The organism is Peptoniphilus ovalis (assembly GCF_018919265.1).
Lineage (GTDB): Bacteria > Bacillota > Clostridia > Tissierellales > Peptoniphilaceae > Peptoniphilus_A > Peptoniphilus_A ovalis.
Genome location: NZ_JAHLQO010000003.1, coordinates 173,014 through 230,684, shown reverse-complemented (window position 1 = coordinate 230,684; position 57,671 = coordinate 173,014). Strand labels below are relative to the sequence as shown.

Below are 57,671 nucleotides of genomic sequence, written 5' to 3'. Positions count from 1 at the left end.
GGCTGTATATTTAGATGCCTTTCCTTCATTATGCATTTCAATTCTTTTTTCCAAGTCATTGGTATATCCTGTGTAATAAGATCCATCTCTACATCTTAGAATATATACATAATCAGCTTTCACTTAAATCACCTGTAACTGATGAAATAATATCGTATTCAAATCCTCTACCCATTAAATATTTTTTGGCAGAGTTTAATTTTTTTATGTTGAAGTCACTAGCATCAATTTTCTTATAAAGAAGTTCCTTTGCATTTTCATATTCAAGATCGTAATTATAACTTTTCATTATTTCATCGATATCTTGACTTTCAATTCCTTTAGATTTAAGCATATAAATAGTTTTTATTTTGCCATATTTTTTTATATTTTGAGCATCATTTAAATATCTAAGGCCATAATCCAAATCGTTTAAGTATTTTTTCTCTCTGCAAGTTTCTATGACTTCATCTATAATCTGTGGTTTAATTTTATTTTTATAGAGATGATCTACTAATTGTTTCTTAGTTTTAAGTCTTTCTAAAAACTTATAAGAAATGTTAAGTGCTCTTGTTTTTTCGTCTTCGTATTCTAAAATCTCTGGGAAGTCTTCGGAAACTTCTAGACCTTTATATAAATTATATCTTACCAATGTGTCTTCGGAAACTTTGACATATTCATCATTATCAAAGGTAACTTTAAAGAATTTTTTCTCAAAGCTAATATTTTTAATAAACATTTAATTCACCATATTTATTTTATCACATGTTTTTATTTTTCTCCATTTGATGAATAGTATAAAATTTCTATCTATTGTGGAAAAATAATGGCAAAAAGTATATAATTAATTAGAGTTTATAAGATAGAGGTGTAAAATGTTTGAACTTATTTCACAGGTTTTAAAATATGTATTTATAATTATTATTTATTTATTCATATTTAGTATTTTAAGACTTATGTATTTAGATATAAAGACTATAACAAGTTCAGGTGGATCACTTGATGATGCATATTTAAAAGTTGTTAACAGACTAGATTCATTAAATTTTAAAATGCAGGAGTATTATGTAATAGATAATGGAATTACTCTTGGGCGTAGTGCAAAAAATGATATAGTTATAAAGGATAAATTCGTCAGTAAAAATCATTTGCGAATTAAAGAAAGAAACTCTTTATATTTTATAGAAGATTTAGGTTCTGCTAATGGAACTTTTTTAAATGGAACAAAAGTAAATCCAGGGGAGTTAATTGAACTTCAGAACAATGACAAAATTGGAGTTGGATTTATTCAGTTCATTTTTGTAGATAAAAGGTGAGATATGTTTAACATTATATTAAAGAATCGTCAACCTAGAAATCTTTTACTTATTTTTGAAATTTTAAGTATTTTACTTTTATTTTCATTAAACAACAATCATGTAGACAGATATATTGTTATTTTATTTTTAGGTTTAATTTTAATTGTTTATATTTCCAATTTAGTACTTGGAAAGGTATCATCTGGAGATAATTATATTTTCTTAATAGTTTCCATGCTCTTAAGTCTTGGAATTATTACAATTTATAGACTTTCACCAAAACTTGGACTAAGACAATTAATTTGGGTTTTGGCTGGGATTTTAGTTTTTTATATTACTTATTTTATTATTAGAGCAATGAGAAAATTAGAATACATGACAATAGTCTATTTAGGACTTTCAGTGTTATTCTTTTTGCTAACTCTTATACTAGCACCATCTAAATATGGAGCAAAGAACTGGATACAAATTGCTGATGGAATAACTATTCAATTGTCAGAGTTTACAAAAATTCTAGTAATCTTTTTAATTGCTTCTTTTTATTCAAATTTTAATTCCCACTTAAAAAAATTAAATTATAAACACACATCTTATTATTTAATGGCTGTCATTTATATTTTTGTTGGATTTTTATTTATTCAAAGAGATTTAGGTACAGCTGTGATTTTTGTTGGAATTTATACACTGCTTCAGTATGTTTATGACGAAGATAGAAAGTCCATTCTTGTTAATATAGGGCTAATGGCAGTGGGTTCAATAGTAGGATTTTTTGCGTTTTCTCATGTTAAAAATAGAATTGATATTTGGCTTAATCCTTGGACTGCTGATAAAGTTAATGATTTGGGAAGACAAATTGTTCAATCCTTATTTGGTATTGGAGAGGGAGGATTTTTCGGACAAGGTATTGGATTAGGGTACCCAAAACAAATTACCCTTGCACATTCTGATGTGATTTTCTCTGCTATTTGTGAAGAAATGGGAATTCTAACGGGAATTGGAATCATTATGCTTTATATGCTTTTAGTTTATAGAGCGATTAAAATAGCTTTAAATCAGGAGTATTTATTTTACAGGATACTTGCAATTGCAGTCGCAATTCTATTTACAATACAGGCCTTTTTAAACATTGGAGGAGTAATTAAATTTATTCCAATGACAGGACTTACACTCCCATTTATTTCCTATGGCGGTAGTTCTATGATTTCAAGCTTTGTTGCTTTGGGAATTCTACAAGTGACAAGTGAGGATTTATCCTATAAATATGAGAGGGGTAGAGATAATGAAGAATAAAGAAAATAAAAGACTTCTCGTTCTTTTAGTTTTTTTAATAGTTTTATTAGTTTCACCAATTATATATTTAACTTATTTTACAGTTTTCGAAGCAAATGAAATTATAAAACATCCTGCCAATAGAAGAGCTGACTTAAGAGAAAATTCTGTCAAGAGAGGCTCTTTCTACGACAGAAATGGTGAAGTTTTAGCATATTCTAATGGACAAAAGTATAATTTTCACAGAATTTACAATTATCCAATTGCCTATTCTCATATAATTGGATATTCAGATAAAATCGTTGATAAATATGGTCTAGAAAAAGAATTAAATGGATATTTAGTTGGAAGAAATGGATCAAAAATTATTAAGACAATTAAGTCAATGCTAAATGAAGATTACGATCCATATGTTGGAGATTCTGTAACTCTTACAACAGATACAAAATTACAGGAAAAAACTAGATCAGTTTTATCTAAGAATTTTACCAAGGGTTCAGTAGTTATAATGAATCCTAAAACTGGAGAAGTACTTTCAATGGTTTCCCTTCCAGATTTTAACTCACAAAATATTGCAAGTGATATGCAAGCTATTAATGAAGCTGATAACGGTGCTTTATTTAACAGTTCTACAAAGGGGAAATTTGCACCTGGATCTGTTTTTAAAATTGTAACAACTTCAGCTATTTTAGAATCTGGCATCTCACAATCTTATAATGACGAGGGTGTAGAAAAAATAGATAATGGTCGTGAATTTAGAAATGCAGGAAATAAAACTTATGGAAGGGTAAATCTTAAAACTGCCTTTACAAATTCACTTAACACATACTTTGTTAGAAAAGCAATTGATGTTGGAATAGAAAAAATGGCAGAAGTTTCTGAAAGATTTATGATAAATCAAAAAGTAGATTTTGAACTACCACTCGAGGTATCAACTTGGAACTTCAAAAGAGATGGTTTTGACAGAACTGCATTAGGAGCTGCAGGTATAGGTCATGATACTCTTCTTGTGACTCCACTTGAAATGTGTATGATTGCCGGAACTATTGCAAATGATGGTGTTATGATGCAACCTCACATCGTAAAGAGAATTGATTCTTCTGATGGCAAAAGTGTTTTAAGAAATTCTCCAACAGTATTAAGTGAAGTTATATCTAAAGAATATGCTGATCAAATTGAAAAATACATGGTAAATGTAGTTAACAATGGTACAGGTACTGAAGCTTATGTTAGAGGATTAAAGGTAGCTGGCAAGACTGGTACTGCTCAATTGGACTTAAAAGAAGGAACTAATAATGCTTGGTTTGTAGGTTTTGCACCTGCTGATGATCCAAAAGTTGCAATTTCTGTTGTAATTCCAAATATTCAAGATTACGGTTCTGAAGTTGCAGCCCCAATTGCTGGGGAACTTTTAAAATATGCTGTAGAAAATCTACAATTTGAAGAAGAGTGATAAAATGTACAAAAATAATTTTATAACTGCCTTTGTTGCTGCAGCTGGAATGGGTAAGAGAATGAACATGGACATAAATAAACAATTTTTAACAATTGACGATGTTCCTATTTTAGCTCACACAATAAAGAAAATTGAAAAATCTAAGTATATTGACTTTTTAGAGATAATTGTCAAAGAATCTGACATGTGTTATGTAGAAGATATCTTAGAAAAATATAAATTTAATATTGATTATAAAATTGTTTTTGGCGGCAAAGAGAGGCAAGACTCAATTTACAACGGTATTTTAAATATGCCTGATAGGACTGATATAGTCCTGACTCATGATGGAGCAAGACCCTTTGTATCAGTTTCAAAAATTGACGAAGCTATAGAAAATGTATTTGAAACTGGTGCATGTGTCCTTGCAAATCCAGTAAAGGACACCATAAAAGTTTCAATTGATGGAAAAATCGTCGATTACACTCCCAATAGAGATAATCTGTGGCAGGTTCAAACACCGCAAGTTTTTAAAGCAGATATTTTAAAAAAAGCTTACGAACAGGCATATTCTGAAGGATATTATGGGACCGATGACTGTTCCCTTGTGGAAAAGACAGGAATTAAAGTAAAACTTATTTATAATTCCTATGACAATATTAAAATTACTACAAGAGAAGATTTAAGCATTGCAAATATTTTAGTTAAGAAGGTGAAGGAATGAGAGTAGGAATTGGCTATGACGTTCATAAACTTGTGGAAGGTAGAGAATTATTTATTGGCGGAGTTAAAATAGAACATGAGAAAGGACTTTTAGGCCATTCTGATGCAGATGTTTTAATTCACGCCATAATGGATTCAATATTAGGAGCACTTGCTCTAAGAGATATAGGGTACCACTTTCCAGATAATGACAATGATTACAAAGATATTGATTCAAAGGTGTTGTTAAAAAGAGTTTATGAAATAATGATTAAAGAAGGCTATGAAATTTCAAATATTGACACTGTCGTAGCTTGTGAGAGACCAAAACTTTCACCTCATATTGATGAAATGAGAAGAGTAATTGCTGAGATATTAAAAACCGACATAAGTAACATTTCAATAAAGGCAACTACTACTGAAAAATTAGGTTTTGTAGGAAGAGAAGAGGGAATTTCCTCTCAAGCAATTTGTTTACTTAAAAGGAAGTGAAAAGATGAAATTTTTTATTGATACTGCAAATATTGATGAGATTAAAGAAATTAATTCCTGGGGAGTATTATCAGGAGTTACAACTAATCCAAGTTTAATTGCAAAAAGTGGAGAAGTTTTTGAAGATGTAATTCAAGAAATTTCTGAAATAGTTGATGGAGATATATCTGCTGAAGTAATTTCTACAGATTTAGATGGGATTTTACAAGAAGCAAGAGAACTTGCAAAAATTTCTAAAAATATTGTAATTAAAATTCCTATGATTGAAGAAGGGCTTAAGGCAGTTAGTATATTGTCTAAAGAGGGGATTAGAACTAATGTAACTTTAATTTTCTCTGTGTCACAAGCACTGCTTGCTGCAAATGCTGGAGCAACTTTTGTAAGTCCATTTATGGGAAGACTTGATGATATTGGCAAATCAGGTATTGAGCTTGTTGAAGATATAAGTTATATTTTCGACATTTATGGATATGATACAGAAATTATAGCTGCAAGCATTAGACATATTAATCATGTTGAGCTTGTTGCAAAAAGTGGCGCAGATATTGGAACAATTCCTTATAAAATTTTTAAGGAAATGATTAAGCACGATTTAACTCAAAGTGGACTTGAAAAATTTTTAGAAGATTTTAAAAATGTAAAGACTAAGGAGAGATAAGTAAGATGGATAGAAATTTAGCACTAAACCTAGCAAGAGTTACAGAAGCAGCAGCTTTATCAGCAGGTAAATGGCTTGGTAGAGGAGATAAAAATGCAGCAGATAAAGCAGCAGTCGATGCAATGAGAAGAATGTTTGACACTGTTGATATTGACGGAACTGTTGTAATTGGTGAAGGAGAAATTGATGAAGCTCCAATGCTATACATTGGCGAAAAAATTGGGACAAAAGAAGGAGAACACGAAGTTGACATTGCTGTAGATCCAATTGATGGAACTAATTCTATTGCAAATGGCATGGATAATTCAATTGCAGTTTTAGCAGTTGCACCAAAAGGTTGTCTACTTAATGCTCCTGATATTTATATGGATAAAATTGCATGCGGCCCTAGAGCTAAGGGAGTTATTAAACTTGATGATGCACCTTCTGAAAATGTAAAAAGAGTTGCAAAGGCTTTAAATAAATCTGTAGAAGATATAACAGTTGCAATACTTGACAGACCTAGACATGAAGAAATTATCGAGGACATTAGAAGAGTTGGAGCAAGAATTAAAAAAGTATCTGATGGAGATATTGTAACTGCTATTGAGACTTGCTACGAAGATTCTGGAGTCGATCTTGTAATAGGCAGAGGTGGAGCTCCTGAAGGAGTTATTGCAGCAGCTGCACTTAAATGCCTTGGGGGAGATTTCCAAGGTAGACTTCATCCAACTGATGAAAAACAAGAAGCAAGATGTAGAGAGCTTCACTCTGATTTAAAGAAAATTTATTCGATAGATGATTTAGTTAAGGGAGATGAAGTAATTTTCTCTGTAACTGGAATCACTTCTGGAGAAATTTTAGATGGCGTAAAATATTATGAAGGCAATAAGGCGAAAACAGAAACACTTGTATTGAGACTTCCAAGTGGTACTCAAAGATTTATTAAATCTATCCATTCCCTTGATCTTAAGCCTGATTATGCGAAATAGGTTTTATTAATGAGTAATGAAAATAGTAAATTTTTAGAGGATAAATCAATAGAAGATTTGAGAAAAATTGCATCATCACTTGGTCTTAAAGATTCTAATAAATACAATATAGATGAATTAAAATATTTTATAATAAATCAAAGACTTCCTAAAAAAGATGAGCTAAAGATTGATTTAGAAAATATTGAAAATAAAAAAGTTTCTGAACTTAGAGAGATTGCAAAAAATCTTGGAATAGAAAAATCATATAATTTAAAAAAAGATGAACTTATTGAGAAGATAAAAGCAACTCAAAACCATGAAGTTAAAGAAAAAATTAAAGACTCTGAATTATCTGACAATGCACAGAGAGCTTTGGAAAATCTTGATGATAAAAAATATGTAAAAGGAATTTTGGATCTTCATCAAGATGGTTATGGATTTTTAAGAACTGAAAATTATCTTTCAAGTGATGGAGATATTTATGTGTCTCCTTCACAAATTAGAAAGTTTAGACTTAAAAATGGAGATGAAGTATTGGGAATTACTTCTCCACCTAAAGAAGGAGAAAATTTCAACGCTCTTCTATATATTAAAAGTGTAAATGGTATTCATCCTTCAAAAATATCAAATAGACCCTATTTTGATAATTTGACACCAATTTACCCAAAAGAGAAAATCAAACTTGAAACTAGTGAAGAAGATATTGCTACAAGAGTAATAGACTTGCTTGCTCCAGTTGGACTTGGTCAAAGAGGTCTTATTGTATCTCAACCAAAATCAGGCAAAACTACTCTTTTAAAAAAGATTTCTAAAGCATTAAATGAAAATTACCCAAATATTCATTTAATTGTATTGTTAGTTGACGAAAGACCTGAGGAAGTTACTGACATGCAAAGATCAGTAAAGGGAGAGGTAGTGTATTCTACTTTTGATGAAAATCCAAAGAATCATACAAAAGTTTCTGAAATGGTAATAGACAGAGCTAAGAGATTAGTTGAGCAAAAAGAAGACGTAGTTATTCTTCTAGATTCTCTTACAAGACTTTCAAGAGCTTATAATCTAATTACTCCTACAAGTGGAAAGACCTTATCAGGTGGTCTTGATCCAATGAGTCTTCATAAGCCTAAGAGATTTTTTGGAGCAGCAAGAAATATTGAAGAGGGCGGAAGTCTTACAATTCTTGCGACAGCTCTTGTAGATACAGGTTCTCGTATGGATGATGTAATATTTGAAGAATTTAAAGGAACAGGAAATATGGAACTACATTTAAACAGAAGTCTTTCAGAAAAGAGAATATTTCCTGCAATTGATATATTTAAGTCTGGAACAAGAAAAGAAGAACTTCTTCTAAGTAAAAAAGAATTGGAATTCAATTACGACTTTAGAAGAAATTTAACTGAAGATAACATAGAAGATGCAACGGAAAAACTTTTAGATGAAATGTCTAAAACAAAAAATAATAGTGAATTTTTAGAAAAATTTAAATAATATTTTCAAGTTTTAAAAGTTCTCTTTTCATGTCAATTCCGTATCTAAATCCCCTTAGATTATTATTTTGCCCAATTAATCTGTGGCAAGGAATAATTATGGGGATTTTATTTTTGCCAGCAGCAGTTCCAACAGCTCTATAAGCTTTTGGATGATTTATTTTTTCTGCAAGTTCCTTGTATGTTAGAGTTTGTCCATAAGAAATATTTAAAAGAGCTTCATAAACTTTCCTTTCAAAATCAGTTCCTTGGATGTTTAAAGGAAGATTAAATTCCTTTAATTTTCCATTAAAATATAAAGTAAGCTGATTTTTTATATCTTTAGCCAGCTCATATTTAGGTTCAATTAATTCCTGTGGATTTAAATCTAAAAAATCAATAAGTGAAATTTTATTATCTTCTATAATTATTTTTATTAATTTATCATTAATTTTAAAAATCGAAATTTCCTTCATTTCATCACCTCAAATTTATTATACTATATCCTGATTCCTTGAAAAATAGTAATTATTGTTGTATAATAAGTTAGAGAAAAAATTAGTTTGAATCTTAAACTAATTTGTGTTAAAATACTATAATTGAGTTATAAAATAGTTTAAGGGGGCAAAATAATGAAAAGTGGAATTCATCCAGAATATAAAGAAGCTACAGTAACATGTGCTTGCGGAAATACTTTTAAAACAGGATCTGTTAAAGAAGATTTAAAAGTTGAAGTTTGTTCAGCTTGCCATCCATTCTTTACAGGTAAGCAAAAATTCTCTGATCACGGCGGAAGAATTGAAAAATTCAACTCAAGATATAAGAGAAATAAATGAGATTAGGGTTAGCCATGCTAACCTTTTTTATTACAAAAATTTATGATTATTAAAGATGCACTTTATAAGGGTCTTAAGTATCTTAAAGATGCTTACTATACTGATCCAAGAAGAGAAACGAGAAGGATTTTATCTGAAATTTTAGTAAAAGATATTTCTTATTTAATATCTCATGAGGATGAAGAACTTAATGAAGAAGATGAAAAAACTTATTTTGAAATACTTAACAAAAGAAAATTAGGTGTCCCTTTACAATATATATTAGGAAAAGAGGACTTTTATGGGAGAACTTTTAAAGTTTTGGAAGGTGTATTGATTCCAAGACAGGATACTGAAATCTCTATAGAAGTTTTAAAAGAAATTGTTAAAAATAATAAAATTAAAAACATGCTTGAAATAGGTACTGGAACTGGAATAGTTGCTATTACAATGGGTCTAGAATGTGATTTAGATGTAGTAGCATGCGATATAAGTGAAAGTGCCATTAAAAATGCAAAGATAAATAAAGATTTATTAAAATCAAATATAAAAATCGTAGCTAGCAATTTATTTGAAAATATTCAAGGTAAGTACGATATAATCTATTCAAATCCACCATACATTAAAAGAGAGGAAATTGAAAACTTGCAAATTGAAGTTAGAGATTACGAACCGAGACTTGCTCTAGATGGTGGAGAAGATGGACTATATTTTTATAAAAAAATTATTGAAGATTCAACTAAATATTTAAATTCTAAGGGATTTTTGGTATTTGAAATTGGTCATGACCAAGCCAAAGATTTACAAAAATTAATGAAAAAACATTTTATTACCAAAGTTTACAAGGATTTAAATATGCTTGATAGAGTTATTGTAGGACAAATGAGGGAGTAAATATGTACGAGAAACTTTCAGTTTTTGAAGATAAATTAATAGAGCTTGAAAAAGATTTAGCAGATGTAAATGTTATTAATGATTCAAAATTATATCAACAAAAGGCAATTGAACATGCTGAAATTGAGCCAATTGTGACAAAATATAGAGAATACAAAGATGTATCCAATACTCTAAATGAAAATAAAGAATTAATAAAAGAAAAACTAGATGATGATTTCAAGGATTTAGTTAAAGAAGAAATCAATGAAGGAACAAAAAGAGTTGAAGAACTTGAAAATGATTTAAAAATTTTATTGATTCCAAAAGATAAAAATGACAATAAAAACGTAATGGTTGAAATAAGAGCTGGAGCAGGTGGAGATGAAGCTGCGCTTTTTGCTGGAGTTCTTTACAGACAATATGTTAGATACGCAGAAAGATGCGGATTTAAAGTTGAAACAATATCCACAAATGAAATTGGAATTGGTGGATATAAAGAAGTTGTATTTATGATTATTGGTAATGGAGCTTACTCAAGACTTAAATACGAATCAGGAGTTCACAGAGTTCAAAGAGTACCTGAGACAGAAAGTGGCGGAAGAATCCATACATCTACGGCAACTGTTGCAGTGCTTCCTGAAGTAGATGATGTTGAAGTTGAAATCGACCAAAATGATATTAAATTTGATGTATTTAGAGCGAGTGGAAATGGTGGTCAATGTGTAAATACTACTGACTCTGCTGTTAGACTTACTCACATACCAACTGGAATTGTAATTTCTTGCCAAGATGAAAAATCTCAACTTAGAAATAAAGAAAAAGCAATGAAACTTCTTAGATCAAAATTATATGATTTAAAACTCCAAGAACAAAATGAGAAAGAATCTGCTCAAAGATCTTCCCAAATTGGTACTGGAGATAGATCAGAAAGAATTAGAACTTATAATTATCCTCAGGGAAGAGTAACAGATCACAGAATTAATTTTACATCTCATAAAATTGATGCGATCAATGATGGTGATTTAAACGAGCTTATTGATGCATTAACAGCTTTCGATCAGACTCAAAAAATAGAAAATATAGACGATGAAATTGCTGTTTGATAGCCATTTTCATTAGTTATATTTTTATTATTTAAATTTGATTTTTTATAAATATTAATCTATAATAGTTGTTGGTAGATTTTATTTATTACCATCAATTATGGCAAAGTGATGGTAGAATTTATTAATTTAGGGGGTAATTTATAATGAATCAAATGACAAGTGATAACTTAAGATCAGCTTTCGGTGGAGAATCTCAAGCTCGTACTAGATATAATATCTGGGGCGATGTAGCTAAAAAAGATGGTTTTGAAAATGTAAAAAGACTTTTCGATGCAACAGCAGATGCAGAAAGAGTTCACGCAACACTACACTTCAAAGCTCTTAAAGACGAATCTGGAGATTTTATTGTAACATCTAATGCTGGATTTGGAATAAATAGCACATCTGAAAACCTAGAAGCTGCAAGAAATGGAGAACTTTTTGAATCAACTCAAATGTATCCAGCTTATATTGCAGTAGCAGAAATGCAAGAAGAAAAAGAAGCGGTTAGAGCAATGAAATATGCAACAGCTGCTGAACAAGTTCATGCTGATAGATTCCAAACTGCAAAAGAAGCAGTTGATGCTGGAAAAGATCTTGATGTAGAAACAATTTACCTATGTCCAGTTTGTGGATATATTACTTTTGAAGAAGAAGAATCATGCCCAATCTGTGGATGTAAATTTTCAAATTTTGTTGAATATTAAGATTCATTAACCTCTCCTTTAAGGGGAGGTTTTTTAATACATATTTTTAGGAAAATGTTTACAGCGTGATTTCACTATACTCTATTAAAGTATAAAATATCTTTTATATAATACAATTTTTCGGTTAATGAAAGTTTATCAAAACATTACAATCATCAAATAATCACTGAATCGTTACATAATTTTGAAAAAACATACTATTTTTTTAATCTTTTGAGAACAATTTTTTCGAATAGTTCAAAGTTAGAAATTTATGAATTTATTTTTATTTTTTTCTAATTTTTTGTTATAATAAGTTTAGTAAATAAATAATATTTAATTTACAGATTTTAATTTAAAATACATAATTTAGAAAAGTTTATGTGAAATGAAATCCTTTTCGTAAAAATTTTAGATTTAAATTTTAGTCAATAAATTAAATTTTTATTTACATAATATTTGGTTTAATCCAAAAAAATTAAAGGAGGATGTTTATGCATATTTCATTTGATGTAATGCAGACAGTAGGTTTTGCTATTATGATTTATTATCTAGGTAAATTCATTCGTAGCAAAGTAAAGTTTTTTCAAACTTTCTGTGTACCAGCACCAGTAATTGGTGGATTCCTATTTGCTATAATTAGATTCATATTAGAAGTCGCTGGAATCAGTACGTTTGAATTTGACCAAACTTTAAAAAATCCATTTATGATGGTATTCTTCACATCTATAGGTGTGGGAGCAGACTTAGATACTCTTAAAAAAGGTGGAAAGGGATTCCTAATTTTTGTAACTGTATCAACTGTTCTAGTTATTTTCCAAAATGCAATTGGTGTAGCACTTAGTCAATTTGTTGGAACTGACTCTTTACTTGGACTTATCTGTGGTTCAGTAACAATGGTTGGTGGACACGGTTCAGCAGGAGCTTGGGGTACAACATTTGAAGAACAAGGTCTAGTTAATGCTCCTACATTCGGCTTGGCAGCAGCTACATTTGGTGTTATCATGGGTTCTTTAATTGGTGGACCAGTTGGTTCAACTCTTATTAGAAAACACAACCTTGCAAAACCACTTGATGAAGTTAAAGTTGACAGAGATGTATTAGAAAACTTAGAAGAAACTAATGCTGAAGGAAGCTATGAAAAAGTTGTTCCTCTACAAGCTGGAGATTTCTTAAAAGTTCTAGGACTTATTTTTGTATCTGTTGGTCTTGGTGCAATACTTCAAGTATTCATTAAAGATCACATAACAATTATGGGTAACGCTTTGAGTTTACCAGCTTACGTAACATCAATGATTATCGCCGGTATATTCGTAAATACAATTGGTAAGAGCGGATCACTTGCAGTTAATCAAAGAGCTAACTCAATATGTGGAGACGTTGGACTAAATGTATTTCTAGTAATGGCTCTTATTGACATTAACTTAATTGATCTTAAAGATGTTGCAGGACCAATGCTTATTATCTTATTTGCTCAAACAATATTCATGGCATTATTTGCTTACTTTGTTACATTCTGGGCAATGGGTAGAAATTATGATGCAGCTGTTCTTGCTGGTGGTATTTGTGGTTTCGGTATGGGAGCTACTTATAATGCGCTTGCAAATATGGACTCTATCACTGAAAGATATGGCCCATCTCCAAGAGCTTACTTTATACTACCAATGGTAGGAGCTTTTGCAATTGATATTATCAACTCAATAGCTATAACAATATTCTTAAATATTGCTCAAACATTAAGATAAAAGATATCAGAAATAAGAATCACTTCTAGTGGTTCTTATTTTTTTATAAAATTTTGGTAGTTTATAATCATTGATAATAAAAATCTAAAGTGATAAGATTAAATAGTAATTTGATTCAAAATGGTCCATATTTATGGACCATTTACTAATAAAGAGGTGAAAATATGAAATGCCCTTTTTGTGGATATGAAGATTCAAAAGTAATGGATACAAGACCAACTGAAGAAGGTTATACAATTAGAAGAAGAAGAGAATGTTTAAATTGTCAAAAGAGATTTACAACTTATGAAAAAGTTGAACAGTCTCCTGTTATGGTTATAAAAAAAGACGGCAATAGACAGGCCTTTGATAGAGATAAAATTATTAACGGAATTATAAAATCATGTGAAAAGAGACCAGTTTCTGCAGCACAAGTTGAAGAAGCAGTTTCAAATATAGAAAAGAAAATTGAAAATTCTATGAAAAAGGAAATTTCATCTTATGAAATAGGAGAAATGGTTATGGATGAGCTAAAGGAACTTGATGAAGTATCTTACGTTCGTTTTGCTTCAGTTTACAGAGAATTTAAAGATTTGCAGTCATTTATTGATGAACTTGAAAATATTGTAAAGAAGAAGAATTAAAATGAATTTATTTGATTTAAATATGGAGAAAAATCTAAATAAAATGGCACCTCTTGCCGATAGATTAAGACCGAGAAATTTAAATGAATTTGTTGGACAAAAACATATATTGGGCGAGGGGAAATATCTATCAAGATTAATAAAAAGTGATATATTAGGTTCTATTTTATTTTATGGTCCTCCTGGAATTGGAAAAACAACACTTGCAAGTATTATTGCAAAGACTACAAATAAAAATTTTGTAAAACTTTCTGCAGTAACTTCAAACTTAAAAGAATTAAGAGAAGTTTTATCGAAGGCAGAAGATTCAATGAAGTACGACAGTATTTCTACGATTGTTTTTATTGATGAGATTCACAGATTTAATAAATCTCAACAAGATGCTCTTCTTCCTTATGTTGAAAGGGGAGTTATTACACTAATAGGTGCCACAACAGAAAACCCTTATTTTGAAGTTAATAGAGCCCTTCTTTCAAGAATGCAAATTATAAATCTTTATCCTTTAAATGAAGAAGACTTAAATGATTTAATAAACATTGCATTAAAAGATAATGAAAGAGGATTTGGAAGAAAAAACATAAATTTAAGCAGTAATGCAAGAAAAACACTTATTAACAATTCCAATGGAGATGGCAGATATTTATTAAATAGTTTAGAAATTGCTATTTTATCATCTGATGAAATAGATGGGAAAATAAACATAGATGAAAATACGATATCAGACTCTCTTTTAATAAAAAATGTAAAATATGATAGAGAGAATAATGAACACTATGATACCATTTCTGCTTTTATAAAATCTATGAGAGGATCTGACCCCGATGCAGCTCTAGTTTATCTTGCGAAGATGATTGAAGGCGGAGAAGATATAAAATTTATTGCAAGAAGACTTATAATATTTGCATCAGAAGATGTAGGAAATGCAGATCCATTGGCAATGGTTATGGCTTCAGCGTGCTTTAATAATATTAATGTAGTTGGAATGCCTGAAGCTAGAATTATTCTCGCGCAGATGACAACTTATTTAGCTGGCGCAAAAAAATCAAATGCAAGTTATTTAGGAATTAATAGCGCCTTAGAAGATGTAAAAAAATCAACAAATATAAATATTCCAAAAATTATTAGAGACAAGAGAAATCCTCACAATATTACAGATGAGGAATATAAATACCCTCACAATTATGAAAACTCATATGTTAAACAAAATTATATGCCTGAAAACTTTAAGGGAAGAAAATATTATGAGCCAAAAAACATAGGTTATGAAAGTGAAATTAAAAAGTATTTAGATGGTTTAGATAAGTAATTTAGTAGAATTGACAAATATTATAAATAATAATATACTGATTAATTATAAGTAAAAATATAGGAGGAATTATGTCAATTAGCATTAGAGATATTTTTACAAATCCAGATGGATTTATTGATAAAGATATAAAGTTAGAAGGTTGGATAAAAACAAGTAGAGCTTCAAAAAACTTTGGATTTATTGAACTGACAGACGGGACTTCATTTAATACAATTCAAGTTGTTTATGGAAAGGATATTGAAAATTTTGCTGAAATTGACAAATATCCAATAAGCTCAACTTTAGAAATTGAGGGCAAATTAGTTAAGTCTCCTGGTAAGGATCAATCATTAGAAATTCAAGCAAAAAATGTTAATCCACTTTGCGTTTCAGATGCATCTTATCCATTACAAAAGAAAAGACATACTATGGAATACTTGAGAAAGATTGCTCATCTTCGTCCAAGATCTAATACATTTAATGCTGTTTTTAGAGTTAGATCACTAATTGCATATGCAATTCACAAATTTTTCCAAGAAAAGGGATTTGTATATGTACATGCTCCAATTATAACAACATCAGATGCTGAAGGAGCAGGAGAAATGTTCCAAGTGACAACTCTTGACATTGAAGCACTGGCAAAATCAGAACCAACAGAAGTTGATTATTCTAAAGATTTCTTTGATAAAAAGACACACCTTACAGTTTCTGGTCAACTTGAAGCGGAAGCTTTTGCACAATCCTTTAAAAATATATACACATTTGGGCCAACATTTAGAGCTGAAAATTCAAACACTCAAAGGCATGCTGCCGAGTTCTGGATGATTGAACCAGAAATGGCATTTGCAGATTTAAATGTTAATATGGACGTTTCTGAAGAAATGCTAAAATATATAATTAATTATGTTCTTGAAAATGCAAAAGAAGAAATGAAATTCTTCAACAAATTTATAGATGAAGGACTTCTTGAAAGATTAGAAAATGTTGTAAATAACGAATTTGCTAGAATAACTTACACAGAAGCAATTGAAATTCTTGAAAAAGCTGACAGAGAATTTAATTATCCAGTTAGCTGGGGAATAGACCTTCAAACTGAACACGAAAGATATATAACTGAAGAAGTTTACAAAAAGCCAGTTTTTGTCACTGACTATCCAAAGGAAATCAAAGCATTTTATATGTTCGAAAATGAAGATAAAAAAACTGTAGCTGCAATGGACTTACTCGTTCCTGGAGTTGGAGAAATCATAGGTGGATCTCAAAGGGAGCACAGACTTGATGTTCTTGAAGAAAAAATGAGAAATATTGGAATGGACATGGATACTTATGACTGGTATCTAGATTTAAGAAGATATGGTTCAGTAGTTCACTCAGGTTATGGACTTGGATTTGAAAGAGCTGTTATGTATATCACAGGAATGAAAAACATAAGAGACGTAATACCATTTCCAAGAACCGTAGGAAATGCAGAATTTTAGGAGCAAATAATGAATAAATATACACCAAATGAAATAGAAAAAAAATGGCAAGATTATTGGGATGAACATGAAACTTTTAAGGCTGAAAATGACTCTGATAAAGAAAAATTTTATGCCCTTGTAGAATTTCCTTATCCATCAGGACAAGGTCTTCACGTAGGTCACCCAAGACCATATACTGCTCTTGATATTGTATCTAGAATGAAGAGAATGCAAGGCTTAAATGTTCTTTATCCAATGGGATGGGATGCTTTTGGTCTGCCAACTGAAAACTATGCGATTAAAAATAAAATTCATCCTGCAATTGTCACAAAAAATAATATTGAACACTTTAAAAAACAATTAAAATCAATTGGTTTTTCTTTTGACTGGTCAAGAGAAATTAACACAACTGATCCAGAATATTATAAGTGGACTCAATGGATTTTCTTACAATTATTCAAGCATGGTCTTGCTTACAAGAAAGAAATGCCTATAAACTGGTGCCCATCTTGTAAAGTTGGACTTTCCAATGAAGAAGTAGTTGGCGGAAACTGCGAGAGATGTGGTGAAGAAGTTGTAAGACGTGTAAAAAGCCAATGGATGTTAAAAATTACAGAATATGCTGATAGATTAATTGAAGATTTAGATGATTTAGATTTTATCGACAGAGTTGTAACCCAACAAAAAAATTGGATAGGTAAAAGTGAAGGCGCAAGTATATTTTTTAGCCTTAAAGATCATAAAGAAAAACTTGAAGTATTTACTACAAGACCTGATACAATTTATGGTGCAACTTATATGGTAATCTCACCAGAACATCCTTTGATTCAAAAATATAAAGATGAAATTGAAAATTACGATGAATTAAATAGCTACAAAGAAGAAGTAGAAAAGAAAAGTGATTTCGAAAGAACTGAACTTTCTAAGGAAAAGACAGGTGTTGAAATCAAGGGATTAAAGGCAATTAATCCTTTAACAGAAAAAGAAATTCCAATTTGGATTTCTGACTATGTTCTTATGAGTTATGGGACAGGAGCTATTATGGCAGTACCTGCTCATGATGATCGTGACTATGAATTTGCTAAGAAATTTAATCTTGATATTGTTCCTGTAATTGAAGGAAGCAATGTTTCAGAATCTGCAAACACAGACACTTCTACTGGAAAGATGATTAATTCAGGCATACTTGACGGACTTGAAGTTAAGAAAGCAATTTCAACTATGATTGACTATTTAGTTGAACATAATCTTGGTGAAAAGAAAATTAATTATAAATTAAGAGACTGGGTTTTCTCAAGACAAAGATATTGGGGAGAACCGATTCCAATTGTTCACTGTGAAGAATGTGGATATGTTCCGCTATCTGAAGAAGATTTACCACTTCTTCTTCCGGAAGTAGAAAATTATGAACCAACAGATTCAGGAGAGTCACCACTTTCTAAAATGACTGACTGGGTAAATACAACATGTCCTAAATGTGGTAAGCCAGCAAAGAGAGAAACTGATACAATGCCACAATGGGCAGGATCATCATGGTATTTCTTAAGATACACTGATCCTCACAATAATGAAGCCCTTGCAAGTAAAGATGCACTTGATTATTGGATGCCAGTTGATTGGTATAATGGTGGAATGGAACATACAACACTTCACTTATTATATTCAAGATTTTGGCATAAATTCCTTTATGACATTGGAGTAGTCAATACTAAAGAACCTTATCAAAAGAGAACTTCTCACGGAATGATTCTTGGTGGAAATAATGAAAAAATGTCCAAATCTCGTGGAAATGTTGTAAACCCTGATGATATTGTAAGAGATTACGGTGCAGACACATTAAGATGCTATGAAATGTTTATTGGTGATTTTGAAAAGCCAGTACCATGGTCTGAAAATGGTGTTAAAGGTTGTAGAAGATTCTTAGAAAGAGTATGGAACTTACAAGAAATTGTAGTTGATGGCGATAAGTACAGTGAAGATTTACTTTCTGAAATTCATAAGAGTATTAAAAAAGTAACTAATGATTATGAAAACCTAAAATCTAATACTGCCATTGCTCAATTAATGAGTCTATCAAATGAATTTAGTGATAAGGGTAAAATTACTAAAGAAGATTTTAGAGCTTTCTTAATTTTATTAAATCCAGTTGCACCTCACATCACTGAAGAATTATGGCAAGTATGTGATTTAGGTGGAGTTCTAAACGAAATGTCTTGGCCAGAATATAATGAAGAGCTTACAATAGATAATAAAATAGAAATTCCAGTTCAATTTAATGGAAAAGTTAGATTTACAATTGAAATTAATAGAGATTCTTTACAAGATGAAGTTATTAAAATTGCTGAATCCAATGAATTATTTGAAAAAAATGTAGATGGAAAAAATGTTGTAAAGAAAATTTATATTCCTAACAAGATTTTAAATATAGTTGTAAAATAAAATGAAAAGCACTTTTATAGTGCTTTTTATTTATATAATAAGGAGAATATTATGATAAGCATGACTGGATATGGCCTTGCGGAACAAAGAGATGAAAATTTTTACTTTAAAGTAGAGATGAAATCTGTAAATAATAGATATCTTGATTTAAATATTAGACTACCTAAGACACTTTTTTATTTAGAAGAAGATATAAAAAATATAATCAAAGAAAAGATAAAAAGAGGCAAAGTCGACGTATTCGTAACTTTTGAAAATTTAAATTCCAAGGATTTAGAAATAAATATTGACTATGAGCTTCTTCAAAAGTATATTTATATAAGTGAAGATTTAGACAGTAAATATAATATAAAAAATGATTTAACTTTCTCTAAAATTATAAATATTGAAGATATTTTTAAGCCTGAAAAATCAGAAATTGACCAAGACCTTGTAAAAGAAAAATTATCAGAAGTAGTTAAAGCTGCAAGAGATAATCTCTTTGAAATGAGAGTTTTTGAAGGCGAAAAAATTAAAAAAGACTTATCAAATAAATTAAAAGATATTAAAGACATTATTGCAGCTGTAGAGAAAAGAGCAGCAATAAGTATTAAAGAGAATGAAACTCGCCTTAGAGAAAGAGTTGAAGAATATTTAAATTCAAATGAAATTGAAGAATCTAGAATTCTAACAGAAATTGCTATAATGTTAGATAAATTATCTATTGATGAAGAAATTACGAGATTAAAGATACATCTACATAATTTTAATGATATAATTAATTCTAAGGAAATTATGGGACGTAAATTAGATTTTTTAATTCAAGAAATTAATAGAGAAGTCAATACAATTGGATCAAAATCTAATGATATAGAAATTTCAAGTTATGTTGTTGAACTTAAATCTGAAATTGAAAAAATTAGAGAACAAGTTCAAAATTTAGAATAAAAACATTTTTGAGGACGGTGATTATTTGGACGGCGGTTTTTTATTAGTTTTGTCAGGTCCATCAGGTTCTGGTAAGGGAACTGTGAGTGAGGCTTTGATGAAAAATAACAAAGAGATAACTTTTTCTACTTCTGTCACTACGAGAACTCCTAGGCCAGGAGAAATAAATGGAGAAAATTATTTCTTTGTGACTCGTGATGAATTTGAAGACATGGTAGAAAATGACGATCTTTTAGAATACGCATTTGTGCACACTAATTATTATGGTACTCCAAAGAAATTTGTTTTTGATGAGATAGATAAAGGTGAAATTGTTCTCTTGGAAATTGATGTTCAAGGAGCATTACAAGTAAAAAAGAAATACAAAGAAGCTGTTTTTATATTTTTAATTCCTCCTACTATGGATGAATTAAAGTCAAGACTTGTAAAAAGAGATACTGAAACAGAAGATGAAATTGAAACTAGATATAAAAATGCCTTCAAAGAGCTTGATTTTGTTGGAGAATATGATTATTTTGTCATTAACGATGTAATTGACAATGCTGTTAAAGATATTGAAAATATTATTGCAGCTGAAAAACTGAGAGTTAAAAGACATAAAAATATTAAAAAAGAAGTTCAAGCTGAAGAAGAGGAGAATAATAAATGATAATACCATCTTTTAAAGAATTAAAGGAAGTTTGTAATTCAAGATATGAATTAGTTATTTTAGCATCTAAAAGAGCTAGAAAACTTGTCGATAAAAACCCACCATTAATTAAAACAGAAAACAAAAAGCCTGTTACCATTGCCATTGAAGAAATCTTAGATGGTGAAATTAAGTTTGGTGAGAAAATGTCTGACAGTGAGTATGAAGCAAAAATAGACGAAGAAAGACAAGAAGTTTTAAAAGATTTACAACAAGAAGAAATTGAAAAATTAACTAACTCTGAAGAAGACGAAGAGGAATAAAATGTTAAAAGGAAAAAAGATTCTATTAGGAGTAACTGGCGGAATTGCATGCTATAAATCTCCAGGAATTTGCAGCTTACTTAGAAAAAAAGGTGCAGAAGTAAAAGTTGTAATGACTAAAAGTACAACTGAATTTGTTACACCACTTACCTTTCAAACAATGTCTAATAATGTAGTTCATGTTGAAATGTTCAATCAACTTTTTAATATGGATGTTGAACATATTTCACTTGCGAAGTGGGCTGATATTATAGTTATAGCACCAGCTACTGCAAATATTATCGGAAAATTTGCAAATGGAATAAGTGATGATATGCTTTCGACTGTTCTTATGGCATCAAGGTCAAAAGTTATGATTGCGCCAGGTATGAATACAGTGATGCTTAATTCAGTTGCAAATCAAAAGAATATACAAACTCTAAAAGAGCGAGGAGTTATTATTCTTGACACTCAAACTGATTTACTGGCTTGTAATGATTATGGCAGTGGAAAAATGCTAGAACCTTCTCAAATTGTTGATGAGATAGATAGAGCATTGACACCTAAGGATTTAGAGGGTAAGAAATTTGTTATAACAGCTGGTCCTACTGTTGAAGCACTTGATCCTGTCAGGTTTATCACTAATAGGTCTTCTGGAAAAATGGGATATGCCTTAGCTGAAAGAGCTGAAAAAAGAGGGGCTAAAGTAACGCTTATCTCAGGGCCAACTTCTATTGATATTCCTAAGGTTGAAAATTTTGTAAGAATTAAAAGTACAAGAGATATGTTCGATGAAGTTGGAAAATACTTCGATGAGTGTGATGTATTAATTAAAGCAGCTGCTCCTGCAGATTACAGACCTAAAAATTATAGCGATGAAAAGATAAAAAAAGGTCATGACAGCGACATGAGTTCTATTGAAATGGAGCAAAATCCTGACATAGCTAAACACTATGGAAATCAAAAGAAACATCAAATTTTAGTTGGTTTTGCAGCTGAATCTACAAATGTTGAAGAATTTGCAAAAGAAAAACTTGCAAAGAAAAACATGGATATGATTGTTGCGAATAATATCAAGAGAACTGATGGAGGATTTGGAACAGATACAAATGTTGCATCCATAATAACATCTGCTTCGATAGATAATTTAGAAATAATGAGCAAAGTTGAACTTGCTGATGAAATTTTAGATAGAGTTAAAAAATTATTGAGCTAGAGAAATCTAGCTCTTTTGTGGGTGATGAAATGTTTTGTGACATCTTTATAGAAAATAATTACAAGAAAATAGACATCTTATATACATATATTGTGAAGGAAGAAGTAAAACCAGGCATGCGTGTATTAGTTAATTTTGGAACTAGTTACAGAGTGGGTCTAGTTTTATTTGTCTATAAAGATTATAAGGGAGAACATTTTGACAAGTTAAAGGAAATCAGCGATGTACTAGATGATGAACCTATAATTTCTGAAGATTTAATTAATTTAGGACTATGGATGAAAGATAGATATTTAATAGGATATTCCAAGGCATTTGCCCCAATACTTCCTCCAGGAAACCTGCAAAAGATAAAAAAAGAAATAAAAATTGAAAAATATCCAAGTGGAAAAGATTTGGAAGATTTAAATTCAATTGATTTAGGTAAGTTCTACGAGGATATGGACACCTTCGAAAAAAATATTGTTAAAAAAATAAGGAGAAAAGGCTATATAAGTTATGTTTATACTCCCTTAGTTACAGTGAAACCAAAGCTTGTAAATTTTCTAAAACTTAAAGATAATTTTGATATAAGAAATCTTGAGAAATTATCTGACAAACAAAGAGAAACTTTTGATTTGATAAATGATGCTAAAGAAATTTCAAGAATTGAAGTTATGTCAAAACTTGGAATTTCATATTCTCCTATTAAGTCATTAATTGAAAAAAAGTTAATAGTTGAATTTAAAAAAGAAGTCAATAGAGAAGTTGACCACGAAGAAGTAGTTGAAAATAAAATAACTTTAAATGAAGAGCAATTAAATGCTGTAAATAGTATTTTAGAAACTGATAAGGTAGTATCATTACTTCACGGTTTAACTGGAAGTGGAAAAACTGAAGTTTATTTAAATATCGCATCTAAAGTCATTGAAGATGGCGGTGATGTAATAGTATTAGTTCCAGAAATTGGACTTACACCACAGATGATTGATAGATTTAAATCGAGATTTTCTGATAAAGTTGCAGTAATTCATTCTAAACTTTCCGCTGGAGAAAGATATGATGAGTACAGAAAGATTTTAAATGGAGATGTGAAAATTACAATAGGTGTAAGATCAGCGGTATTTGTTCCATTTAAAAATTTAAAAATGATAATTGTAGATGAATCTCATGATTCTTCTTATGATTTTCATGATAATTTAAAATACGACACTATTGAAGTCGCAATTAAAAGAATAAAAGACAAGGGAAAAATAATTCTTGGATCTGCAACACCCTCTGTTGAATCCTATTACTATGCAGAGAATGGATTTTATAATTTGACAAAACTGAAAAACAGAGCGAAAAAAGGTGCATATTTGCCAGAAACTAGCATAGCCGATATGCGTGATGAATTAATTCTAGGAAATGTCTCAATCTTTAGCAATGAATTAAAAGAAAGGATTTCAGAGAAGCTAAGTAAGAATCAGCAAATTATTTTATTTTTAAATAGAAGAGGTTTTTCAAACTTTATATCCTGCAGATCTTGTGGAGAAGTTATAAAATGTGATGATTGCGATATTTCGATGACTTATCATAAAATTAATAATAGACTTATTTGTCATTACTGCGGAAAAACTAAGGTGATTCCTAAAGTATGTCCAAGTTGTGGCTCGAAATTCATTAAAGAATTCGGGGTAGGAACACAAAAAGTTGAAGAGGAAGTTAATAAATTATTTCCACAGGCAAGAGTTGTAAGAATGGATAGAGATACAACTTCAAAAAAAGATTCTTTTAGAAACTTTTATGACATTATTAAAAATCATGAAGCTGATGTAATAATTGGCACTCAAATGATTTCTAAAGGCTTTGATTTTGAAAATGTTACATTAGTTGGAATAATTGCAGCGGATTTATCTCTTTATATTTCTGACTATAAAGCTAAAGAAAATACATTTCAGCTTATTACACAAGTTTCTGGACGGGCAGGTAGAGCTTCGAAAAAGGGTGAAGTTGTAATTCAAACTTATAATCCTGACAGCGATATTATAAATTATTCAGCTAAGGGAGATTACGAAGATTTTTATAAATACGAAATTGAAGAGAGAAAAGTTTTTGAATATCCACCATTTTATAAATTAGTTGAGTTAGAGTTCAGCTCATATGATGAAAACTTAACTTATAAATGGGCTGAAAGATTTTTAAAACAAATGTCTGAAGATATAAATAATATTAATTTAAAGGTTACCAATTTTATAAAAATGCCAAAGATTAAAAAAATTAATAGGACTAAGTTTTCAGTCAAAGTGAGACCTAGAGACCTCAAACTGTTAATAGAAGGGCTAAATAGGGTAATTATAAATTGTAAAATAAGAGAAGACAAAAATATAGATTTAGATATAGAATTTTAGGTGATTAAATGGCAATTAGAAAAATAAGAACAGATGAAGATCCAATTTTAAGAAAAAAGTCAAAAGAAGTTTCTAATTATAATGAAAGACTAAGAATTTTAATAGAAGATATGTATGAAACTATGGATCTTGCTCCTGGGGTGGGACTTGCAGCACCACAAATAGGAATTTTAAAAAGAGTAATTGTAGTTGATGATAGAGAAGAGGAAAATAATAAAAGATTTTATATGATTAATCCTTTAATTACTCACAAAGATGGAGAAGAAATTGGAATGGAAGGATGCCTTTCTGTGCCTGAAAAACAAGGGACAGTAAAAAGAGCAAAACATATTACAGTTAAATATAATGATTTTGAAGGCAATGAAAAAACAATGGATGCTGAAGATTTTTTAGCTAGAATCTTGCAACATGAAATTGATCATTTAGATGGAATTTTATACACTGACAAGGCAATTGAAATGTATGAAATAACTCAAGATGATGAATTAGAGGAGGACGAAGATTGAGATATATCTTTATGGGAACCCCAGAATTTTCAATTCCAATTCTAGAAAGATTAAACAGTTTAGGTGATGTTTCTCTTGTAATTTCTCAAGAAGATAAGAAAAAGGGGAGAGGCAAAAAAGTTCTTGAAACGCCAGTAAAGAAAAAAGCACTGGAACTTGGACTTGAAGTATATCAACCTGCTGATGTTAATTCAGAAGAGTCAATTGAAAAGATTAAATCCTTAAAACCAGATATTATTGTAGTTGTGGCTTACGGGCAAATTATTTCAAAAGATATAATAGATATTCCAAATAAATATATTATAAATGTGCACGCTTCAATTCTTCCAAAATTAAGAGGAGCTGCTCCTATTAATAGAGCTATTATGGAAGGTTTTGATAAAACTGGTGTAAGTCTTATGAGAGTTGAAGAAGGACTAGACACTGGGGCAGTTGCAAATATTTATGAAACAGAAATTGGTAATAAAAACGCGGGAGAATTGGAAGAAGAGCTTTCTAATTTGGGAGCTGATTTATTAGAAGATTTTATTAAAAATGTTGAAAATGATGAAGTGAGTTTTACTCCCCAAGATGATGCTAAATCAACTTATGCAAATAAAATATTAAAGTCAGATTTAAATTTAGATTTTAATAAAAATTCTAAAGATATTGTAAATATAATTAGAGGACTTAGTCCACATTATGGAGCTAGAATAAATTATAAAGATAAAATTTATAAGATTTATGATGCACAGCAATTTAATTATAATTCAGATTTAAATCCTGGTTTAATAATAAAATCCAAAGATGAGTTAGTTATTAAAACTCTAGATGGAGCAATTAAGGTCTTAAAGATTCAAGCTCCAGGAAAAAAAGTTATGGATATAGAAGATTTTCTCAGAGGGAACTCTTTTGATGAGAATTATTTATTAGGAGGTAATTAAATGTTTGGTAATTATATGTATGGATATAATCTTAGTTATTTAATTTATGTACTCCCAGGAATTATTCTTGCAATTTATGCTCAGGCGAAAATTAGTTCAGCTTATGAAAAATACAATAAAATTGAAGCGTCAACTAATTTAACTGGAGCAGAAGTAGCAAGAAGAATATTAAATCAAAATGGTTTAGATTATGTTGCAATTAATATGATAGATGGAAACTTAACAGATCACTACGATCCTAGAGATAAAACCTTAAATTTATCAAGAGATGTTTATAACAAAAATTCCATTGCATCAGTTTCAATTGCGGCTCACGAAGTAGGGCATGCAATACAAGATTCAAAGGATTACGCACCACTTAAAATAAGAGCAGCTCTTGTTCCACTTGCAAATCTAGGAACTCAGCTTAGCTTTCTATTTATAATATTGGGTTTCTTTTTCTCAGTATTTTTCACAAAGCTAGGAGTTGCGTTATTCTTCTTTGCAGTTCTATTTCAAATAGTAACACTACCCGTTGAATTTAATGCATCAAATAGAGCAAAAGCAGCTCTTGCTAATGGAATTATTTCACAAGAAGATATAAAGGGGACTAAAGAAGTATTAGGAGCGGCAGCTTTGACTTATGTTGCTTCAACACTTGTTGCAATAGGACAATTTTTAAGACTTTTAAGCATATTTGGAAGAAGACGATAATGAAAAATGTAAGAGAAAAAATTCTTTTAATATTAAACGACGTATTTTATAAGGGAGCTTTTTTAGAAGAACAATTAGAAATTTTAAAACATTCAAAGATTGACGAGAGAGATTTTAATTTTGCAAAGGAAATAGCAACTGGAGTTGTAAAGAATAGAACATATCTTGATTATGTAATAGAAACTAATTCTAAAATTAAGTTTGATAAAATTCATAAAATTATTCTTACAATCTTAGAAATGGCAGTCTATCAAATGTTTTTCTTAGATAAAGTTCCAGATTATTCAATTGTTTCAGAATCAGTGAACTTAGCTAAAATTTATGGTAATAAAGGATCAATAGGTTTTACAAATGGAATCCTAAGAAATATTTCTAAGCAAGATTTACCAAAAGTTAGGGTAGAAAATAGCATAGATAATTTATCTATTTTTTATTCACATCCCAGATTTTACACAAAATATTTTTATGAAAATTATTCAGAAGATTTTACAAAGAAATTGTTAAAGGCGAATAATGAGAAAGCTCCTTTTACAATTAGAGTAAATACATTAAAAACTGATAGAAAATTTTTAATTAAAAAATTAAATGATGAAGGTTTTAATACAAGTGAGCTTGATTTTAAAAATGCAATTAATATTGAAAATCCAAATGGAATCATAGAATCAAATTCCTTTAAAGAGGGGCTTTTCTACATTCAAGATTTAGGGTCAATTTTAGTTTCGCAATTTTTAAATCCTAAAAAAGATTCCAAAGTTCTAGATTTATGTGCAGCACCTGGTGGAAAAACAACTCATTTAGCTGAGATTATGGATAACACAGGAAAGATTATTGCATGTGATAAGAATCAGTTTAAACTCAACTTAATTGAAGAAAATACAAAGAGACTTGGAGTTATAAATATAAAAACAATAATTAATGATGCTACAATCTTAAATGAGGATTTTATCAATGAATTTGATTATGTTTTAGTTGATGCTCCCTGTTCAGGAACTGGACTTTATAGAAAAAAACCTGATATAAAATGGAATAAGGGTTTAGAAGATATAAAAGAGCTAGCAAAAATTCAAAGTGAAATTTTAGAAAATACAAAAAATTATGTGAAAGTCTCTGGAAAGATTTTATATTCAACTTGTTCTGTTACAAAAATAGAAAATGAAGATGTTGTAGAAAATTTTATAAATAATAATCCGAATTTTAAAATTGAAAAAATAAATGATAAAGATGTTTTAAAATTATTTCCATCGACAGATGGTACTGATGGATTTTCTATAACATTATTGACAAGAAATTCTTAAGGCTATATTCAATATAGCCTTTAAAATCGCACAAAATTTGAAAAAATATTTTTATTAAACCCATCTAATGGTATAATGATAAGATGAATAGGTGATTATATGGAGTTAAATTCTTTGTATTTAGATGAACTTAGAGAATTTTTTAAAGAAAGAGGAGAAAAAGCCTTTAGAGCAAATCAGCTTTTCACTTTTTTACATGAGAAAAAGAGAAAAGATATAGAAAATTCAAATCTTTCAAAAAATGCTTTAGAAATCATTAAATGTGAAGATGTAGTTGAGACAAAAATTTTTAAAATTTTTGATTCTAAATTAGATGAGACAAAGAAAATACTTTTTAAATTATGGGACAATAATTTAATTGAAGGGGTACTTATGAAGTACAAACATGGCTACTCTCAATGTATTTCAACACAAGTTGGATGCAGAATGGGTTGTGATTTTTGTGCTTCAACTAAGGACGGATTAGTAAGAAATTTAACTGCAGCGGAAATGTTAAATCAAGTCTATGAAATTGAAAATACGTTAAATATAAATGTCTCTAATTTTATATTAATGGGAAGTGGAGAGCCGCTTGATAATTTTGATGAAGTCATAAGATTTATAAAGCTTCTTCATGACAAAAAAGGACATAACACAAGCTATAGAAATATTACAATTTCAACTTGTGGTATAGCAGATAGAATAATTGATTTAGCAAATATAAATTTACCTATTAATTTAGCTATAAGTTTACATCAGACAAATGACATTGACAGATCTAATTTAATGCCAGTCAATAAAAAGTATAATTTAAGTAAACTTAGAGATTCATTAATATATTATTCTGAGAAGACAAATAATAGAATAACATTTGAATATACACTGATTAAAAATCAAAATGATGGCATAAAAAATGTTGAAGAACTAAAAAGTTTTGCAAAGGGAATTAAATGCCATATTAATCTAATTCCATTAAATCCAATAGATGAATTTGATGAGAAGAGACCAAATAATCAAGAAATTAATCATTTCAAAAATATGCTTGAAGAAAAAGGATTTAATGTAACTACTAGAAGAGAATTAGGAAAAGATATAAGCGCGTCTTGTGGACAACTAAGGCGCAGTGTAGAGGTGAACTAAATGAAAGTGATTTCAGCTACTAATGTTGGTAATTACAGGACAAATAATGAAGATTCTTATTATGTAGATGAATCAGAAAAATTATTTATTTTAGCTGATGGTATGGGAGGTCACTTAGCTGGCGAACAAGCTTCTAAGATGGCTACAGAAATTATTGCAAAAGAGTTTGAAAATATTAAAAATTATAAACTTCAAAATGTAATTGAAACTATGGCAACAGCTGTTAAAAATGCAAATAATGAAATTTTTGAAAAATCTGCAAATAATGATGATTTTAGAGGTATGGGTACAACAGTATCTCTTGGTTATAATCTAGAAGAAATACTAGTATATGCCAATGTTGGAGATTCAAGAATTTATAAATTAAACAAAGATATTGAACAACTTACAAAAGATGATTCTTTTGTAAATTATTTAATTGAGATTGGCGAAATAACTCAAGAAGAAAGTAAACATCATCCTAAGAAAAATGTTCTTACCAAAGCTTTGGGAACAACTGCTGATATTGATGTATATGTGAATACATTAAATATTGAAAAGAATGATATATTTTTATTTTGTTCAGATGGACTGACTAACATGGTTTCTGATGTTGATATATTTAAAATTATAAAAGAAAATTCTCCAGAAGACGCAGGTGAAAAGTTAATGGAACTTGCTCTAGAAAATGGAGGAATGGACAACATCACATTTATTATAGTATTTAATGAGTAGGTGTGCGATGATAAATCAAGTTTTAGCAAATAGATATGAAATACTGGAAAAAATAGGAACTGGTGGAATGGGCAATGTTTTTAAAGCCCATGATAGAAAATTAGACAGAATTGTAGCCATTAAAGTTCTTAGACTCGAGTATAACGAAGACAATAATTTTATAAGAAAATTTAAAAGAGAATCTCTTGCTGCTGCAAGTATTTCTCATCCAAATATTGTGAGCATTTATGATGTAGGATCAGAAAATGTAGATGGAAGAGACATTCATTATATTGTAATGGAATTTATTGATGGAAAGACTTTAAAGGAAATTATAAATGATGAAGGAAGGCTTTCTGAAAAAAGAGCTCTTAATTACACAATTCAAATTGCAGAAGCATTAAAAGTAGCTCATTCTAAGCATATTGTTCATAGAGATATAAAATCTCAAAACATTATGGTAACTAGAGATGATAGAATAAAGGTTACTGACTTTGGAATAGCAAGAGTTGCTGATAATACAACAGTTACTGCAACTAATGCGGTAATGGGATCAGTTCATTACTTTTCACCTGAGCAAGCGAGGGGAGCTAAAGTTGATAATAGATCAGATATTTACTCTCTTGGAATTGTTTTATTTGAAATGCTTACAGGTCAACTTCCATTTGATGCAGATAATCCAGTATCAGTAGCACTAATGCAAGTTCAATCTAAAATGCCTAGACCTTCAGATATTATAAAAAATATTGATCCATCTGTAGATGCTCTAGTTTTAAAAATGACTGAAAAAGATCCTAACAAAAGATATTCTGATGTTTTTGAACTAATTAAGGATATTAAGGATTATACAATTGGAGCAAGAACTTTTACCGTTAATAGAAATTATGATGAGGACGATTCAACAGTTGTAACCCCTCCTGTTATTAATAGAAATCCTAATAGGCAAAGAGTTCTAAAAAATGACAATAATAGACCTACAAAAGCGAGGAAGACAACTAAAAAGAAATCTACTGCACCTGCAATATTGGGAATATTTTCGGCGATATTTATAATTGCACTTCTAATTTATGTAGTGCCAAAAGCCTTAAATGGAATGAGAACAACTACAGAAGTTGAAAAAGTTGCACTTGAAAATTATGTTGGTAAAACTAGAGAAGAAGCTAAAAACCTAATTGAATCACAAGGATTAGTACTAGATGTAAATACTGTAGAAGATGAAAATCAACCTGATGGAATTGTTCTTGAGCAAGATCCAGAAGCAGGCCTAGAAGTAGAGAAAGGTTCAACAGTTAGACTTTCAATTAATGAACTTCCTGACTCTGTAGCAGTTCCACCACTTAAAGGATTAAGCATAGAAGACGCTAAGAAAATTCTTGAAGATAATTCTTTAAGTCTTGGTTCAGTAGAAGAAGAATACAATGAAGATGTTGAAAGCGGAAAGATTATTTCTTCAAATCCTGAAGGTGGATACTCTGTTAAAAGAGGATCAGCTGTTAAAGTTTTAGTATCAAAGGGAATTGACACTACTCCAGTTACACTAAATGATTATACTGGTCTTAGTGAAAAAGTTGTTGTAAATCAACTTAAGACATTAGGTTTTGATGTTACTGTAGAAAAGGGACCAAGCGATAAGGTTTCAGAAGGTCAAGTTTATGCAATGGATCCAAGTCCTGGAAAAACTGTTGACAAGGGATCTAAAGTAACTCTTTACATTTCAAATGGATCAAGCGAAGATGAAGAGGAAGCAACAAGTAGTTCTAGAAACGAAAGCAATAATGAAAAGGCTGAAGAAACTAACAATACTAATACCGATAAATTCAACAAAGTAAAATATGTAAAGGTTAAAGTTCCAGATGATGGAAATAATCATAAAGTTTTGGCTGAAAGAGTTGTAGATGCTAGTGGAAATAAAATTAGCCCTAGAACAGTTTGGAACTACAATGTTGAAGCTGGAGACACTTCAAATGTTGAGTTAATTGGACCTGGTGAATACAATATTTATGTTGATGATAATTTAATTAGAACAGAGAAAGTAAAATAATGAAAGGTAAAATTATAAAGCTAACTGGAGGATTTTATTATATTGAATCTGGCAACGAAGTATATGAAACTAGGGCCAGAGGAAATTTTAGGCACACCAATACTGATCCAATAGTTGGAGATAATGTAGAATTTAAATATGAAAAAGATAATCTGGGATATATTGAAAAAGTATATCCCAGAAAAAATATGCTCACAAGGCCAAGGGTAGCAAATGTTGATTTGACATTAATTGTTGTTCCAGTTAAAGATCCAAAATACAATTTGATGTTAATTGATAAAAATATTATACAATCAGAATACCAAGAAATTGATGTTGCAATTGCTATTAATAAATCTGACTTAGACCAAAATGAAGCAAATAAATTAAAATATTTATATGAAAACTCTGGCTTTAAGACTTTTGTCATATCAGCAATTGACAATGAAGGTTTAGATGAATTAAAGGAGTTTTTAGAAGGTAAAACTGTAGCTCTTTGCGGAGTAAGTGCTGCTGGTAAATCATCTATAACTTCTAAAATCTTAGGTAAAGAAGTTGAAATTGGAAAAGTTTCTGACAAGACAAAAAGAGGAAAGCACACCACTCGTCATACAGAACTTTTATACAATGATGATATCTTTATCTTTGACACTCCAGGATTTTCTTCGCTTGACTTAGATATTGAAAGTGATGAACTAAAATTTTATTTTAGAGAATTTAGAAATCACGAAGAGAATTGTAAATTTAACAATTGCAATCATATTAATGAGCCTAAATGTGGAGTTAAAAAAGCTTTAGAAGAAGGAAAAATAGAAGAAACAAGATACGAAAATTACAAATATATTTTCAATGAATTAAAGGGAAAGGGAGGATACTCTTGATATCACCATCATTACTTTCAGCTGATTTTACAAATTTAGAGAAGGAATTTAAAATTTTAAATGAAGAAGCAGTGGATTTTATTCACTTGGATATAATGGATGGCAATTACGTCCCTAATATATCTTATGGACCGGGAATTGTAAAAAGTTTAAGACCACTTACAGATATTCCCTTTGACACACATTTAATGATTGAAAATCCCGAAAATTACGTAGACCTTTTCGCAGATGCAGGATCAGATATTTTGACAATTCATCCAAAAACTACAAATCATCTTGAAAGAACTATTTCATTAATTAAGTCCAACGGAATAAAAGCTGGTATTGCACTTAATCCTGGTGATTCAATTGAAGTTCTAGATTATATTATTGATGAACTTGATTTAGTTTTAATAATGAGTGTAAACCCTGGATTTGGAGGACAAAAATTTATTCCATCTGCTCTTAGAAAAATTTCTGAAGTAAAAAAAATTATTGAAAATAGAAATTTAGATACATTAATTGAAGTTGATGGTGGAGTTAAAATTGACAATGCAAAATCTGTTTTAGGTGCGGGTGCTGATATTTTAGTAGCAGGCTCAGCAATTTTCGAAAAGGAAAAAACTAGAGATAATATAAGAAAATTCAAGGAATTATTATGAAAAAAGCAGTTTTAATCACTGGTGGAAGAGAAATTTCTAAAAAACTTTTAGAAAAATATTCTGACAGATATAAAATTGTCGCAGATAGTGGTGCTAATTCTCTAAATAAACACAAATTAAAATGTGATCTTTTATTTGGAGATTTAGATTCCATAGATGAAGATTCTCTTAATTATATCAAGGAGAATAATATTGAAATAAAAAAATTTCCACCTATGAAAAATCTAACTGATACAGAAATTTGCATAGAGTTTTTAATAGAAAATGATTTTAAAGATATTGTAATTTTAGGCGGACTTGGCACAAGACTTGACCATGAACTAGCAAACATCTTTTTATTAAAAAAACTTTTTAAAAATAATATTAATGGGAAAATTGAAGATTCTCATAATGAAGTGATTTACGCTGAAGTTGGAGAATATAAATTAAAAAAAGATGATAAAAAATATGTATCTGTAATAAATGTGTCAGATGAAATTTCTTATTCAACTAAGGGAATGTTATACGAAGTAGACGATTTAATTATTAATTATGAAAACCCTGGCAGAGGAGTTAGCAATGAAATAAAAAATGAATCTGCCAAAATAAAAATTAATAAAGGTGAAGCCTTTATAATTAAATCAAAGGATTAAAAAAGAGCTGTATAAAAGGATCTTGAACTAAGACCCTATATTTATACAGCTCTTTCTACTTTTCCGGATCTTAAGCATCTAGTACATACATTGATTCTCTTTCTAGAACCATTAACTACCGCCCTTACTCTTCTAATGTTAGGAGACCAGCTTCTGTTAGAACGAGAGTGAGAGAAAGAAATTTTATTACCAAATACTTTTTCTTTTCCGCAAATTTCACATCTTTTAGCCATAACGCACCTCCTTTAGTTATTACGCATTAGTTATTTTACCAAAAAGCCTAAACTTTTGCAAATTTATTTTTACTTTTCGAGCTATTTTTGTGTTAATTTTACATAAATTATATCCTAAAACTTCTTTTCTAATCTTGTTTCTGTTATAATAAATTAGATAAGGAGGTGCCCTAATGCCGGCAATTATAAATAAAGAACTTGGTAATATTGTAATCGAAGACAGCGTTATTGCAAACATTGCAGGAATTTCTGCTATGGAAAGCTATGGAATTGTTGGAATGGCATCAAAAAATGCCACTGATGGAATTTTTGAACTCTTAAGATTTGAAAATTTATCGAAGGGAATTGTTGTTAACACCGAAAATAATGAAATTAATATAGAACTTCACGTAATTTTAGAATATGGAGTAAAAGTTTCTACAGTAGGTGAAAATATAATAGAGAGAGTAAAGTTTAATATTGAAAATTTAACAGGCCTTAGTGTAGATAATATCGAGGTATTGGTAGAAGGTATTAGACTTAAGTAGTGGAGGTAAGATTTTGGAAATAAATAAAATTGATGGCGCTTTATTAAAAAAAGCATTTAAAGGCGCTGTAAATTATCTAATATCCAAAAAAGAAGAGGTTAATGCATTAAATGTATTTCCTGTTCCAGATGGAGACACAGGCACAAATATGAGTCTTACTATTAAATCTGCCCTTAAGCAAATTGAGAGTTTAGAAGGAAGTTTTTCAGTTAGTGAAGTTTCTCAAGCTGCAGCACGTGGTGCGTTAATGGGTGCTAGGGGAAATAGTGGAGTAATTTTATCACAACTTTTAAGAGGTTTGGCAGAAGGACTTGATGGCCTTGAAACTGCAGGAACTCAAGAGATTGCAATTGCTTTTAAAAAGGCTAGTGAGACTACTTATAAAGCTGTAATGAAACCCATTGAGGGGACAATACTAACTGTAGGCAGAGAGACTGCAGAATATGCTATTCGCCATTATAAAAAGAATGACGACTTAGTTAAATTCTTAGAAGATGTATTAGTTGAAGCTAAAAAATCTTTAGATGAAACACCTAATAAACTTCAAGTTTTAAAAGAAGCTGGAGTAGTTGATGCTGGTGGTATGGGTCTTGTAGTTCTTCTTGAAGGTGCTTTAAAAGTTTTAAAAGGCGAAGAAATATCTAATCAAGAAGATGACGAAGTATTAAAGAAAAAAGCTCAAAAAGAAATTCAATTTACTGAAGCTGATGAGTCTTTAGAATTTGGCTATTGTACAGAATTTATTATAAATACAGATTATGATGACATAGATGCACTTAGAGAAAAAATCTCACCACTTGGAGATTGTCTATTAGTAGTTGGTGGTGGCGGAACTAAGATTATTAAAATTCACGTTCATACAAATGATCCAGGCAAGGTTTTACAATATGGTTGTGAACTTGGACTTTTACAAGACATTAAAATCGACAACATGAGATACCAACATAGAGAAACTCTTTTCGATGAAAGTGAAGTTGAAAATGCTAGGGAAAGTGAAAAGGAAGAAGCAATCGAAGAGAAAGAATTTTCTTTCATTACAGTTTCCATGGGAGAAGGGATGACAGAAACTTTTAAATCTCTTGGAGTTGACTATGTTGTCAAAGGCGGACAAACAATGAATCCATCTACTGAAGATTTCTTAAAGGGAATTGATAAAGTAGGCGGTAAAGTTGTTTATCTAATACCAAATAACAGCAATATTATTTTATCAGCAGAACAAGCAAGAGATATTTCTGATAGAGAAATTATTGTAATTCCTTCAAAATCTGTGCCACAGGGAATCGCTGCAATACTTGCATTTAATGAAGAAGCATCAATTGAAGAAAATGAAAATAATATGAAGGAAGCTCTTTCAAGTGTAATAGATGCTCAAGTAACTTATGCAGTTAGAGATACAACAATTAATGGTAAGGAAATTCACAAAGATGATATCATCGGTATCGCTTCAAAAGATATCGTTGAAAGTGGCACTGATATCACTGAAGTAACAATAAATACAGTTGAAAACTTAATGAATGATGATATTTCAATTGTAACTTTATTCTATGGTGAAGATGTTACTGATGAAGATGCAGAAAATCTTCAAGAAAAATTAGAAGAAAAATATGATGATATTGATATAGAAGTAATAAAGGGAAATCAACCAATTTACTATTATATAATGTCATTAGAATAATTTAGGAGCCTAAAGTTTTTGCTTTGGGCTTTTGTTTTAGAGGTGAACATGGTTAGTTTGGGAGATTCTATAAAATTTTTAAAAACTGTTGGACCTAAGAGGGAAGAATTATTCCACAAATTAGGTATTTATACAATTAAAGATTTGCTTCTTTACTATCCGAGGAGATATGAGGATAGCTCAAAAATTATTAAAATAAAGGATGCAGTAATTGGAGAGAAAAATACCTTTAAAGTGAGAATAATCTCAAAACTTCAAAGCAGAAAGATTAGGAAGGGACTTTCTCTAGTTTCTTTTCTTGGAGAAGATGAAACTGGAGAGACAGAGATTAGTTTTTTCAATGCTTTTTATTTAAATTCTCAAATAAAAATAGGAAGCACTTATCTAGTATATGGAAAGGCAAATATTTTTAAAGGTAGACTTAGTATATCCAGCCCTGAAATAGAAGAAATATCACAAGTTAAAAAGCTTGGTAAAATTTCTCCAATTTATAATTTGACAGAAGGTCTAAATAATTATTCCTTTGAAAAATTGTTAGAACAGGTTATAGATGAAGATTTATTTCGTGAAAATTTGACTAAGGAAATCTTGAAAAAATATTCTTTCTTAGGAAAAAATGAAGCTATTAAAAATATTCATTTTCCTTCAAGTAGAAAATCTTATATTTTGGCAAGACAAAGACTCATCTATGAAGAGTTATTTTTGTTTGAACTATCGATATTAAAAAATAAATTTCAAAATGAGAGAAGAGATGCAATTAAATTTGAAATATATGATGAAGTTTATGAATTTATAAATAATCTTCCCTTTGAACTTACAGAAGGTCAAAAAAATGCGCTTGATGAAGTTTTTGAAGATATGAAAAAGGGAAAGTCGATTAATAGGTTGATTCAAGGTGATGTTGGAAGTGGTAAGACTATTATTGCAATTATAATAATGTATCTTGCTTACTTAAATGGATATCAGTCTTCAATTATGGCTCCAACTGAAATACTTGCTAAGCAACATTTTGAGTCTTTTACTCAGCTTCTAGAGCCTCTTGGTATAAAGGTGAAGCTACTAATCGGTTCGACTACAAAAAAAGTAAAAATGGATATCCTTGATAATCTAGAAATGGGTTCAGTAGATATTTTAATAGGAACTCATGCATTAATCGAAGAAAATGTAAAGTTTAGAAAACTAGGTCTTAATGTAATAGATGAACAGCATAGATTTGGAGTTGTCCAAAGAAATAGACTTCAAAATAAAAATAAAGATGCAGCTACGATTATCATGTCAGCAACACCAATTCCTAGAAGTTTAAGTTTAGTACTATATGCTGATTTAGATATTTCAGTCATAAAGACAATGCCAAAAGGAAGACAAAAAATTGATACCATTGCAATTAATGAAACAATGGAGGAAAAGTCTCTTGCATTTATTAAAAAGGAAATTGATAGCGGTAGACAGGCCTATGTAATATGTGCTCTCATTGAAGAAAATGAAGATTATGAAGAGTTAAAATCAGTTGAAGAAGTTTATGAAAAGCTTAGCGATTATTTCAAGGAATATAAAGTTGCCCTCTTACATGGAAAGATGAAAGCAGATGAGAAAAATAAAATAATGGAAGATTTTGCTAATGGAGAAATAAATCTTTTAGTTTCAACAACTGTTATAGAAGTAGGAATCAATGTTCCTAACGCAACAGTTATGATGATATATAATGCAGAAAGATTTGGACTTTCTACACTTCATCAGCTTCGAGGAAGAGTTGGTAGAGGCGAATATAAATCTTATTGTATTCTTTATAATCTAGGTAAAACTGAAATATCTTGGGAGAGAATGAAAATAATGACAGAGTCAAACGATGGGTTTTATATAGCGAATAAGGACTTGGAATTAAGAGGCTTTGGCGATATTTTAGGAACTCGTCAATCTGGAATGCCAAATTTAAGACTGGCTGATCCATTTAGAGATACTGAAATTTTAAAATATGCAACAGATGATGCAAAAAATATTTTAAGAGAAGACCCAAACCTAGATGGAAATAAATATTCTTACTTAAATAAGGAAATTACAGATTTTTACTCTGATTTAAACTAATTATCTTTAATTATTTTTATATATATGATAAAATAAAACTAATTTGGAGGCATTATGAGAGTTATATCAGGAACTAGAAGAGGTCTTAAATTAAAAGCACCTCAAGGACTAGATACAAGGCCTACAGAAGATAGAGTCAAGGAATCAGTTTACAATATTTTAGGACAAAATTTTCACGGAGCTGTTGTACTTGATTTATTTTGCGGAAGTGGAGCAAATGGAATTGAATTTATATCTAGAGGAGCAGAGAAAGCTTATTTTGTAGATAAGTCAAGGGAAGCAATTGATGCTCTCAAGTTTAATATTTCAAAGGCTAAGTTTGAAGATGAAGCAGTAATCATCGAAGATTATATGAATAAGGCCATTAGAAATTTTGATATTAAATTCGATTATATTTATATGGATCCACCATTTGATAGAATGGATTTGTATAAAAAAGCTTTTAAATCAATTGCAGAAAATAAAATCTTAAAACCAGATGGAAGATTAATTATTGAGTATAAATCTGAGAATAATTTGTTAATGTATCCTGGTTTTATAGAAATTAAAAATAAAAAATATGGTAATACTTCCATTGCCATATGGGGATGGGATGAAAATGAAGGCAATATATGCGGGTAGCTTTGATCCAGTGACTAATGGACATCTCGATATTATTAATAGAGCAAGAGATATTTTTGGGGAAGTTATTGTCGCGGTTTTAAATAATACATCGAAAAAAGGACTTTTTACAGTAGAAGAAAGAATTGATTTATTACATAAAGTTCTTGATGGTGAAAAGGGAATTGAAATAGACTCTTTTCATGGACTTTTAGTAGACTATGCTAAGAAGAAAAATTCAAATGTCATAGTTAGAGGCCTAAGATCAGCCTCAGATTATTTTAATGAATATACATTAGCTATGGCCAATATGCATTACAAAGATGGAGTTGAAACTGTCTTTTTATTGGCATCAAATGAAAATTTATTTGTAAGTTCTACACTTGCAAAGGAAGTTGCTACCTTTGACGGAGATACAGATTTATTCGTGCCTCCTGTTGTTGGAGAAGCTATGAAGAAAAAATTACTTGGAGGTAAATTATGAATTTAGTTGATTTAGTTGAAGAATTAGAAGATCTTATTGAAACTTCTTCCCAAATACCACTAACTAACAAGGTAATGGTTGACAGAGAAGAATTCTTAGAAGTGGTAAATGAAATTAAACTTAAAATACCAAGTGAAGTTTCAGAAGCTCAAAGAATTTATCAAGATAAAGATGATATCATTAACGGAGCACATGATGAAGCTGACAAAATCATTGCAGCTGCAAGAGCTCATTCAGAAAAAATCATTGATGAAGATGAACTTGTAAGACAAGCTAATGAAAGAGCTAATGAAATCATGCAACAAGCTAAAGAAGAATCTACTCAAATTAGAGAAGGTGCAAGAGATTACGCGGATGAATTATTAGAAAATACTCAAGTAAACTTATCTGAAATAATTAAAATGCTTAATGAAAATAGACAAGAATTAAGAGGATAAAAAAGACTGCTAGTTTGACTAGCAGTTTTTTATTTAGACTTATTAATTAAAGTTACGAAATATTCGCTTCTGTCATTAGCATGAACTGAAACAGGGAAGTCACCGTCAAATTTTAAAACTTTTCCTGGTTCTAAATTTCTTTCTTCTTCATTATTAAGCATAACATTTATACTTCCAATAACAATTGTAATCAACACAGTCTTATCAGTGTAATTTTGTTCTTCAATATTTTCTCCAGCTGCAAGGGTTCTTTTAATTAAAGTAAATTCATCTTCATTAAAAATTTTCCCTGACATATTGCCTACATATCCAATCATTTTTCCACCTCATCGTCATTATTTATGCCATTATTTTTTAAATTATTTTCATTTATTTTATTAATTTTTGAATTATTTTCTTTTAATTCATTTTCTTTTAAAGGTTTATTAGAAGTTTCTTTTGCTTCTTTTATGTTTTTATCAATTATTTTTTCTGGAGCTATATTTTCTTCCCTTTCAATTTTTAAACTTTCGCCATTTTCAATATGATTTAAAAGATTTTCAGAAGATTTTAAGTCTTCAATTTTATATTCAGGCATAGTATCTAAAAAAGTAGAAAGATTTATAGTTTCACTTTCGTATAACTTTTTAATAATATCATCGATATTTTTAGAATTTTTTCTAACTAATTCAGATCTAATTTCTGTTAAAATATTTAATTTTTCTAAATTATAATTTTCTGCAAATTTTTTTAAATCTTCATAAATTATATTAGTTATAGCTGGATTAATTCTTGAACTATTTATTGAAAAAGTAATTGGTCCTCTTTCAATGGATTTGTTGATAGACATTGAGGACTTTGAGAAAATATCAAATCTTTCATATAAAGTATTTCTTTGATTAGCTCTCGATTCTAGAGTTTCGTTAATTTCAAAATCTTCAGTTGCTATTAAAACATAATCATATCCCATAAAAACAAAGTCTTTTGTAATTGGATATTCCTTTAATTTTATTTTTCCTTGAGATTTTTCTGATTTTTCAACAATATCTTTAGTAAATCTTTCTGCAATCATATAAATTTCAGCTTCTGTATCTATAACTGATTTAAGCGCAGTTAAAGCAAGGAATCCACCGCCTAAAATCAATATTTTTTTATCTGAAGTATCAATTGCCACTGGAAGATAACGCATAATATCACTCCTTTTCTCTATTATACCAAATAAAAAAGATTTTTATGCAATAATCAGTGCAAATGTTTTTAATCTTGAAATATAGTTATAATATTGTAATATTATGGAAATAAAAATTTACTATTTTATGTTATAATTAATAGTACGATAGACTTTAAGTAATGGAGGTTTTATAATGAAATCCAAAAATTTAAAAAAAGTTACTGTTACTTTACTTGCTTCAGCAATGCTTATGCCAAGTGTAGTATCAGCAAAAGAATTTAGTGATGTAACTCGTACTAACAGATTTTCTTGGGCATATAATGACATAGACGTTTTAAGTGATAAAGGAATAATTAAGGGATATCCAGATGGAACTTTTAAACCAGATGACTCTGTAAGTTTTGAAGAAGTTATGGAACTTATATCTCAAGTATTAAAACCAAGTGAATCAGAAATTAGTGAAGCTCGTAAAAAATATGACAACACTTTAACAGAAAATAATGTAGATGATTGGGCGAAAAATTCTGTAGCTATTGCTCTATCAAGAGGATATTTAACAGAATCTAATTTAAAAAGTGCTTATGAACAAGGTCTGTTAAAGAGAAATGACAAGTCATATCCAATTAGAACTGATATTGCAATATTTTTTGCAAAGGCACTAAATCTTGATCCTAATGGAGATCAAAATCTTTTAAAACACAAAGATGTGAATCAAATGAGATCTAACTTGAGAGGTTATTTAGCATCTCTAGTTAAAGCTGATATCTTTGCATCAACAGGATCTGATGGGTATTTCCAAGGAGATAGACCAATTAGACGTGCTGAAATGGCAAAAATTACAAGAGCAAGTTTTGATTATGTAAGTAGAAATCCAATTCAAACAAATAAGATGAAGGGTAAAGTTTTACTTTCCTCAAAACTTAATGAAATTAATTTAATTGTTATTGAATCAAATAATAAAAAATATACATTTGATATCGACGGCGCAACTAAATTCCAATTAAAGGGAAAAGAAGCGAAATTTGAAGATGTTAAACCAGAACAAGAAGTAGAAATTGAATATATCAAATCAAATGATTCTTCTAAGGAAGGTCTTGCTAAGGTTGTAAACATTACAAATACTATGCAAAATCTTGTGGGATATGTAAATTCAAAAGAGACTAATAAATTGACTATTAGATACAGACAAAATTCTGATACAATTAATTTCAGAACTACTACAAAGATTTCAACATCTGATACAAATACATTTGAACTAGATAAAAATGTAAAAATCAAAGCTTATGGAAAAGATATAAAATTAGATGATATTAAAGTTGATGACTTAGTTGAATTTAAGCTAGGAACTGATAATAAAATCACTGAAATTACAGTTTTTCCTAAGGAAGCAAATGTAAAGGGTAAAGTTGTATATCTTGACAGAACAAATAAAGATAAAGCTTCTTTAAAATTAAGATTATCAGATAATAAAGATTATGAATTTTATATTACAAATGAAACTAAAAATATCAATGATGTTTCACTTAATGATGAAGTGATAATTAAAGCAAATTACAAAGTTGTAGTAGGAAAAGCTAATATAAATGAAAATGAAGCAATTGGTGTTGTTCAAGAGATTGATACAACAGGATCACCATTTGATTCATTCCACGACAGAAGACCTTATGTTGAAATAAGAACTGCTGAAGGTGCAACAAAGACTTATATTCTAAATAATGATGTTGATGTTCATGAAAAAAGTGGAATAAGAAGAACTCAAACTTCTGAATCAAATTTGAGGGGTCAATCAGTTATATTAAAACTTGATAATAGAGGATTTGTCACTGATATCTATATAGTTGATAAGGGATCACAATTTAGTGGAATGTTCCAAGTTATTGATCAAACTGATATTGGTGGATTTGGAAGTCACAGTTATTATAGAAATAGACTTAGAGTTATTCAATCAAATAATGATTCTTTAAAACCAGGTAGTACTGTTTATTTTGATTCTAATAATCTTTTTAAAGACTATACAGTATTAACTTTTGATGGATATATTAATAGAGATACTAAATTACAATTTGTAACAAATGTTCAAGAAAAGGGAAATCCTGGACGTTTATTAAGAACTGATTCTAGAACAAGAGATGCTAGAAACTTTAGAGATTATAAGGAATTTGATGACAACTATACTGATAACAGAGGAAACAGTTCAGGATACTACTATTATTAATTTTATAATTTTAAAATAAAAGTCCATTGGGCTTTTATTTTTTTACACATTATGAAGTTATGGATATATTTTTTAACTTATTAATTTATGCTATAATATGTCATGGAGTGATAAGATGAAAAAGAATAAATTTATTGCCATTGGTCTTTCAGTGGCTTTATTAGGAGCTCCAATAAATATTTTTGCCAAATCTTTTAAAGACGTGAAAAAAGATGGTAATGTTTCTTGGGCTTATAAATATATAGATGAACTTTCAAATAAAAATATATTAAATGGATATGAAGATGGAACTTTTAAACCAAATAATCCTGTAAGTTTCCTAGAAGTTTTACAAATTATTAAGACTCTTATGAATCCTACTGAGGAAGAAATGGCTAGGGCAAGAGCTAACTTTATGGAAACAGCAAATGCGAATTCTGTTCCAGAATGGGCAAAAGATGCGGTATGTTACAACTTATATCACAACACTATCACAACTAAAACTCTTGGAACTGCGAATACTAGAGGTTTTATAAATAATAAAGTTTTTCCAAACAGAAACACTGTTGCAACTTATATTGCAAGAGCTTTAAGATTAAATAAAAGTTCGGATAAATCAAATTTAAAATACACAGATATTGATAAAATAAGTCCTATTACTTTGGAATATCTACCTGAATTAGTAAGAAATAATATATTTTCAAGCACTGGATCTGAGGGGAAATTTAATGGGAATTTAGCAATTAGAAGAAGTGAAATAGCTTCAATTTCCTATAAAACTCTAGGATATATTGAAAATAACAAAATTAATTCATTGTTTGACAATATTGCAGATGATTTATTAATCGAAGATAAATCACCTGAAAATACTTTAAATAATAAAATAACAGAAATTGTAGATGAAAATCCTGGTGTTTCAATTATTAATCCACCAGAAAATCAGCCCATTGAAAATAATATAAGTAATCCAAATGATGTTAATTTTGTTGGAGAAATTACAGAGGTAAATGAAAATAATGGAGTTAGAGTTTTAAAAGTAAAAATTAAAAATTCTGATTCCAATAAAATTGAACCAGATAAAATTATTACCATTAATACTTATAAAAACCATAAAGTTGGAGATATAGTTAATGGTAGTGCTACTCTTAGTGAAAATAGTCTTTTAAATATAAAATTAAAATAAAGATAGTGGCTGTTTATTTTATAGACAGCCATTTCAATTGGAGGAAAAGTGGACTTTTTACAAAGAACTAAAAATATGCTTTCAGAAGAAGATGTATTAAAAATAAATAAAAAATCAGTTTTAGTGTTTGGAATTGGTGGAGTTGGTGGATCTTGTGCTGAAAGTCTTGTTAGAGCTGGCATTGGAAAAATAGGAATAGTTGATGGAGATGTATTTGAAACATCTAATATTAATAGACAAATATTTGCAACTAATAAAACTCTTGGAATTCCAAAAGTTGATGCAGCTTGTGAAAGACTTAAAGAAATTAATCCCAATATTGTAATAGAAAAACACAATTTATTTGTAAATGAAGAAAACATTAATGAGATAAATTTTGAAAATTACGATTACATAGTTGATGCTATTGATACTATTACATCTAAAATTTTGATTATAAAATTAGCATATGAGAAAAATATTAAAGTTATTTCTTCTATGGGAGCAGGCAATCGACTAGATCCAACAGCCTTTGAAATTGCAAATATAGAGAATACTAAAAATGATCCTGTTGCTAGAATTATGAGAAAGAAATTAAAAGAGTTAAATATTAAAAAGGTTAAAGTTGCATATTCTACTGAAATTCCAAGAAAAACAGGAAATAGAACGCCAGGATCTATCTCATTTGTACCTCCTGTATGTGGTATGGTCTTAGCATCTTATGTTATTAGAGATATTTTAAAAAGTTAAAGTAAATAAATGGCAATAAGGAGAAGATATGGATATAAATTCTTTAAATGATAAACAGAGAGAAGCTTTATTAGAAACCAAGGGGCCACTTTTAATTTTGGCTGGAGCTGGAAGTGGAAAAACTAGAGTAGTAACTTCAAAAATTGCATATTTAATAGAAGAGTTAAATGTTCCATCTTGGAAAATTTTAGCTATTACCTTCACAAATAAAGCCGCAAGCGAAATGAAGGAGAGAGTAAAAAATTTAATTGACAAAGATGTTGACTCAATGTGGATTGGAACTTTTCACTCAATATGCGTAAGAATATTAAGAAAAAACATTGAACTTCTTGGATATAAATCTAGCTTTACAATTTATGACAGAGATGACCAAAACACTGTTATTAAAGAGGCAATTTCAGATTTGGATTTAAATAAAGATATATTTAAGCCAAGAACAGTTATTGGTGAAATTTCTAATATAAAAAATAGAGGAATAAGTCCAGTTGAATTTATAGAAGAAAATAAAAGCGATTTTTATTTAAATAAAATTGGAAATCTTTACGATTTATATCAAAAGAAATTGAAACAAAATAATGCTTTAGATTTTGACGATTTACTTATAAAAACAGTGGAGCTTTTAAGAAAAAATAAAGAAATTAGAGATTTCTACACTAATAAATTTGAATATATTTTTGCAGATGAATATCAAGATACAAATGGAATACAATATGATCTTGTAAAATTAATTTCAGGTGAAAATCCGAATTTAACAGTTGTAGGTGATAATGACCAATCTATATATAAGTGGAGAGGCGCAGATATAAATAATATCTTGAATTTTGAAAAAGATTTTCCAGGGGCTAAGATTGTTAAACTTGAACAAAATTATAGATCTTCTCAAAATATTTTAAATGTTGCCAACAAAATTATAAAAAATAATTCTACTAGAATAGAAAAAAAATTATGGACTTCTAGAGATGATGGAAATAAAATAATCTATAGAGAATTTCCACATTCGAATGAAGAAGAATATGCTGTAATCAATAAAATTGCATCTCTAAGATATAAGGGAGAAGAATTTAAAGATATGGCTATATTATACAGAACTAATGCACAGTCTAGAGGTTTTGAAGAGGCTCTTGTTAGGGAAGCTATTCCATATAAAATAGTTGGCGGACTTAAGTTCTACGATAGAATGGAAGTTAAAGATGTGCTTGCATATTTAAGAGTTTTAAATAATCCCGATGATAATGTAAGTCTTGCTAGAATTATCAATAAACCAAGAAGAGGTATTGGTGATACTTCACTTGCAGAAATGATTGATTATGCAGAAAAAAACAATATTTCACTCTATAATGTAGTTACAAATATTGAAAGTTATGAAGATTTAAATCTCAGATCAACTAAAAACATTAAGAGCTTTGGAAATATATTAAAAATACTAAAAGAAAGAGCTGGAGAACTCTCAGTTGGAAAATTATTTGAAGAGGTTCTTTTTGAAAGTGGATATATTGAGGATTTAAAATCTCAAAAAACCATCGAAGCAAAAACTAGAATTGAAAATATTGAAGAACTACATTCAAATATTATGGAATATGACAGAGAAGGCGTAGAGCTAGCTGAATATTTAAATACATTATCTTTACTTTCAGATGTAGATAAAACTTCTGAAGAAAGTGGAGTAAATCTTATGACTATGCACTCAGCTAAGGGCCTTGAGTTTAACACCGTATTTTTAGTTGGACTTGAAGAAGGACTTTTTCCAACCTCTAGAGCGTTAGAGGATGAGGAAGAAATAGAAGAAGAGAGAAGACTTTGTTATGTTGGTGTTACAAGAGCAAAAGATACATTATTCATCTCCTCATGTAGGACGAGATCTCAATACGGTAAACTTACTCCAGCAAAAAGAAGTAGGTTTATTGAAGAGATGGGAGATACAATAGAAATAATTGAAGATAAAAGTAGAAATCTTGTTGAAGTTAGAGACTATAATGAAGATAATAATAGAGAATTTAAAAAAACTACAAGATTTTCTGGAGTTACACCTAATAAAAAGCAAACTCTTGTTAATAAAAATAAGCTTTTAGATGTAAGTGTTGGGGATAAAGTTAAACACAAGATTTTTGGAGTTGGAATGATAGTTCAAAAGAAAGAAAAAAATGGAGATTACGAAGTTGTAGTTTCTTTTGATAAAAAAGGACTTAAAAAGTTAATGCTATCTGTTGCTCCTTTGAAGTTGGTGGAATAATGAATGAAAAAATAAAAGAAATGGATAATTTAATTGAAGAGATAAACAGGTTAAATTATCATTATTATACATTAGATGACCCAATGGTCTCTGATGCTGAATACGACAAATTATATGATAAATTATTAAATTTAGAAAAAGAAACTGAAACAATCCTTCCTTATTCTCCAACAACAAGAGTAGGAGGGGCAGTCCTTGATAAATTTGATAAACACACACATCTAGGAAGACTTTATTCCATGGATAAAGCACAGAGCGAAGAAGAGTTATTAGGATGGTATAATAGAATAACTAGATTTATAGATAACTATAATGCACAGAATAATGATAAATTAGTTGAACCAGAATTTATAATTGAACTTAAATTTGATGGACTTACAATTAATCTAACTTATGAAAATAAGAATCTAGTAATGGCTTCAACTAGAGGAAATGGAGTTATTGGAGAAGAAATTTTAGAACAAGTTAAGACAATTTATTCAATTCCTCTAAGAGTAAATTATCCTGGTAAATTTGAAGTTCAAGGAGAAGGTCTAATGCCTTTATCAGAACTTGAAAAATATAATGAAAACAACGATGAAAAATTAAAAAATGCAAGAAATGCTGCAGCAGGAGCACTTAGAAATCTAGATCCAAAAGTCACAGCAAAAAGACATTTAACAGCTTTTTTTTATAATATAGGTTATATTGAAGGCAGAAACTTTAAAAATGACGATGAGATGAAGGAATTTTTAAGAGAAAATCATTTTGTTGTTTCAAAGTACAATTATAAAGAAAAAGAATTTTCTGAGATAATTAAAAAAATTCACGAAATTGGAGATAATCGAAATAATCTTGATATTTTAATAGATGGAGTTACTATAAAAGTTAACGACTCAAAAACTAGAAACCTACTAGGTTATACCAATAAATTTCCTAGATGGGCAATTGCCTATAAGTTTGAAGCGGAAGAAATTTCAACAACTCTACTTGATGTTGTTTGGAATGTGGGAAGAACTGCAAAAGTTACTCCTTCTGCAATTTTAGAACCAGTGGACATAGGTGGAGTCACTGTAAGTAGGGCAACTTTAAATAATTATGATGACATAATGAGAAAAAAAGTTGAAATAGGTTCGAGAGTCTTAATCAGAAGATCAAATGATGTAATTCCAGAAATACTTGGAACACTTCCATCAGATAATATGACTAAAAAGATTGAAAAGCCTGAGGTTTGTCCTTATTGCGGATCACATTTATATCAAGATGGAGTTCACATCTTCTGTCCAAATACACTTTCATGCGTTCCTCAATTAGTTTCAAGACTTACTCACTTTGCATCTAGAGATGCAATGGATATTGAAGGATTTAGCGAAAAAACTATTGAGAAATTAATGCAGACTGTTGATTTAAGAGAAATCCCAGATGTTTACAAATTAAAATACGAAGATATAATAAAAATAGAGGGTTTTAAAGAAAAGAGGACTAACAATCTTTTAAATGCAATAGAAAATTCGAAAGATGTAAATCTTGAAAACTTTATCTATGCAATAGGAATTCCAAATGTAGGAATAAAAACTGCAAGAGATTTAGCAAATCATTATAAATCTTTTGATAAATTAAGAAGTTCCAATGAAGAAGAACTTGTAAATATTGGAGATATAGGAGGCATTACTGCCAGAGAAATTGTAGAATTTTTCGAAGACGAGAAAATTGTATCTGCTATTGATGAATTATTTGAACTTGGTGTAAATCCAAAAGAGGTTGAAGATAAAAATACAAGAAAGCCACTCCTTGATAAGACAATTGTAATCACAGGAACTCTTGATATTCCAAGAAAAGAACTTGAAGAAAAATTAATTAATTTTGGAGCAAAAGTTACAGGATCTGTAAGTAATAAGACAGATTACGTAATCCTTGGAGAAAATGCAGGTTCAAAGTATGACAAAGCTCGTGAATTAAATATAGATATTTTAAGTTTAGATGAACTTATAGAATTAGTAGGAGGTTTAAATGAATAGAGAAGAAATAAAACATATTGCAGATATTGCACAAATTGATTTTTCCGATGAAGAATTAGATGCATTTGCTCCTAATTTTACTGAAAACATTGCTTTAGTAAATAAGATAAAAGATATAGACACAGAGGGAGTAGAAAAAGTATTTCAAGTAAATGGTACTGAAAATAATCTTAGAGAAGATAAAATTGGAAAATCTTTATCTCAAGATGAAGCTTTAGAAAATGCCGCTACTAAAAAATATGGTTACTTTAAACTTATTAAATTCGTAGATTAGGGAGGATGTATGTCTTTAAAAGAATTAAAAGCTTGGGAAATAGCTGAAGGATATAGAAATAGAGATTTTTCATGTACTGAAGTAACTGAAGAATTTTTAAATAATATAGAAGAAAAAGATAAAGATATTAATGCTTATTTAACTGTCACTAAAGATCTAGCATTAGAACAAGCAAAAAAAGTTGATGAAAAGTTCAATAATAGAGAGGAATTATCTGAAATTTCAGGTGTTCCAATTTCTGTAAAGGATAATATTTCTGTAAAAGATGTCAAACTCACATGTGGATCTAAAATGCTTGAAAATTATATTTCACCCTATGATGCGACTTTAGTTGAAAAAATTAAATCAAATGATGGAGTTATATTAGGAAAGGTAAACCTTGATGAGTTTGCAATGGGAGCTTCAACGAGAACATCTTATTATGGAGTTACTAAAAATCCACTTGACCTAACAAGAGTTTCAGGAGGTTCATCAGGTGGATCGGCTGCATCTGTAAAATCAAATCAAGCGGCTATTTCAATAGGAACTGACACAGGTGGATCAGTTAGACAGCCTTCAAGCTTTTGCCAAACAGTTGGAATGAAGCCAACCTATGGTTCAATTTCAAGATTTGGAGTCTCAACTATGGCAAATACTTTTGACCAACCTGGTGTAATTGCAAAAGATGTCAGAGATGCAATTATGATGCTAAATGTAATTGAAGGTAGAGACGAAAGAGATGCAACATCAGTTGGAAATCCTGGATTAAATTACAACTTTGACTACTCAGATGATGTTATAAAAAACTTAGAAGGGGTTAAATTTGCAATTCCAAAACTTTATCTTGAAATGAATTTAAATGAAAGAGTTAGAAAAGAGCTTGAAGAAGCTATTAAAGTTTTAAGGGATAATGGTGCAATTGTGGAAGAATATGACATTGATTCACTAGGCTACACTATTGAAACTTATAACATTCTTGTAAATGGTGAAATTGCTTCTAATATGGCTAGATTTGACTCTATAAGATATGGTCACAGAACTTCAAAAGATTATGAAAACATCGAAGAAATGTATAGAGCTTCAAGAAGTGAAGGATTTGGAGAGGAAGTAAAGAGAAGAATAATGATTGGTACTCATATTCTTTCTATGGATAATGCCGACGAGTATTATTATAAGGCTCTAAAGGTTAGAGGACTTATTAAAAATGATATGGATAAGATGTTTAAAGATTATGATATTATGCTTTGTCCGACAGTTCCAACTCTTCCTTTTAAGATTGACGACGATATGAGTCCAATTGAAATGTATCAAGCAGATTTATTTACAATACCTGCAAATATGATTGGAGCTCCTTCAATTTCACTTCCAATGCCACTTGGAGAAGATGGGCTATCTATTGGAATTGAATTTACAGGAAAGAGATTTAAAGATAGAGACTTATTAAAAGCTGCACTTGGATTTGAAAGGAGTTTGATAAAATGAGATATGAGACAATTGTAGGCTTAGAAATTCACGTTGAACTTTCAACTGAAACAAAGGCTTTTTGTTCATGCAAGAACTCCTTTGGTGATGAACCTAATACAAATGTATGTCCAGTTTGTTTGGCGCTTCCAGGGGGACTTCCTGTTTTAAATAGAAATGTAATTAATTATACAATTATGGCGGGAACTGCATTTAATTGTGAAATTCACAATAGATCAAAATTTGATAGAAAAAATTATTTTTATCCTGACCTCACTAAGGGTTTTCAAATCACACAAAATGATGAGCCAATTTGTACAGATGGATATCTAGAAATTGAAACAGAAAAAGGACTTAAGAAAATAGGACTTTTCCAAATTCAAATGGAAGAAGATACTGCAAAAAGTCTTCATACAGAATCTGATGAAACATTAATGGACTACAATAGATGTGGAGTTCCTCTTATAGAAATTGTTACTAAGCCAGATATGTCTAGTGGAAAAGAAGCTAGAGATTTTTTAGAAAAACTAAAGGCAACTCTTAGATTTCTTGATATTTCAGACTGTAAAATGGAAGAAGGGTCTCTAAGATGTGATGTCAATATAAATGTCAAAGATACGGAAACTGGAAAGAAAACCAAAGTAACTGAAGTTAAAAACTTAAACTCCTTTAGAGGAGTGGAAAAGGCAATAGACTTTGAAACTCAAAGACATATTAAGTTACTTGAAAATAATGAGGATGAAATAAAAACTACAAGAAGATGGGACGATGCCAAAAACGAAACTATATTAATGAGAGTAAAATACACAGCAAATGATTATAGATTTGCCCCTGAAGGAGATCTTCCACCTCTAAATCTTTCAGATGAAGAAATCCAAGAAGTTGTTAATAATATGCCTGAACTTCCAGATGCTATGGTTGTAAGATTTGTAAATGATTACAACATAACTAATGAAGATGCAAAAGTTTTAGTCTCATCAAGAGAACTTGCTAATTTCTTTGAATGTATGGCAAAAGAATTTGATGATTACACAATGCTTTCAAATTGGATTCAAACAGAAATTTTAAGAAGAGTTGAAATTTCTGATGATGAAAAATTTGAACTTCCATTTGAAAATAAAGAATTTGTTGAGCTATTAAATTCAATTAAAAGTTCAAAGATTAGTAACAATGCTGGTAAGAAAGTTTTAAGAGAAATGTTTGAAACTAATGACAGTGTTAAAGAAATTATAGATAGACTTGGTCTTGTTCAAATTTCAGATGAGTCAGCAATCGAAGCGATTGTTGATGAAGTACTTGCAGAAAACGAACAATCAGTTATTGATTACAAAGATGGAAAAGATAGAGCCTTAGGATTTTTAGTAGGACAAGTAATGAAAAAATCTAAGGGAAAAGCAAATCCACAAATGGCAAATGAATTATTAGTTAAAAAAATGAGCTAAAAGAAATATATAAGCTTCTAGAATTTTCTAGAGGCTTTTATTTTTTACGTTGAAAAGATGGAAAAATCTATTATAATGAGAGAAAAGAATATTAAATACAAGATTTTATCAAGTTTATATCATTTAATATTCACAGATTATTAATATAATTTTAAAAGGTGATTTAATGTTTAAAATTTTAGTTGTTGATGATGAAAAAAGTATAAGAGAAGTTATAAGAACTTATGCTGAATTTGAAGGACATGAAGTTGTCGAGGCAAAAGATGGGCTTGACGCTATAGAAAAAATTAAAGAAGAAGACTTTGATGTAATTGTAATGGATATTATGATGCCAAAACTTGATGGTTTTTCTTCTTACAAAGAAATAAAAAAGATAAAAAATATTCCAGTTTTAATGCTTTCAGCAAGAAGTGAAGAATATGATAAATTATTTGGATTTGAAATTGGAATAGATGATTATGTAACTAAGCCATTCTCCCCAAAGGAATTAATGGCAAGGCTTAATGTTATCGTAAATAGGAATAATAAAACTGATGATACAAATTATTTAGAGTATGAAGGACTTAAAATTGATTTAGATGGTCGTGTAGTATTTGTAAATGATGAAAAAGTTGAACTTACACCTAAAGAATATGATTTATTGGTCTATATGGTTAAGAATGAAAACATCGCTCTTTCAAGGGACAAACTTTTAAATCAAGTTTGGGGGTATGATTTTTATGGAGAAGATAGAACAGTTGACACTCACATAAAAATGCTTAGAAATTCTATTAAAGAATATAGAAAATTTATTGTGACAGTGAGAGGAGTTGGATATAAGTTTGACACAAGAGGTTAAGGAAATAAGGAGAATAAGAATTGATAAAAATAGTATTCTCTTTAAATTATGGAAATATTTTGTCAGCTTTGCAGCGCTTATTTTAATTTCTATATGGCTTTTCCAAACTGTATTTTTGTCTAGCTTTTACGAAACAATGAAGATTCATGAAGTAACTAAAGTTGGAAATCAACTCAGAGCTGAATATGAATCTGAAGATTTTGAAACTAAACTCTCAAATTATGCAAATACAAAAGGATTGGAGATTAAAGTTCTTGATGAAACTGGAGCATGGGTCTTTCCATTAAGACTATTTGATGAATTTATTGAAAGACCTAGAATGATTTGGGAAAATTTCGATAAATTTTTTGGATCACTAAAAAGAGATAATAGAATCTACAAAATTTATACTGTAAGATACGAAAATCTAAAGGATCCATCTATTATTTATGCAGGTTATCTTGGAAATACCAATGGAGAAGATTATTATCTATATATAAATTCTGTATTAAAACCAGTTGATGCAACAGTTGATGTAATTAGGAGAATGCTTATAATTATTTCTTTTATTTCTCTTGTAATGGCACTTATAATTTCTTATTTTGTTTCTAAAAGACTTTCAAGACCACTTGTTAGAATGAGCAACACTGCAAAAGAGCTTGCAAAAGGAGATTATAAAGTAGAGTTTAGAAAGGGAGAGTATACTGAGATTGATGACCTTTCAAATACTTTAAACTATGCTAAAGATGAGTTAACCAAGACAATAGAAATGAGAAAAGATCTTGTGGCAAATGTAAGTCACGATTTAAAAACTCCACTAACAGTTATTAAGTCCTACGGAGAGATGATAAGAGATATATCTGGACCCAATGAAGAGCTTAGAAACAAGCACTTAGAGACAATTATAAGTGAAGCAGATAATTTAACGGCACTTGTAAATGATTTACTTGATTTATCAAAAGTTGAATCAAATCTTGAAGAAATTAAAAAAGAAGAATTTAATTTAGAAGATTCACTCTACTATGTTTTAGACAGATTTAAAATTAATAAAAATTATTCTGAATATAAATTTAATATTAAATCTAAAGGCAATACTAAAATCAAAGCTGATAAATCAAAAATCAACCAAGTTATTTATAATTTAATTAACAATGCTATTAATTATTCTCCTGACAATAAAGAAATTGAGATTGTAATAAAAGGAGATAGTAAATTTACAGAATTCCACTGTATAGATAATGGCATTGGAATTAAAGAAGAGGATATAAATGGAATTTGGGATAGATTCTATAGAGTTCGTGACAATCACGCAAGACCTGAAATTGGAACTGGACTTGGTCTTTACATTGTAAAAACAATTTTAGAGCTTCACGATTTTGAGTACGGAGTACATTCAAAATTTGGCGAAGGTTCTGATTTTTATTTCATAGCAACTAAATAATTAAAATTTTTAATCCTAAGTCATTAAGGCTTAGGATTTTTTTGTGTCTAAAAAAATGTAGTTTTTCAAAGAATATAAAGTTTAGGGACCAAAGACCTTATTTCTCAAAAGTGCTGAAAATACTAGAATGTGGAGAAATAATGTAGTAAAATAAATTTAAGTGGAGCAAAGTGGGTCATAAATTAATAAAAATGGTTTAAAGTGGAGAATAAAATGTTAATTGGTGAATTCAGGCATAATTTAGACCCGAAAGGGAGAATTACAATTCCATCAAAATTTAGAGAAGATTTAACAGTTTTTGTAATGACTAAAGGTCTAGATAACTGTTTGTTTTTGTATCCTAAAGACCAATGGGAAAAAATTGAAAATAAATTAAAAGAATTGCCAATGACAAATAAAGCTGTTAGATCCTTTGTGAGAACCTTCTTTTCAGGAGCTATTGACTGCACTTTAGACAAACAAGGAAGAGTGCTAATTACTGAAAATCTCCGTGAATATGCTTCCCTTGAAGATAAATGTGTAATAATTGGACTTTCAAATAGAGCTGAAATATGGTCTGAAGAAAATTGGAATTTATATAACGAAGAAGAAGCTCTTTCTTATGAAGAGCTTGCAGAAAAAATGTCGGAGTTGGGTATATAATGGAGTTTCAACATAAAAGCGTACTTTTAGATGAGGTTATTGAAAATTTAAATATAAGAAAAGGGAAAATTTATTTAGATGGAACTCTTGGTGGAGCAGGACATAGCAAAGAAATTTTAAAGAAACTTAATGGAGACGGACTTTTAATTGGAATTGACCAAGACATAGAAGCTTTAAATGTTGCTAAAGAAAGATTAAGTGAATTTGATAATGTAGAGTTTTTTAATTTAAACTATGCAAATTTTGAAGAAGCATTAGATGGGCTTGGCATAGATAAAATAGACGGAGTACTGCTGGATATAGGTGTTTCATCTTATCAATTTGATAATCCTGAAAGAGGATTTTCCTATAGGTTTGAAGCACCACTGGATATGAGAATGGATACTAGCTTAGATATTTCTGCAAAGGATATTGTTAATTCATACTCAGAAGATGAAATAACAAAAATTATCAAGGACTACGGCGAAGAAAAATGGGCAGCTAGAATTTCGAAATTTATTGTGCAAGCTAGAAAAGAAAAGAAAATTGAAACAACTTTTGATTTAGTAGAAATTATAAAAAATGCAATTCCAGCTGGAGCTAGAAGAGAAGGCCCACATCCTGCTAAAAGAACTTTTCAAGCACTTAGAATCGAAGTAAATAGAGAATTAGAGGTTTTAGAGAAATCTATTGAAAGATTTGTACATAGACTAAATCCAGGGGGAAGAATAGCAGTAATTACTTTTCATTCTTTGGAAGATAGAATTGTTAAAAATAGCTTTAAGTATTTAGAAAAAGATTGTATATGCCCACCAAGTGCACCGATTTGTACTTGCAATAAAAGAAGAGAAATAAAAATAATAACTAGAAAGCCTATAACAGCAAGTGAGGAAGAATTAAATGAAAACAAAAGATCTCATTCGGCTAAGCTTAGAGTTGCAGAAAAATTAGAGGTGTAAAATGTTAAAAAAGGCAACTAAAACATCAAAAAAAAGATATAATATAAATAGGAATAGATTTTTGCAAAACAAACCTTTTCTACTTACTATGGCTATTGTTATTATTGTTATTGCAGCTACAACTCTAATGTATACTCAAATAGCTGGGCTTGATAGGGAAATTTTAAAGCAAAAAAATGAGATAGATGAGTTAAATAAAACTATGAGCACATTAACTGGTGAAATAAAAAAAGTAAAATCATCATCTCAAATTGCAGAAGAAGCAATGTATAAACTTGGCATGATCTATCCGTCTGAAGATCAAATAGTATATATAGATTCTAAGGAAGAAAAAACAACTGGAGATATTAATTATAACGTATTTCTAAGTCCCATAGTATCAGTACTGAGATCTTTCACTAAAGACTAGGGGGATTATTAATTGAAAAATAATAATGACAAAGCTAGAGATAAAAAATTAAAGAATGGATTTTATAAATCTTTTAACAGAGCAAATAAATCCATATTTTGGTTTTTCATCTTACTAGCTTTTTTATTTGGAGCATTAGTTGTAAAGCTACTTCATATTCAAATTGTACAATCTGAAGAACTTACAATTTCAGCTTTAAATCAACTAACTAGAACTGAGACCATTAATTCGAATAGAGGAATAATTTACGATAGAAATAAAAAAGAATTAGCAATTAACACTACTAAATCAAATGTTTTTTATAATATGGATGTCCTAGATCAAAGACAAAATGAAAGTTTAACTGACTTTAATGATAGAAAGAAAAAATTATTTGATGAAGATGCGAAATTAATCTCTGATGTGCTGGGAGAAGATTACGAAGAAATTCGTGAAAAGTTTAAAGGAGATAAAGTTGTAAGAATTGCAACTAATGTAGATAAAATGAAAGCCAATAAACTTAGAGAATTAAGAACTCAACTAGCAAATGAAAAAGAAGAAGGCTCTAAGGAAAAAAAGAAAAACTTATCGGCAATGTCTATTGATGATGTTACAAGAAGACTTTATCCTTTTAACAATCTTGCATCTTATATA

The 57,671-nt window shown here is 29.6% G+C and carries 58 protein-coding genes (2 of these 58 only partly in view); 52 read left to right on the top strand and 6 right to left on the bottom strand.

Going from position 1 to position 57,671, the window contains the following annotated elements:
- Together KQI68_RS04745 and KQI68_RS04740 are read right to left on the bottom strand one after the other, a co-directional pair.
- Positions 1-123 carry the 5' end (the start) of a GIY-YIG nuclease family protein gene (locus tag KQI68_RS04745; RefSeq protein ID WP_216548994.1) on the bottom strand. It extends 192 nt beyond the left edge of the window, so only the first 123 of its 315 coding nucleotides appear in the window; it begins with the start codon at positions 121-123; the stop codon falls past the left edge of the window.
- Positions 113-718, bottom strand: a complete 606-nt coding sequence (locus KQI68_RS04740) for a regulatory protein RecX (RefSeq protein WP_216548993.1) — start codon at positions 716-718, stop codon at positions 113-115. The genes KQI68_RS04745 and KQI68_RS04740 overlap by 11 nt, the downstream gene beginning before the upstream one ends.
- Positions 719-854: 136 nt before the next feature.
- Between KQI68_RS04740 and KQI68_RS04735 the strand changes: the two genes are divergently transcribed.
- Genes KQI68_RS04735 through rho form a run of 8 tightly spaced genes read left to right on the top strand, consistent with a single transcriptional unit; the run spans position 855 to position 8,274 of the window.
- A complete protein-coding gene (locus KQI68_RS04735; RefSeq protein ID WP_216548992.1) occupies positions 855-1,295 on the top strand; it encodes an FHA domain-containing protein in 441 nt (146 codons plus the stop codon).
- 3 nt (positions 1,296-1,298) lie between these two features.
- Entirely contained in the window at positions 1,299-2,567 is a 1,269-nt protein-coding gene (locus KQI68_RS04730) for an FtsW/RodA/SpoVE family cell cycle protein (protein WP_216548991.1), read from the top strand.
- On the top strand, positions 2,557-3,999 hold the full coding sequence (locus KQI68_RS04725) for a peptidoglycan D,D-transpeptidase FtsI family protein (RefSeq protein ID WP_216548990.1): 1,443 nt from the start codon (positions 2,557-2,559) through the stop codon (positions 3,997-3,999). Before KQI68_RS04730 ends, KQI68_RS04725 begins: the two co-directional genes overlap by 11 nt.
- 4 nt (positions 4,000-4,003) lie before the next feature.
- A complete protein-coding gene (gene ispD, locus KQI68_RS04720) occupies positions 4,004-4,705 on the top strand; it encodes a 2-C-methyl-D-erythritol 4-phosphate cytidylyltransferase (RefSeq protein ID WP_216549172.1) in 702 nt (233 codons plus the stop codon).
- Complete coding sequence (gene ispF / locus KQI68_RS04715; RefSeq protein WP_216548989.1) at positions 4,702-5,175, top strand: 2-C-methyl-D-erythritol 2,4-cyclodiphosphate synthase; 474 nt, start codon at positions 4,702-4,704, stop codon at positions 5,173-5,175. The genes ispD and ispF overlap by 4 nt, the downstream gene beginning before the upstream one ends.
- Before the next feature lie 4 nt (positions 5,176-5,179).
- Positions 5,180-5,833 (top strand): fructose-6-phosphate aldolase, encoded by a 654-nt coding sequence (gene fsa, locus KQI68_RS04710; RefSeq protein ID WP_216548988.1) that lies wholly within the window; start codon positions 5,180-5,182, stop codon positions 5,831-5,833.
- Between the two features lie 5 nt (positions 5,834-5,838).
- Complete coding sequence (glpX, locus tag KQI68_RS04705) at positions 5,839-6,804, top strand: class II fructose-bisphosphatase (RefSeq protein ID WP_216548987.1); 966 nt, start codon at positions 5,839-5,841, stop codon at positions 6,802-6,804.
- Between the two features lie 9 nt (positions 6,805-6,813).
- Positions 6,814-8,274, top strand: coding sequence for a transcription termination factor Rho (rho, locus tag KQI68_RS04700; protein WP_216548986.1), 1,461 nt, complete (start codon positions 6,814-6,816; stop codon positions 8,272-8,274).
- Here the strand turns inward: rho and KQI68_RS04695 are convergent.
- Positions 8,267-8,728: a methylated-DNA--[protein]-cysteine S-methyltransferase gene (locus tag KQI68_RS04695; RefSeq protein WP_216548985.1), complete on the bottom strand. Its 462-nt coding sequence runs from the start codon at positions 8,726-8,728 to the stop codon at positions 8,267-8,269. The two genes, rho and KQI68_RS04695, sit on opposite strands and share 8 nt — an antisense overlap.
- Before the next feature lie 156 nt (positions 8,729-8,884).
- Here KQI68_RS04695 and rpmE point away from each other — a divergent pair, with 156 nt between their 5' ends.
- From rpmE to KQI68_RS04575, 24 genes are all read left to right on the top strand, one after another.
- Positions 8,885-9,088, top strand: coding sequence for a 50S ribosomal protein L31 (gene rpmE, locus KQI68_RS04690; protein ID WP_216548984.1), 204 nt, complete (start codon positions 8,885-8,887; stop codon positions 9,086-9,088).
- Positions 9,089-9,130: 42 nt separating this feature from the next.
- Positions 9,131-9,961 carry a peptide chain release factor N(5)-glutamine methyltransferase gene (gene prmC, locus KQI68_RS04685; protein ID WP_216548983.1) on the top strand — a complete coding sequence of 277 codons (831 nt, stop codon included), beginning with the start codon at positions 9,131-9,133 and terminating at the stop codon, positions 9,959-9,961.
- Positions 9,962-9,963: 2 nt separating this feature from the next.
- A complete protein-coding gene (gene prfA / locus KQI68_RS04680) occupies positions 9,964-11,046 on the top strand; it encodes a peptide chain release factor 1 (RefSeq protein WP_216548982.1) in 1,083 nt (360 codons plus the stop codon).
- A 146-nt stretch (positions 11,047-11,192) separates the two neighbouring features.
- A complete protein-coding gene (locus KQI68_RS04675) occupies positions 11,193-11,735 on the top strand; it encodes a rubrerythrin family protein (RefSeq protein WP_216548981.1) in 543 nt (180 codons plus the stop codon).
- A 473-nt stretch (positions 11,736-12,208) separates the two neighbouring features.
- Complete coding sequence (gene gltS / locus KQI68_RS04670; protein ID WP_216548980.1) at positions 12,209-13,459, top strand: sodium/glutamate symporter; 1,251 nt, start codon at positions 12,209-12,211, stop codon at positions 13,457-13,459.
- A gap of 164 nt (positions 13,460-13,623) precedes the next feature.
- The gene (gene nrdR, locus KQI68_RS04665; protein ID WP_216548979.1) at positions 13,624-14,082 is read left to right on the top strand and encodes a transcriptional regulator NrdR; all 459 of its coding nucleotides are present in this window, start codon (positions 13,624-13,626) and stop codon (positions 14,080-14,082) included.
- Between the two features lies 1 nt (position 14,083).
- Positions 14,084-15,388 (top strand): replication-associated recombination protein A, encoded by a 1,305-nt coding sequence (locus tag KQI68_RS04660; protein WP_216548978.1) that lies wholly within the window; start codon positions 14,084-14,086, stop codon positions 15,386-15,388.
- A 71-nt stretch (positions 15,389-15,459) separates the two neighbouring features.
- On the top strand, positions 15,460-16,848 hold the full coding sequence (gene asnS, locus KQI68_RS04655; RefSeq protein ID WP_246541245.1) for an asparagine--tRNA ligase: 1,389 nt from the start codon (positions 15,460-15,462) through the stop codon (positions 16,846-16,848).
- 9 nt (positions 16,849-16,857) lie between these two features.
- Positions 16,858-19,269: a leucine--tRNA ligase gene (leuS, locus tag KQI68_RS04650; RefSeq protein WP_216548977.1), complete on the top strand. Its 2,412-nt coding sequence runs from the start codon at positions 16,858-16,860 to the stop codon at positions 19,267-19,269.
- 51 nt (positions 19,270-19,320) lie between these two features.
- Entirely contained in the window at positions 19,321-20,196 is an 876-nt protein-coding gene (locus KQI68_RS04645; protein WP_216548976.1) for a YicC/YloC family endoribonuclease, read from the top strand.
- 25 nt (positions 20,197-20,221) lie between these two features.
- The gene (gmk, locus tag KQI68_RS04640) at positions 20,222-20,845 is read left to right on the top strand and encodes a guanylate kinase (RefSeq protein WP_216548975.1); all 624 of its coding nucleotides are present in this window, start codon (positions 20,222-20,224) and stop codon (positions 20,843-20,845) included.
- Positions 20,842-21,147, top strand: a complete 306-nt coding sequence (gene rpoZ / locus KQI68_RS04635; protein ID WP_216548974.1) for a DNA-directed RNA polymerase subunit omega — start codon at positions 20,842-20,844, stop codon at positions 21,145-21,147. Before gmk ends, rpoZ begins: the two co-directional genes overlap by 4 nt.
- A gap of 1 nt (position 21,148) precedes the next feature.
- The gene (gene coaBC, locus KQI68_RS04630; RefSeq protein WP_216548973.1) at positions 21,149-22,342 is read left to right on the top strand and encodes a bifunctional phosphopantothenoylcysteine decarboxylase/phosphopantothenate--cysteine ligase CoaBC; all 1,194 of its coding nucleotides are present in this window, start codon (positions 21,149-21,151) and stop codon (positions 22,340-22,342) included.
- Between the two features lie 29 nt (positions 22,343-22,371).
- On the top strand, positions 22,372-24,711 hold the full coding sequence (priA, locus tag KQI68_RS04625; RefSeq protein WP_216548972.1) for a primosomal protein N': 2,340 nt from the start codon (positions 22,372-22,374) through the stop codon (positions 24,709-24,711).
- Between the two features lie 8 nt (positions 24,712-24,719).
- The gene (gene def, locus KQI68_RS04620) at positions 24,720-25,217 is read left to right on the top strand and encodes a peptide deformylase (RefSeq protein WP_216548971.1); all 498 of its coding nucleotides are present in this window, start codon (positions 24,720-24,722) and stop codon (positions 25,215-25,217) included.
- On the top strand, positions 25,214-26,140 hold the full coding sequence (gene fmt, locus KQI68_RS04615) for a methionyl-tRNA formyltransferase (RefSeq protein WP_216548970.1): 927 nt from the start codon (positions 25,214-25,216) through the stop codon (positions 26,138-26,140). The genes def and fmt overlap by 4 nt, the downstream gene beginning before the upstream one ends.
- A complete protein-coding gene (locus KQI68_RS04610; RefSeq protein WP_216548969.1) occupies positions 26,141-26,833 on the top strand; it encodes a zinc metallopeptidase in 693 nt (230 codons plus the stop codon).
- Positions 26,833-28,128 (top strand): 16S rRNA (cytosine(967)-C(5))-methyltransferase RsmB, encoded by a 1,296-nt coding sequence (gene rsmB, locus KQI68_RS04605; protein ID WP_216548968.1) that lies wholly within the window; start codon positions 26,833-26,835, stop codon positions 28,126-28,128. Before KQI68_RS04610 ends, rsmB begins: the two co-directional genes overlap by 1 nt.
- Before the next feature lie 99 nt (positions 28,129-28,227).
- Complete coding sequence (gene rlmN, locus KQI68_RS04600; protein ID WP_216548967.1) at positions 28,228-29,247, top strand: dual-specificity RNA methyltransferase RlmN; 1,020 nt, start codon at positions 28,228-28,230, stop codon at positions 29,245-29,247.
- Positions 29,248-29,961 (top strand): Stp1/IreP family PP2C-type Ser/Thr phosphatase, encoded by a 714-nt coding sequence (locus KQI68_RS04595; RefSeq protein ID WP_216548966.1) that lies wholly within the window; start codon positions 29,248-29,250, stop codon positions 29,959-29,961.
- 7 nt (positions 29,962-29,968) lie between these two features.
- On the top strand, positions 29,969-31,981 hold the full coding sequence (pknB, locus tag KQI68_RS04590) for a Stk1 family PASTA domain-containing Ser/Thr kinase (RefSeq protein WP_216548965.1): 2,013 nt from the start codon (positions 29,969-29,971) through the stop codon (positions 31,979-31,981).
- Positions 31,981-32,841, top strand: a complete 861-nt coding sequence (gene rsgA / locus KQI68_RS04585; protein WP_216548964.1) for a ribosome small subunit-dependent GTPase A — start codon at positions 31,981-31,983, stop codon at positions 32,839-32,841. Before pknB ends, rsgA begins: the two co-directional genes overlap by 1 nt.
- A complete protein-coding gene (gene rpe / locus KQI68_RS04580; RefSeq protein ID WP_216548963.1) occupies positions 32,838-33,482 on the top strand; it encodes a ribulose-phosphate 3-epimerase in 645 nt (214 codons plus the stop codon). Before rsgA ends, rpe begins: the two co-directional genes overlap by 4 nt.
- Positions 33,479-34,114 carry a thiamine diphosphokinase gene (locus tag KQI68_RS04575; protein WP_216548962.1) on the top strand — a complete coding sequence of 212 codons (636 nt, stop codon included), beginning with the start codon at positions 33,479-33,481 and terminating at the stop codon, positions 34,112-34,114. The genes rpe and KQI68_RS04575 overlap by 4 nt, the downstream gene beginning before the upstream one ends.
- 41 nt (positions 34,115-34,155) lie before the next feature.
- Here KQI68_RS04575 and rpmB read toward each other — a convergent pair whose 3' ends face one another.
- A complete protein-coding gene (gene rpmB, locus KQI68_RS04570; RefSeq protein WP_216548961.1) occupies positions 34,156-34,347 on the bottom strand; it encodes a 50S ribosomal protein L28 in 192 nt (63 codons plus the stop codon).
- Between the two features lie 173 nt (positions 34,348-34,520).
- On the opposite strand from rpmB, the gene KQI68_RS04565 reads away from it, so the two are divergent.
- From KQI68_RS04565 to KQI68_RS04540, 6 genes are read left to right on the top strand one after another with little or no spacing between them, the layout of a single operon-like run.
- Positions 34,521-34,874: an Asp23/Gls24 family envelope stress response protein gene (locus KQI68_RS04565; RefSeq protein ID WP_216548960.1), complete on the top strand. Its 354-nt coding sequence runs from the start codon at positions 34,521-34,523 to the stop codon at positions 34,872-34,874.
- 13 nt (positions 34,875-34,887) lie between these two features.
- On the top strand, positions 34,888-36,549 hold the full coding sequence (locus KQI68_RS04560) for a DAK2 domain-containing protein (RefSeq protein WP_216548959.1): 1,662 nt from the start codon (positions 34,888-34,890) through the stop codon (positions 36,547-36,549).
- A 48-nt stretch (positions 36,550-36,597) separates the two neighbouring features.
- A complete protein-coding gene (gene recG / locus KQI68_RS04555) occupies positions 36,598-38,631 on the top strand; it encodes an ATP-dependent DNA helicase RecG (protein ID WP_216548958.1) in 2,034 nt (677 codons plus the stop codon).
- A gap of 54 nt (positions 38,632-38,685) precedes the next feature.
- Positions 38,686-39,252 carry a 16S rRNA (guanine(966)-N(2))-methyltransferase RsmD gene (gene rsmD, locus KQI68_RS04550; RefSeq protein WP_216548957.1) on the top strand — a complete coding sequence of 189 codons (567 nt, stop codon included), beginning with the start codon at positions 38,686-38,688 and terminating at the stop codon, positions 39,250-39,252.
- Positions 39,230-39,715: a pantetheine-phosphate adenylyltransferase gene (coaD, locus tag KQI68_RS04545; protein WP_216548956.1), complete on the top strand. Its 486-nt coding sequence runs from the start codon at positions 39,230-39,232 to the stop codon at positions 39,713-39,715. Before rsmD ends, coaD begins: the two co-directional genes overlap by 23 nt.
- Positions 39,712-40,152 carry an ATP synthase subunit B family protein gene (locus tag KQI68_RS04540; protein WP_216548955.1) on the top strand — a complete coding sequence of 147 codons (441 nt, stop codon included), beginning with the start codon at positions 39,712-39,714 and terminating at the stop codon, positions 40,150-40,152. Before coaD ends, KQI68_RS04540 begins: the two co-directional genes overlap by 4 nt.
- Positions 40,153-40,181: 29 nt before the next feature.
- Here the strand turns inward: KQI68_RS04540 and KQI68_RS04535 are convergent, their stop codons facing one another.
- Positions 40,182-40,469, bottom strand: a complete 288-nt coding sequence (locus tag KQI68_RS04535; protein WP_216548954.1) for a cupin domain-containing protein — start codon at positions 40,467-40,469, stop codon at positions 40,182-40,184.
- Positions 40,466-41,320 (bottom strand): precorrin-2 dehydrogenase/sirohydrochlorin ferrochelatase family protein, encoded by an 855-nt coding sequence (locus KQI68_RS04530; protein WP_216548953.1) that lies wholly within the window; start codon positions 41,318-41,320, stop codon positions 40,466-40,468. Before KQI68_RS04530 ends, KQI68_RS04535 begins: the two co-directional genes overlap by 4 nt.
- 175 nt (positions 41,321-41,495) lie before the next feature.
- Between KQI68_RS04530 and KQI68_RS04525 the strand changes: the two genes are divergently transcribed.
- The 14 genes from KQI68_RS04525 to KQI68_RS04460 form a co-directional block, all read left to right on the top strand.
- Positions 41,496-43,517, top strand: a complete 2,022-nt coding sequence (locus tag KQI68_RS04525) for an S-layer homology domain-containing protein (RefSeq protein ID WP_216548952.1) — start codon at positions 41,496-41,498, stop codon at positions 43,515-43,517.
- Between the two features lie 115 nt (positions 43,518-43,632).
- Positions 43,633-44,679 carry an S-layer homology domain-containing protein gene (locus tag KQI68_RS04520; protein WP_216548951.1) on the top strand — a complete coding sequence of 349 codons (1,047 nt, stop codon included), beginning with the start codon at positions 43,633-43,635 and terminating at the stop codon, positions 44,677-44,679.
- 48 nt (positions 44,680-44,727) lie between these two features.
- Positions 44,728-45,408 carry a tRNA threonylcarbamoyladenosine dehydratase gene (locus KQI68_RS04515; protein ID WP_216548950.1) on the top strand — a complete coding sequence of 227 codons (681 nt, stop codon included), beginning with the start codon at positions 44,728-44,730 and terminating at the stop codon, positions 45,406-45,408.
- 28 nt (positions 45,409-45,436) lie between these two features.
- Positions 45,437-47,638, top strand: coding sequence for an ATP-dependent helicase (locus KQI68_RS04510; protein WP_216548949.1), 2,202 nt, complete (start codon positions 45,437-45,439; stop codon positions 47,636-47,638).
- Positions 47,638-49,635, top strand: coding sequence for an NAD-dependent DNA ligase LigA (gene ligA, locus KQI68_RS04505; RefSeq protein WP_216548948.1), 1,998 nt, complete (start codon positions 47,638-47,640; stop codon positions 49,633-49,635). The genes KQI68_RS04510 and ligA overlap by 1 nt, the downstream gene beginning before the upstream one ends.
- A complete protein-coding gene (gene gatC / locus KQI68_RS04500; protein ID WP_216548947.1) occupies positions 49,628-49,909 on the top strand; it encodes an Asp-tRNA(Asn)/Glu-tRNA(Gln) amidotransferase subunit GatC in 282 nt (93 codons plus the stop codon). Before ligA ends, gatC begins: the two co-directional genes overlap by 8 nt.
- Before the next feature lie 9 nt (positions 49,910-49,918).
- Positions 49,919-51,370: an Asp-tRNA(Asn)/Glu-tRNA(Gln) amidotransferase subunit GatA gene (gene gatA, locus KQI68_RS04495; protein WP_216548946.1), complete on the top strand. Its 1,452-nt coding sequence runs from the start codon at positions 49,919-49,921 to the stop codon at positions 51,368-51,370.
- Positions 51,367-52,791: an Asp-tRNA(Asn)/Glu-tRNA(Gln) amidotransferase subunit GatB gene (gene gatB, locus KQI68_RS04490; RefSeq protein WP_216548945.1), complete on the top strand. Its 1,425-nt coding sequence runs from the start codon at positions 51,367-51,369 to the stop codon at positions 52,789-52,791. Before gatA ends, gatB begins: the two co-directional genes overlap by 4 nt.
- 166 nt (positions 52,792-52,957) lie before the next feature.
- Positions 52,958-53,629 carry a response regulator transcription factor gene (locus KQI68_RS04485; RefSeq protein ID WP_216548944.1) on the top strand — a complete coding sequence of 224 codons (672 nt, stop codon included), beginning with the start codon at positions 52,958-52,960 and terminating at the stop codon, positions 53,627-53,629.
- The gene (locus KQI68_RS04480; protein ID WP_216549170.1) at positions 53,613-55,049 is read left to right on the top strand and encodes a sensor histidine kinase; all 1,437 of its coding nucleotides are present in this window, start codon (positions 53,613-53,615) and stop codon (positions 55,047-55,049) included. Before KQI68_RS04485 ends, KQI68_RS04480 begins: the two co-directional genes overlap by 17 nt.
- A 213-nt stretch (positions 55,050-55,262) precedes the next feature.
- Positions 55,263-55,691, top strand: coding sequence for a division/cell wall cluster transcriptional repressor MraZ (mraZ, locus tag KQI68_RS04475; RefSeq protein WP_216548943.1), 429 nt, complete (start codon positions 55,263-55,265; stop codon positions 55,689-55,691).
- Positions 55,691-56,629 (top strand): 16S rRNA (cytosine(1402)-N(4))-methyltransferase RsmH, encoded by a 939-nt coding sequence (gene rsmH, locus KQI68_RS04470; RefSeq protein ID WP_216548942.1) that lies wholly within the window; start codon positions 55,691-55,693, stop codon positions 56,627-56,629. The genes mraZ and rsmH overlap by 1 nt, the downstream gene beginning before the upstream one ends.
- 1 nt (position 56,630) lies before the next feature.
- Positions 56,631-57,038, top strand: coding sequence for an FtsB family cell division protein (locus KQI68_RS04465; protein ID WP_216548941.1), 408 nt, complete (start codon positions 56,631-56,633; stop codon positions 57,036-57,038).
- A 12-nt stretch (positions 57,039-57,050) separates the two neighbouring features.
- A protein-coding gene (locus tag KQI68_RS04460; protein ID WP_216548940.1) for a penicillin-binding transpeptidase domain-containing protein crosses the window boundary here: on the top strand, positions 57,051-57,671 show its beginning. 1,782 nt of this gene lie beyond the right edge of the window; only the first 621 of its 2,403 coding nucleotides appear in the window; it begins with the start codon at positions 57,051-57,053; the stop codon falls past the right edge of the window.

Bases quoted from the DNA above. Each gene is read 5' to 3' on its own strand.
- KQI68_RS04510 (WP_216548949.1), top strand. From the start codon at position 45,437: ATGGATATAAATTCTTTAAATGATAAACAGAGAGAAGCTTTATTAGAA.
- KQI68_RS04520 (WP_216548951.1), top strand. From the start codon at position 43,633: ATGAAAAAGAATAAATTTATTGCCATTGGTCTTTCAGTGGCTTTATTA.
- coaBC (WP_216548973.1), top strand. From the start codon at position 21,149: ATGTTAAAAGGAAAAAAGATTCTATTAGGAGTAACTGGCGGAATTGCA.
- KQI68_RS04695 (WP_216548985.1), bottom strand. From the start codon at position 8,728: ATGAAGGAAATTTCGATTTTTAAAATTAATGATAAATTAATAAAAATA.
- gltS (WP_216548980.1), top strand. From the start codon at position 12,209: ATGCATATTTCATTTGATGTAATGCAGACAGTAGGTTTTGCTATTATG.
- glpX (WP_216548987.1), top strand. From the start codon at position 5,839: ATGGATAGAAATTTAGCACTAAACCTAGCAAGAGTTACAGAAGCAGCA.
- rlmN (WP_216548967.1), top strand. From the start codon at position 28,228: ATGGAGTTAAATTCTTTGTATTTAGATGAACTTAGAGAATTTTTTAAA.
- prfA (WP_216548982.1), top strand. From the start codon at position 9,964: ATGTACGAGAAACTTTCAGTTTTTGAAGATAAATTAATAGAGCTTGAA.
- ispD (WP_216549172.1), top strand. From the start codon at position 4,004: ATGTACAAAAATAATTTTATAACTGCCTTTGTTGCTGCAGCTGGAATG.
- gatA (WP_216548946.1), top strand. From the start codon at position 49,919: ATGTCTTTAAAAGAATTAAAAGCTTGGGAAATAGCTGAAGGATATAGA.
- rpoZ (WP_216548974.1), top strand. From the start codon at position 20,842: ATGATAATACCATCTTTTAAAGAATTAAAGGAAGTTTGTAATTCAAGA.
- recG (WP_216548958.1), top strand. From the start codon at position 36,598: ATGGTTAGTTTGGGAGATTCTATAAAATTTTTAAAAACTGTTGGACCT.
- mraZ (WP_216548943.1), top strand. From the start codon at position 55,263: ATGTTAATTGGTGAATTCAGGCATAATTTAGACCCGAAAGGGAGAATT.
- KQI68_RS04735 (WP_216548992.1), top strand. From the start codon at position 855: ATGTTTGAACTTATTTCACAGGTTTTAAAATATGTATTTATAATTATT.
- KQI68_RS04675 (WP_216548981.1), top strand. From the start codon at position 11,193: ATGAATCAAATGACAAGTGATAACTTAAGATCAGCTTTCGGTGGAGAA.
- KQI68_RS04730 (WP_216548991.1), top strand. From the start codon at position 1,299: ATGTTTAACATTATATTAAAGAATCGTCAACCTAGAAATCTTTTACTT.
- priA (WP_216548972.1), top strand. From the start codon at position 22,372: ATGTTTTGTGACATCTTTATAGAAAATAATTACAAGAAAATAGACATC.
- KQI68_RS04610 (WP_216548969.1), top strand. From the start codon at position 26,141: ATGTTTGGTAATTATATGTATGGATATAATCTTAGTTATTTAATTTAT.
- pknB (WP_216548965.1), top strand. From the start codon at position 29,969: ATGATAAATCAAGTTTTAGCAAATAGATATGAAATACTGGAAAAAATA.
- KQI68_RS04725 (WP_216548990.1), top strand. From the start codon at position 2,557: ATGAAGAATAAAGAAAATAAAAGACTTCTCGTTCTTTTAGTTTTTTTA.
- KQI68_RS04575 (WP_216548962.1), top strand. From the start codon at position 33,479: ATGAAAAAAGCAGTTTTAATCACTGGTGGAAGAGAAATTTCTAAAAAA.
- KQI68_RS04525 (WP_216548952.1), top strand. From the start codon at position 41,496: ATGAAATCCAAAAATTTAAAAAAAGTTACTGTTACTTTACTTGCTTCA.
- asnS (WP_246541245.1), top strand. From the start codon at position 15,460: ATGTCAATTAGCATTAGAGATATTTTTACAAATCCAGATGGATTTATT.
- KQI68_RS04465 (WP_216548941.1), top strand. From the start codon at position 56,631: ATGTTAAAAAAGGCAACTAAAACATCAAAAAAAAGATATAATATAAAT.
- KQI68_RS04645 (WP_216548976.1), top strand. From the start codon at position 19,321: ATGATAAGCATGACTGGATATGGCCTTGCGGAACAAAGAGATGAAAAT.
- leuS (WP_216548977.1), top strand. From the start codon at position 16,858: ATGAATAAATATACACCAAATGAAATAGAAAAAAAATGGCAAGATTAT.
- def (WP_216548971.1), top strand. From the start codon at position 24,720: ATGGCAATTAGAAAAATAAGAACAGATGAAGATCCAATTTTAAGAAAA.
- ispF (WP_216548989.1), top strand. From the start codon at position 4,702: ATGAGAGTAGGAATTGGCTATGACGTTCATAAACTTGTGGAAGGTAGA.
- gatB (WP_216548945.1), top strand. From the start codon at position 51,367: ATGAGATATGAGACAATTGTAGGCTTAGAAATTCACGTTGAACTTTCA.
- nrdR (WP_216548979.1), top strand. From the start codon at position 13,624: ATGAAATGCCCTTTTTGTGGATATGAAGATTCAAAAGTAATGGATACA.
- KQI68_RS04485 (WP_216548944.1), top strand. From the start codon at position 52,958: ATGTTTAAAATTTTAGTTGTTGATGATGAAAAAAGTATAAGAGAAGTT.
- rho (WP_216548986.1), top strand. From the start codon at position 6,814: ATGAGTAATGAAAATAGTAAATTTTTAGAGGATAAATCAATAGAAGAT.
- rsmB (WP_216548968.1), top strand. From the start codon at position 26,833: ATGAAAAATGTAAGAGAAAAAATTCTTTTAATATTAAACGACGTATTT.
- KQI68_RS04740 (WP_216548993.1), bottom strand. From the start codon at position 718: ATGTTTATTAAAAATATTAGCTTTGAGAAAAAATTCTTTAAAGTTACC.
- KQI68_RS04530 (WP_216548953.1), bottom strand. From the start codon at position 41,320: ATGCGTTATCTTCCAGTGGCAATTGATACTTCAGATAAAAAAATATTG.
- KQI68_RS04660 (WP_216548978.1), top strand. From the start codon at position 14,084: ATGAATTTATTTGATTTAAATATGGAGAAAAATCTAAATAAAATGGCA.
- rsmD (WP_216548957.1), top strand. From the start codon at position 38,686: ATGAGAGTTATATCAGGAACTAGAAGAGGTCTTAAATTAAAAGCACCT.
- rpmB (WP_216548961.1), bottom strand. From the start codon at position 34,347: ATGGCTAAAAGATGTGAAATTTGCGGAAAAGAAAAAGTATTTGGTAAT.
- gatC (WP_216548947.1), top strand. From the start codon at position 49,628: ATGAATAGAGAAGAAATAAAACATATTGCAGATATTGCACAAATTGAT.
- rsgA (WP_216548964.1), top strand. From the start codon at position 31,981: ATGAAAGGTAAAATTATAAAGCTAACTGGAGGATTTTATTATATTGAA.
- coaD (WP_216548956.1), top strand. From the start codon at position 39,230: ATGAAGGCAATATATGCGGGTAGCTTTGATCCAGTGACTAATGGACAT.
- KQI68_RS04595 (WP_216548966.1), top strand. From the start codon at position 29,248: ATGAAAGTGATTTCAGCTACTAATGTTGGTAATTACAGGACAAATAAT.
- KQI68_RS04565 (WP_216548960.1), top strand. From the start codon at position 34,521: ATGCCGGCAATTATAAATAAAGAACTTGGTAATATTGTAATCGAAGAC.
- KQI68_RS04535 (WP_216548954.1), bottom strand. From the start codon at position 40,469: ATGATTGGATATGTAGGCAATATGTCAGGGAAAATTTTTAATGAAGAT.
- prmC (WP_216548983.1), top strand. From the start codon at position 9,131: ATGATTATTAAAGATGCACTTTATAAGGGTCTTAAGTATCTTAAAGAT.
- KQI68_RS04540 (WP_216548955.1), top strand. From the start codon at position 39,712: ATGAATTTAGTTGATTTAGTTGAAGAATTAGAAGATCTTATTGAAACT.
- rpmE (WP_216548984.1), top strand. From the start codon at position 8,885: ATGAAAAGTGGAATTCATCCAGAATATAAAGAAGCTACAGTAACATGT.
- fsa (WP_216548988.1), top strand. From the start codon at position 5,180: ATGAAATTTTTTATTGATACTGCAAATATTGATGAGATTAAAGAAATT.
- rsmH (WP_216548942.1), top strand. From the start codon at position 55,691: ATGGAGTTTCAACATAAAAGCGTACTTTTAGATGAGGTTATTGAAAAT.
- ligA (WP_216548948.1), top strand. From the start codon at position 47,638: ATGAATGAAAAAATAAAAGAAATGGATAATTTAATTGAAGAGATAAAC.